Below are 46,831 nucleotides of genomic sequence, written 5' to 3' on the forward strand. Positions count from 1 at the left end.
CGCCCGAGGCGATGGCCTGGAAGTGCGTGCGGGCGTCGTCGCTGGGGGCGGCGAAGGCGCTGCCGGAGGCGAGCGTCAGGGCGGTGGCGGCGAAAGCGAAAGTCTTGAACATTGTGGGCTCCGATGAAGGGTTGGTGTGAAGTGAAGGGGGGTGAGTGCTGGACGAAGGGTCCGATAGGTCCCGACAAAAGAGCAGACGGCGTCGGCATGCGGTCTATTCCAGAGCGTGCAAAGAAATTTAGGGTCAGGGCCCTGGGCCGTGAATTCGAGGCTTCAGCCCAGCAGGGCCGGCACCCAGCGGTTGATGAGCGCGCCTCCGACGATGAGCCAGCCGAACAAGATCAACGCCAGCAGCAGCGGCTTGGCCCCGGCCTTGCGAATGGCGCCGATGTGCGTGGCCAGGCCGAGCGCAGCCATCGCCATCGCCAGCAGCGCGGTGTCAATCTCGATCGTCACTGCCACCACCGACGCCGGCAGCCATTGCAGCGAATTGAGCAACACAACCGCGACGAAGCCGAAGGCGAACCAGGGCACAGCGAGTTGACCCTTGGCGTGAGCATGCTCTGCCTCCACCAGGGCTTGCAGGGTGCTGTCGCGCGCCAGCCAAGCCGACAGCATCACCAGGAACGGCGCCAGCATCATTACTCGAACCATCTTCGCGATGACGGCCGAGTTGGCTGCGTCCGGGCCCACCGAACGTGCTGCGGCCACCACCTGGGCCACCTCGTGGATGGTCGATCCGACGTAGATGCCGAACCCGTTGGCGCCGCCGGGGATCAGCGCCCAGTGCCGGTTCAGCTCGAACAGCGCCGGGTACAGGAAGATCGCCAGCGTGCCGAACACCACCACCGTGGCCACCGCCACCGTGACCTGCTCGGCGCGCGCCTTGACCACCGGCTCGGCGGCCATCACCGCAGCAGCGCCGCAGATGGCACTGCCAGCGCCGATCAGCATCGCCGTCTTGCGCTCCAGGCCCAGCCAGCGCGTGCCGATGAGGCAGGCCAGTGCGAAGGTCGAGCCCAATATCATTGTGTCGATGGCGACACCAGCTATGCCAACATGGTCAATGTCCTGCACGGTGAGCCGCAGGCCGTACAGCACCACGCCCAGGCGAAGCAGGTTCTGCTTGGAGAAGTTGACGCCGGCGCCGCTGGCTACCGCCCAGCGCGGGGCCCACGGGTAAACCGTGTTGCCCACGATCATGCCCAGCACGATGGCCAGCGTCAGCGCACTGAAGCCATGGTCCTGCAGCCAGGCGATGCGGCCCAGCGCGATACCGGTGGCAGCCAAGGCGCCGCTCAGGGCCAGGCCGGGGAGCATGCGTGCGAAAGCCGATGCAGAGGCCGATGTGCGTGGCTCAGGAAGTACGTTGATGGTCATGCTGCTTGCCTCCGGTTGAAGTTCATGAGGACGAAGCTTCCGGCTTCATAGATGACCCGTCAAACGGGTTGTATCGCTAAGATGTACCCATCTGATCGCTTTGCAAACAAATCCGCCATGAATACCCTTCGCCTCACGCTGCGACAGCTGCAGATCTTCGTGGCGGTTGCGCGCAGCGGCACTACCACGGCAGCCAGCGCCGAGATCGCGCTGTCGCAGTCGGCCACCAGCTCGGCCGTGAATGAACTTGAGCGGCTGCTGTCGCTGCGCCTGTTCGACCGCGCGGGCAAGCGCCTGCTGCTCAACGACAACGGCCGTGCGTTACTGCCGCGGGCCCTGGCGCTGCTGGACGGTGCCGCCGGCATCGAGTTGATGTCCCGCGATGGCAGCGCCCAGGCGCAGTCGCTGCGCATCGGCGCCAGCACCACCATCGGCAACTATGTGCTGCCCAGGCTGCTGGCCCGTTTTGTCGCAGCGCAACCGGGCCATGCCAGTGCCTGGCGCTCAAAGGTCGTGATCGGAAACACGGCGGCCATCTGTGACGCGGTCGCTGCGTTTGAACTGGACGTGGGCCTGATCGAAGGGCCTTGCCACCAAGCGGCGCTGGCCGTCACGCCATGGCACCAGGACGAGATGGTGGTCGTTACATCGCCCGACAGCGCGTGGGCACGAATGAGCCTGGCCGGCGAGCGGGTGCCAATGCGGACACTGCGTGAAGGGGTCTGGCTGGTGCGTGAGTTGGGCTCGGGAACGCGCGAGGCCACCGACCAAAGTCTGCTGCCCCACTTGCGCTCCTACCGTCGAAGCATCGAGCTGGGAAGTTCGGAGGCGATCAAACATGCGGCCGAGGCGGGTATGGGGGTGGCCTGCCTTTCGTCGTGGGTCGTGAGCGACGCTTTGGAGGCCGGCCGCCTGTGCCGCATCGCCACGACCTTGCCGCGGCAGCTCCGACAATCTCACCTGGTCGTGCATCGCGACAAACAGCCCACCGCTTCGCTGCTGGCATTTGTCGACCAGGTATCTGGCGCCGAGAAAACGGCGCCATGAAATGTGACTCCATCGAGGTCAGGCCTGAGCAGCTCGCCAGTCGGCGCTCAAAGCTTATCCACGCACCTTCAACGAGATTCACGGCAGGCTCACCTGCACAAATGCCGGATGCGGATGGCGAGGTCAAGACTGCCGCATATCCACATACCGCACGCGATGTCTTGGGCATTGCGATCCAACGGCCACCCCTTGTCTCCTTCTTTATTTGCGGCGAGAGCAATGATCAGAATGTTGCAACAGCATCAGGTCAAAGTGAACTATTGCCCGTCTATCACGCACTTTGAGGAGCACTGGGAACCCGGGTGGCGGGTATTGCGCTACGGACACTGAAGGACCAAAAGAAGTGATTCGCCCTCCCTGCTGGCGCTTGAAGAAGGCCTGCCCAGGGTCCAGAACACCGTTTCGTCCGTGACGCAAAGGGCCATTCCAGAACTTTGCACTTCGCTACAGTGCCGAACGACCGGTACAGGTAATCGATCGGTCGCTTGAGATCCTGACCGGTGAGCGACCGCTTGCGGTGGCGCCCATGGACTCTGCCGTCGAACCTAAGTGGCAGCAATCAGTCTTGACCGTTCAGTGGACAGCACGAGGCGAAGGACTGCTAGAGGCCGATAGCGGAAGTCTAGCCTCCGGGAGAGCCATTTGCTTCCCATCAAGTAGGGAGCGGTGGTTCTGCAAAAAAAGCAGGAAACTGTTAGTCAAGATTGATGGGGGAACTTTACCTGACTAACTGTTAGGGTCATTCAGAAACAACGATGGCTGCGTCAAGATCTCGCTGTCGACCCAGATGTACACGCTGCGCGATGCTTCGCCTACTCGGCCGAGCTCGCTCAGGTCTGCAACCTCGGGGCCATGCCCGAGAAGGATCTTGAGGACTTGCTTGCCCTCACCGAGGCAGGAGAGGTGTGGGGCGTGGGGTCACGTTATCGGGACCAGTTGCGCGAGGTGGGCGTGCACAGCGTTCTTGATCTTCGCCGGATGAACCCCGCCCAGGTGCAGGCGCGTTGGGGCGTGGTGATGGCCAAAACAGTGCGAGAGCTCCAGGGCGTTTCCTGCATTGAGCTGTCCGATCACGAGGAGGCCCGCAAACAGATTGCTTGCACTCGCAGTTTCGGCAAACCCGTGCGAGAGCTCGGCCAGTTGGAAAACGCGATCAGCGAATTTGCTTCACGAGCGAGGGGTACACCGGGGTCGCGCGCTTCTGCTTGCTGGGCTACATGAATCCAGAACCCTGGCAGCCCTCTAGGGTAAATACGCATTTCGCGCGCAGCGACCAGGCAATAAAATTTTTCTAATCGTACGAATACGAATGGTTTGAGTACATACAAAAATTTTATTGCCCTGCACAATGAATCATCCTGCAACGCCCCCCCTCAAGACGGCCGACAGTAGCAACGTCATGGAGCAGTTCAGTCGGTTTGAAAAGATCGATGCCTCGGACGACTTCATCAGAAAAGCCGTAGAAGAAGCGGATCTCCCAGCACTGATGGCAGCTCTAGCCATGATCACGGGCGATACCTCCTTGATCTCCGAAGACCTGAAGCCACCGACACCTCCAATGATCACTGCAATTGCCCCCCAAGGGGGTATGAGCAAAGAGGCACAGACCAAAGCAAGGCGACTAGCAGTTGCGGCACTGATTAAATACCGTGACGAGCCAAACGCTTTTGAAGGCAAGCCACCCCCCGCATTGCTAGACGCCTGCGTTAAGTACCTGATTCGCGGCGACCTTGAAGAATATCGATCGCTCCTCGAGCACGAGCTAGGCGTATCGCAAGATCTCGGCTCACCAGGCTGGACCCTGGACCAAATAGCGCCGCAGACGAATTTCCGGGTCGCCGTGATCGGTGCTGGCGTCTCCGGCATAGCTGCTGCCCACCGGCTTCAGCAGGCAGATCTGAACTTCACCGTTTACGAGAAAAACGAGGAGGTCGGAGGCGTCTGGTGGGAAAACCGGTATCCCGGCTGTCGCCTCGATACCCCCAACTTTGCCTACAGCCTATCCTTCGCACAGAAGTCAGACTGGCCGCAGCAGTTCTCGCGGCAGCCAGAAATACTGGGGTACCTCAAAGAAGTGGCTGCGAGTGCAGGCATGAAACGCCATATTCGCTTCGGCTGTGAAGTTGACGCGATGCGCTTTGATGAGCAGCGCGGCATCTGGACGCTCACAGTGCGCGACCGTACAGGGGAAGTAAGCCAAGAAGAATTCAACGCAGTCATCACTGCCGTGGGCATCCTCAACCGTCCGAGCTTTGCCGATATCCCGGGCCTAGACACTTTCCAAGGTCGGAAGGTTCACTCCGCAGCATGGGCCAATGATGTTGATCTCACCGGAAAGCGCGTCGCCCTTGTCGGCACGGGAGCAAGCGCCTTCCAAATAGGTCCATCAATCGCAGGGGAAGTAGGAGAGCTAAAAGTTTTCCAGCGAAACCCACCGTGGATGCTTCCAACGCCGACCTATCACGACGACATCCCTGCGGGAATGCAGTGGCTGCTAAAGCACGTGCCGTACTACGGTCGATGGTTTAGATTTTGGCAATTTTGGATTGCAGTGGAGGGTCGCCTTCCGTTGACAGAGGTGGAAGACGACTGGAATCACCCAATTTCTGTCGGAAGAAAAAATGAGGCCTTGCGCCAAGGTTGTTTGGAATGGCTTGCTAAGCAATACCACGACCGCCCGGACCTGTTGGAAAAGATGACGCCCAACTACCCGCCGGCGGGGAAACGCATGCTGCGAGACAACGGCGTATGGGCAGCCATGCTTAAGAAGCCCAACGTAGAGCTGAACACTACAGGCATTGAGCGAATCGTGCCCGAGGGTATTCAAACCAAGGATGGAGTGCTGCACGAATTTGATGTGATTATTTTTGCCACTGGTTTCAAAGCGTCCGACTTCCTCGCGCCGATGAAAGTAACTGGTCGAAAGTCAAAAGATCTGCATCAGGATTGTTGGGCAGGTGACTGCCGCGCATACCTTGGCATCACGATTCCAGGCTTTCCCAACCTGTTCATGCTGGGCGGCCCTAACACTGCAGTCGTTATCAACGGCAGTGCCATCTTTTCATCTGAATGTCAGATCGAATACACGATGCGTGCGATTCGGGACCTGCTGGCGTCTGGCCATAAGGCACTCGATTGCCGAGAGGATCCGTACGCCTCGTATAACGTTTGGGTCGATGCAGGAAACCTCAAGCGGGCTTGGGGTGCAGCACGAACCACCAGCTGGTACAAAAACCAAAACGGTCGCGCTTCTCAGACATGGCCTTTCGGGCTGCTTGATTACTGGAACATAACCGCGAAGTTCAAGCCGGAGGACTATGAGTACCTCGGCTAAAAAGACTGCCGCAGCACGCCCCATTCTTCTTGAGGAACTTCCAGGTGCGCTCTTTCGTCGGCTACATCAATTCGCAGTGGCACGATTCACCGGCGAGATGGGAGATCTCGGCCTCACACCAATCCAGTGGTCGGCGTTGCTGACGACACAGCAACGGCCAGGACTTGACCAGACAGCCTTATCGAAAGAAATCTTTATCGACACATCGACGATTGCTGGCGTACTGGATCGACTTGAGTCGCGCGGACTGCTTGAGCGAAAGGCCTCACCCAACGATCGAAGAGTTCGACTCCTGAACGTGACAAAGCAAGGAGATGCGCTGCTGAAAAAAGCCAATGTCGTAGTACTAGATACACAGCAGTGGCTGATGGAGCCACTTTCATCGGCTGAGCGACGAATGTTGATGAGCTTAATGCTTCGTGTCCTTGATCGGCACGAATGAATGGCGAACGAATGGTAATCACTGGAGGGCATCTCTATGTTGGTTGGTCAATTACTTAACGGGATCGTGACAGGGGCAATGTATGCCCTTGTCGCCATCGGTTTCTCGCTGGTCATCGGAACTTTGGACAAACTGAACTTTGCCCACTCTGAAGTTTTCATGGTCGGCGGCTTTGTCGCAGTGTTGACGGCGAACTACATGCCCTGGCATCTTGCGCTTCTCGTCATCTTTCTGGTCGGTGGGCTACTGGGACTTGCCACCGAGTTCATTGCCTTTCGCCGATTCCAGACAAATGAGGGAAAGATCACAGCCGCGCTGGCATCGATGGCCCTGGGCCTGATCATTACAGACCTGGTTCATAAAGGCTGGGGAGCGGAACCAGTGCGATTGACTACGCAAAGTCAATGGCTTCAAACAGGCCACTCTATTTTCGGTGCGACCGTACTGAATTTGCAAATTGTCATTCTGGCAGTGGCCTTTCTGCTGATGGCCATGCTGCATCTGTTACTGCAAAAAAGCCGTATGGGACGGCAGATCCGAGCGCTCGCTGAATCCAGCGTTTCAGCATCCCTCCTTGGCATCAACGTTCGTAGGGTCACCCAAACTGTCTTCTTCGTCTCATCGGCGCTCGCAGCAGTCGGCGGCTTACTTGTCGCATTGCGCGGTGGTGCCGCGAGTTCAGATATTGGACTCACTTTTGGACTCAAATCCCTGGCCATCATGGCGATCGGAGGCATGGGTGATCTGCGTGGAGCCTTAGTAGGGGGTCTGCTAATCGGAGTGCTTGAGGCTCTGATGTTCCAACTCGGACTGGGCCGGTTGGTAGAGATGACGGCGTGGGTAGCACTTATAGCGGTGCTGATTTTCCGTCCGCATGGCTTATTTGGCGGCGGTATACACGCTCAGGAGCAGCGCGCATGATCGCCGATCACCTGTTCTTTGCTGGAATAAACGTACTTTTAGCTTGGAGCGTGTACGTTGTGCTGATGACTGGCAGCCTTTCTTTTGCTCAAGGCATGTTTATGGCGGTCGGCTGCTATACGGCAGGCGTACTCACCGTGAACTTTGGCTGGTCACTCGTGCCGGCGACGCTAATGGCATCGGCATTCGCATCGGTTGTCGCAGCAGTTGTCGGATGGCCTGCGCTTCGCTTGCGTGGGGTGTACCTCATTTTGGTGACGATCGGTATAACGTTTTGCGGCCGTGTGTTGCTAGAAAACTTTAAGTACGTAGGCGGCGTAGCCGGGTTTGGCGGCATGCAAGGCGCAACACACGTGACAGTGCTGGTGGCTGTTGCGCTCGTTGGAGCAGCGCTCTTGCTTCTTTCACGAAGCCCCCTTCAGCGAACTTTCGATGCTGTACGCGAAGATGATCGTGTGGCTGCCTCGCTAGGCATCAACGTACCTGTCGTGCGCATGATCGGATTTGCCTCGGGTGCCTTTATTGCTGCTACGGCTGGTTCGCTGTTCGGTCACTACATGAGTTTTGTGCGACCAGAAAGCTTCGACATTCTGCTTTCTGTATACGTAGTGTTGTATGTGGTCTTGGGGGGCGTAAACAACATGTGGGGAGCATTGATCGGCGCGACCGTGATGACACTGCTTCCCGAGTATTTCCGGGTCTTGGCAGAGTGGCGGCCAACTGTTTTCGGACTGGCCATCTTACTCATGCTGCTTTTCAGACCCCAAGGTCTCCTCTCTTTCCGCACCCTAAGTAGTCGCTGGAAAGTAGACCAGCGCTTAGCCAACTTAGCCGACAAGCCATGAAAAATAGCAATGTCCTAAGAGTAGAGAGTCTGTGCAAGTACTTCGGCGGCGTACGCGCCCTCGATGGACTCGATTTACACGTAAGCCACGGAGAGGTGTTGGGTGTCGTCGGCCCCAACGGCGCTGGAAAAACGGCCTTGATAAACACGGTCACGGGGTTTTACAGAGCTACGTCAGGCCACATCGCACTAAACGGTGAGGAAATCACATCCTTCCCGATGCATCGGATCGGGCGGCTTGGTGTTGGACGCACGTTCCAGAACATACGTCTCTTCAAACGGATGTCGGTCTTGGAAAACGTACTCGTAGCGCAAAAAGGAAATGCGACTCACCTGTTACGTTCACTCTTTCGCTCCGGATCGAACAAGGCCGAGCAACAAGATGCGATGAACTTGCTGGAACTTCTGCAGCTGTCTGGGAAAGCAAATAATCTGGCTTCATCCCTGTCATATGGCGATGCGAGACGACTTGAGATAGCTCGGGCACTTGCTGGTCGCCCACGTTTACTGCTTCTCGATGAACCAGCTGCTGGCATGAACGAATCTGAGACGGAGCAATTGATTACAGATATTCAGCAAATCAGACAGCAGGTCGACGCCATCCTTCTCGTTGAGCACGACATGAACCTGATTCGCAAATTGTCAGATCGACTGGTCGCGATGGACTATGGCAAAAAAATTGCGGAGGGGACACCCGGTGAGGTGCTGAGTCACCCCGAAGTCCTTAAGGCCTACCTCGGCTCAGATGAGTAAGGAAAAGGCCATGCAAACCACAATTCTTTCAGTCAGTAATTTGTCCGCAAGTTACGGACCGATTCGGGCACTTCGGGGCGTTTCTCTTGAGGTAAAAGAAGGCGAGACTGTTGCTGTCGTCGGGGCAAACGGTGCCGGTAAAACGAGCCTGATGCGTGCGTTGTCCGGAATCCTTCCTCTATCCGGAGGAAGCGCGACTTTTGACGGCATTCAAGTCGGGAAAGCAAAGGCACACCAATTAGCGAGAGCTGGCATGCTCCACGTTCCCGAGGGGCGAGGAACGCTTCAGACGATGCGCGTGAGAGAGAACCTTCAATTGGCCTGGGAAATCAGACCAACCGAGGAGCCACTGGAGAAGGCGCTGCAAAACGTGTATGCGCGCTTTCCAAGACTTGCGGAACGCAGCGAACAACTGGCAGGCAACCTGTCGGGCGGTGAGCAACAAATGCTTTCTGTCGCGCGCGCCATCATCAACAGGCCTCGTTTGCTGTTGCTCGACGAGCCATCAATGGGCCTGTCACCCTTGTTTACCCAAGAAGTCTTCAAGGCATTGGCAGAAATACGCAATGCGGGAGTCTCTATTTTGATAGTCGAGCAAAACGTATCAAAAGCTTTGGAGCTTGCTCATCGCGCCATGGTTCTAAGCCATGGCGAAATCACGCTGCAGGGACCGGCAAAAGAGCTGGCTTCGGATCCGCGCGTAATGGCCAGCTACATGGGCCAAGAATGAATAACGTGTCGTCAACAGCACAAGCTGCCCGTCTTTTTGATGTGGGTGGACGGGCCTTTGTAGTGACGGGAGCCGCAAGCGGCCTAGGACTAGCAATTGCTCAAACGTTGGCGGCGAACGGCGCCAATTTACTTTTACTCGATCGGGACGAAGACAAATTAAAAGAAACTGCAGCAACGCTTGGTAAGGCCGCAACCCTATGTGTGCTGGACGTTAGTGATGCAAGCGCAATCCAAGCTGCGGTTGACGAATTCACATTCAAGCGTGGAACAGTCGATGGAGTGTTCGCAAACGCCGGCGTCAGTGGAGGTCCAGGCTTCGGCACTGCGATGGGCGCAACACTAGGGCGTCTACAAGATCAGGACGCTGATCACTGGAACCAAGTGCTTCAGATCAATCTATTGGGGGTATTGCATTCCATGAAGGCTGTGATTCCCGCCATGAAGCAGGCTCGGCGAGGCAGCATCGTCATAACAGCCTCAGTTGCCGGAATGCAGGCCGAATCGTTTGTCTCTTACGCATACGCGGCTGCAAAGGCAGCAGTTATCCAACTCGTGCATCAGTCAGCCCTTGAACTGGCTCCCTTCGGTATCCGCGTCAATGGGATCGCCCCCGGCTACGTGCGCACGGGAATCGCAAATGGTTGCCTCCATGACCCTGATGTAGAGGCTGGCCTTGTGCGCCGCATTCCACTTGGGCGTTTGGGTGAGCCACACGAAATTCAAGGTCTCGCCTTGCTGCTCGCATCGGATGCGGGAAGTTACCTAACAGGTGGCCTCTTCCCTGCTGATGGCGGTGTCCTGCTTGGAACACCAGTCTCCAACCCATCTACGAACTCTTTGTCATGAAGCATTACTGGAACAAGAAAACTGCCATCGTTACAGGTGCTGCATCCGGAATCGGCGCTGCCACCGCTGAACTTTTAGCGCGCAAGGGCATGAACGTTGTAATGTCGGACATACAAACTAAGCCGTTGGCTGAAGCTGCGTCTCGCCTCAAGGATGAGGGACTTAATGTTGCACACAAAGTCTGCGATGTGTCAGATCCCGACATGGTCGAGGCGCTTGGATTGTTTGCCGAGAACACCTTCGGCCGCGTACATCTGTGCTTCAACAATGCTGGCGTTGCCATGCACGGCGAAAAGATGCATGAAATGAAATTGCCCGATTGGCGCTGGGTTAATGAGGTCAACATTCAAAGTGTCGTCCATGCGATTCATCACATCCTTCCACGGATGATTCGTCACGGTGAGCGAGCATTGTTTTTGAATACCGCGTCAATCGGTGGACTTCAGGTCAACCCAAATTGGCTGACTGGCGCGTACTCCATGACCAAATTTGCGGTCGTAGCAATGAGTGAGGCGCTTGAAAACGAATTGAAGTCGACTCAAGTGCGGGTGGCTGTCCTGTGTCCAGGCGCAGTGGCGACCAACTTATCGAATGCAAGCACTCGTCCTGACCGCCTGGGAGGGGCGACTGAGCGTCCTCAGCAGGATTTTTTGCGCGAGGCAATCGCCCGTGTCGGTGTGCCTCCTGCCTACGTAGCACAGCGGATCTGGCGCGCCATCGAGGACGAGGAGTTCTACATTCTGACCGACGCGGCGGCCAAAGTGACCATTGAAACACGTCACCGCCGAATTGAAGAAGCGCTTTCACGGGCGGCCGAATACTCGGCGACCCACATCAACAACTGATTTCCCACCCCAGCAACCAAAGAAGGAGACAACGATGAAAAATGGAAAACGAGTGATTCTGGCTGGCGCCGTTTCGGCTCTGGCATTAGCTTTAGCACCACTTGGCGCTAACGCGCAGGGACAAAAGCCACCGATCAAATTGGGGCTGATAACCCCATTGACGGGGCCACTTGCTTCATACGGCAAGGCTCAAGAATTAGTGATGAAACTTGCGGTAGAAGATATCAACGCCAAGGGGGGCATCAATGGCAGCCCACTTCAGCTTGATATTCAAGATTCCTCAACAGATCCGGGCCAAGCAGTGCTTCTCTTCCGCAAATTTGCAGGTGAGGGGTATTTTGGGGTCCTAGGCCCCATGACTGGGACTCAGTGGGAAACAGTCAGTCCACTGGCCAACCGCATCCAGATGCCAGCCATCAGCGTCAATGCCGTCAAACCTGGGATCACGGTGCGCCCATGGACCATACGACTTCAGCCGGCGGACGATACGCTGATGCCTGAGGGCGTTAAAGAATTCCTGAAAGCATTCCCTAAGACCAAGAAAGTCGTAATCATGGCAGATGTCCGTGAAGCCTCTAGCAAGGCTAGCGCGGATGCTTACGCTGCACTGGCCAAACAAAATGGTCTTGAAGTGCTGGAAACGGTCGAGTTCTCATCACGTGCAACGGATTTTTCAGCTGCAGCGATTCAAATCAAAAGCCGCAACCCCGATGCCATTTTTGCCGCCGCATTTCCGGCGCAAGCGATGCTGATTGCCAAGGACCTCAAGACGCAAGGGGTGGCGGCGCCGGTGCTTAACACCAGCATCCTGTGGACAGGTCCTTTTATCAATCACGTTGGCGATGTCGGTCGCAACTGGCATGTCATCGGCTTTTCCACCAACGACGCAGGTCCGGCAGGTTCCGACCCAGCGGTCTACAAGGCAATGGTTGAGCGCGCGATGAAACGTGCAGATGCATCAGTGGGTCAACCCTTCAACGTTGCAAACTGGGGCGTCTCCTACGATGGCGTAATGTTGTTTGCTGACATCGCACGCCGTTTGCAACTAGACGGCACCACCGACCCGATAAAGGCTCGTGAGGCAATCCGTGGAGAGTTCACCAAACTGAAGGGATTCAGCGGCGCACATAGGTACACCTTCCGTGACACCGGTGATGCGCACATTCCCACCACTGTCTTGGCTGCGGATGTTGATGCAAAGGTATGGAAGTACTTGGGTAAGTGAACTCGACCAACCATGACTGAGTGAAAGTGAAGGATGTGGACACCCATGGATAACAGTAATGAATTCTCCGTGGATCCACATCTTCTCGCTGCTTTTGACAAAGCTGCTGAAATCGATCGAAAAATTGGCGATCTCGGCCCCGGTATTGACGAAATTCGCCAAAAAGCTGCTCTGGCCCGCAACTATTGGAACGAGGGTGGACCAGAGATTTTCGAGGTCAGTGAACGGCTGATCCCCGGGCCGACACGCGATGTACCCGTAGTTCTCTACCGTGCGTATGAATCTGTCGAACCTGCGCCCGTTTTTGTTTTTTTTCATGGGGGTGGGTTCAAGATCGGAAACCCCCGAGCAAACGACAGACAGATGCGGGAGATCGCCGCCGCCTGGGGAGGCGTGGTAATCAGCGCCGATTACCTGCACACACCAGAACATGTTTTCCCAGAACCTGTCCTAGAAGCAAGCGCATTGCTTCAGTGGATACACACCTTCGGCGCTTCTTGGAATCTCGATCAAGAGCGAATTGCTCTTGGAGGTGTGTCTGCGGGCGCTTGCCTCAGCTTTGGAACCACAATTCACCTGGGGCCGCAGTCTTGGCTGCGAGCTGCAGTGGGAATCGTCGGAGCGTTTAGCTTTGACACCGCAACAGCGTCAATGAACACGTATGGAGGTGGCAAGCTGTACCCACCTAAAAGCGCCATCGAACCCATGCTTGCCGCTTACGTTCCCGACTTAGATTCTCGCAATGATCCAAGAGCAATTCCGTCACTAGCGAGTTGTGACATGTTCCCTCCAACATTTATTGCCGCGGCAGAACTCGATGTGTTTCTGGATGCCTCTGCCTTAATGGCAGCACGCTTGGCGCATGTAGGGAATTTGAACTTTTTCAGGATTTACCCAGGTATGGCCCATTTGTTTTTTGGCTTTAGCCGTGAAGTTCCCTGCGCAGCGATGTGTGTATCGGATGTCGCCATGTTTCTTTCAGAACGTCTTCCGCTGCGCGTTCAAGCACCGAAGGTGAGCTTGTAGCAGCCAGCCAAGCAAGCGATCTGATCATGAGACTGTGAGGCGCGAGGCAAAAACGACTCTCGCTGAGACCGGGCAAAGGCAGGATTTGGTTCGAATACCGCTCTAGTGACCCAAGGCTTGATTCAGCCTCCAACGGCGTCCGCGACACAGCTTTTAAATTGAGAGGGAGTTCTTGGCCGTGCATACCTGCCCATCCTCCGCATAGGAATGCGCGAACTCATTACTGAACAGAAGCAATGGTCCACCATCTTCCTGCCAGGTAGGTCTTGAGAAAAGATGCGCACCTAGCGCCAAGCCTTGGCTCTGTCTTCAGGTCGGATCGGCCCTGAAGTCACCCTCGATCCGCAGGCGCTCAAGGCCGAAGATAAAAGATTGGCCAGCCTTGCCGTCTCAGAGGCCATTGAACATTTGGCTGAGCGTGAACAAGCATTTACTGTTGCCAACCTTGAGAAAACCGCTGCATTGATGGGTAAAAGCGTGATCGAGGATGTGAAGGCCGCCATCGAAGATCACCGCGAAGGTCACATGATTTTGGGTCGAGACGGCATGCCCTCGGGTGCTACCTGGTTGACTACTCAAAAGGCACTGAACGCTGAAAAAGAACTGGTCTCGACGATTGTTGAGGGATTCGGCAAGGGGCAGGCTGTCTTGTCGAGCAGCTCTGAATTCGACCAAATGTTGTCTGAGTTTGAGACCAAGAAGTCTCAGGCACTGGGGATCGATTTCAAGTTGTCCGGCGAGCAGGTCAATGCTGCGAAAAACACCTTGATGCACCAAGATAAGTTTCAGGCGATTCAGGGCGACGCGGGGACGGGCAAGACGGCCGCATTGGAGTTTGTGAGAGAGGTGGCCGAACGCAAGGGCTGGAATATCCAAGGCGTGGCCACAACGTCTTCCGCCGCAGAGGAATTGCAAGCCAGCAGCGGTATCAAGAGCAACACGATTGCTGGCTTTTTTGCAGACCGGAACAACGCGACCAAAGATCTCTCCATGGAGATCGAGGCGCTCAAGTACAAGTTGCAAACGGCCGGCCAGGGCCGGGACCCTGCAGCTCCGCGCATTGAGGTCAAGCACCTTGAGGCCAAAAGCTTTGATTTGAACTTTGGCACGAACCGCTACACCTTCGACCACAAGACTGAATCCGTTTACAAGAGCGATGGCGGGTTGATGAGCCGTGTCGCTGGGTTGCTATTGGATGCGGCTGAAAAGCACCGTGGAGGGGCTGAAAAGCTGACTGGCGAGGCATCGACGCTCGGTGAGCGACTCAAGGTGTTTGCCAGCGAAAAGGTTGTTGGTCTCGCTGAAAGTCTTGGCGAAAAAATGATCAGCTACGAAAAGGTCGGCGTGGTGGAGGCCCAAGCGTAAACGCATCCTTGGTGAACACCTGAACAATGACGAATGGTTGGTACTCATCAAAAAAACCCCCAGTGAGCTCCAACACGTCCCGCAACAGACACTTCAGATGTGCTTTGCAGCCGTCACCGAAAACCATCAAGCACTTGAATACGTTGATCCAGAATTCGCAGAACAAGCTTCTCTAATGATTGCTGTTCTCGAAAATCCAATGTCGATCTTGGACATTTGGTCCAAAGGCGAGATTGAGATATCTCAAGAAATTTTTGTTGCTGCAATGCAAAAGGAACCTGAAAAAATTCTGTCTGAAGCGTGGGAAATAAACATGCTCTTTGAGCAAGACGTCTATGCAGCAGCACTGAAACTGGATGGAACTCTTATTCAGTTAATTGATTCTCCTCAGCGCGATGGCGTCATTGATGTTGCGCTGAACCATTCACCCTTTGCCATTGAACATCTGAGCTCTGAGGAAAAGACGCATGCAAGGTGTCTCAGTGTGGTCAATAGAGATGGAATGCTCCTAGAATTTGTCATTCAGGACTCAATCGACATTTGCATTGCGGCTGTGCACCAGAACCCGATGGCCATCAAATTCGTCGACCTTGCATGGCAAACGCCAGTAGTTTTTGTTGAAGCAATGAAGAAAGCGTCCGAGTGCAATCAGCTGCTGCCTTTCATGAGTCAGTTTTATACATTGCAGCATTGGTCTCCACCTCTCAAGTCGCAGCTGATTGCTTTTGTGCACACCGTAGCATCGCTCAATGCAGGATCGTTTCCAGAACCATTGGTAAGAGATCTGCTTGATTGCTCCCTGCAGTTGAGATAGCTATCTCTAAATGATTACGCAAACCGAACAATGCACTGATACGCAGCATCGTGGAGATCTTTCGTCGATTGGATGTTCAGAAATTATGATTCGATCAACCAAATGCACGTCTTACCCCCATGCCGGGCAGCTGCAATTAGAGTAGCCTGGGCATCGCATCCGGCAAGGTCAATCGCACAGCCTAAGCAGTTACGAAGTAAGACTGCATGAGATTTCGCTTTCAGCTTACAGGCGACATCGCTGAGATGAAGGTCTGAATTGCAGCGGTTGCTGCCTGTCGCGGAGGCCTCAACGAACCTCCGCTTTCGGCCATAAGCGGACGATGCGGTTGTTGCATCAACCAGTGCTTCGGCCCTTAGCTGACTCTCGCAGGCTTTCTATTAGCTCCATCGAGAAGGCGAAAGCGGCCATAAAAGTTCACATAGATCAGGCGATGCCGGCGCGCCGCAGCATGGAGTCGAAGATCAATCTGTGCACTTCGCTACTGCTCGCAACGCGTGATTCCGGGACGGTACGCAGTATGTTCTCAGGGATGACGCGGTTTGGGCCGCGACCGGCGTCGCTGGCCAGCTGGATTTCGCAAGCCCGTTGCATAGTCCAAAGCCTGTTGAAGGCCGTGGGAATATCTGGCCCAACCACCAGCAGCCCATGATTGCGCAAGACGAGATGGTTTCGCTTTGCCAGGGACGCGACTAGCCTGGGTTGCTCGTCCAGATTGGTGGTGACGCCTTCGTAGTCGTGGTACGCCACGTCGTTAAATAGCATGGCGCTGTAGAAATTATCGTGGCGCAGGCCTTCTTCCTTACAGGCAACAGCGCAGCCTGCAGTCGTGTGCACATGCATGATGCAATGAGCGTCATCACGCGCTGCGTGGATGGCACTATGAATCACAAAGCCTGCTCGATTGATCTTTGCCTCGGATCCATCAAGCGTATTGCCGTCAATGTCGATACGCACCAGATTGTCGGGACGTACCTCGGCATAGTGCAGCCCGAACTGGTTGATGAGATATTCGGGTTTTTGGTCTGACGGAGTTGGCACCCGTACCGTGATGTGGTTGAAGATCAGCTCTGTCCAGCCGAGCCAATCAAAAAGCCGGTAGCAAGCGGCCAGGTCGGCCCGCCGTTCGATATCTGTTTGCATCGCAATTTCTTATAAACAAAATGACGAGAGACCATTGACAGCGAGCGTCGCTTCATCCGGGTGGGAATAAACGCATTCAAGTGCCGGCGAGTTTTGGTCGCTAGGCGTCATCACCACCATCACAACTCTCTAACAGTCCAGCAATGTCTTCGCAGAACACCAGGTCTTCGTCGCCAGAAGCGTTTCGGGCCTTGAGCCAAATGCCATCTCCGATATTCTCCACCACCTCCGCTGTGGTGCCATCCTTGAGCTGAATCACTTGTCCTGGTTGCACTTCCATCAAATTCAACATGGCACTTCCTAGAAAAATATGGAAAGGTTCTTGGACAACAATACATTTTGGTGCAACCGGATTTCGCGACTGGCCAGCTGCCAACCGGCTGTAGTCCTGCGAATTCGGTCCATGCGGTCGCCAACAAAATAGTACTGCTCATATTCGCAGCGGTTCTGGTAAATCATAAAGCGGCTTGAGACATTGACTTCCATTTCGCCGGCCGCATTGGCCTCGATGGCCGAGAGTTGCACATTTGTCACCAATCTGCACACTCGCGACAGCGGTTCCTCGGCCCAGTGCACCCCTGTCAGGATTTGTTCTGCACGCTTGGTCAGAGTCCACTTGCCTTCGTTGAACCAGCTCATGTGCTCTTCACGCTTCGTCAGTTCGCTTTGGGCCTGCTCACCGAACTTCACGTTGAATTCCATGGGCATGAAGTAACGCAGGTCCTCAGCCAACGTGGCCAGCCATTCCTTAAAGCGACGCTCGTCCAGCAGGTTGGCCTCGTCGTAGAGGAATTCCTCAATCTCGCGCTTGACTTCGAAGTAATGCGCATCACGGGGTAGGCGGCGCGCGACGCTTTCGGTCGGGGCCGTGGCTTCGAGGGTATCGGACATATTCGCTCCTGGGGGTCAAGGTTTGGGCGGAACGGGGCCACCCTGATGGGAGAAGCAGCCGACATCAATGATGGTGCCGGAAATGGTTGCTGCTTCAGCCGACAAAAGAAAGGCAACAGCGTTGGCCAGATCTTGGCCGGTGGCGGGTCGACCATCGGCCGTACCTTGTGCTGGCCGACGCCGAAAGGCGTCGGCGTCCCCACCGGTGCGTCCGACACTCATGCCCGAAACGATACCGCCGCCGCCAGGGATGGCTACATTCACGCGCACCTTATCGTGGAAATGGTCATAGGCCATGGCCATGCTGAGTGCCACGATGGCGCCTTTACTGGCACTGTACGCGGCCATATTAGACTTGCCATAACCGGCGCCAGAACCAATGTTGACGATGGAGCCACCGCCACCGCGAACCATGTACGGCAGCACGGCGCGCGAAGCGAGGTAGGTTCCTTTGACGTTCACATCAAAGATGCGTTCAAAGGTGGCTTCGTCGGTTGTAAGTACGGTACCCAGAGGACCAATGGCAGCGTTGTTCACTAGGCCGTGAACGGTGCCGTAACGGGCCACGGTGTGGTCCACAACGCGTTGTACATCTGCGGCGCTGGACACATCAGCCTCCAGAACGTCAGCACTACAGCCGGCCTGTAGAAGTGCAGCTTGCAGGGAATCCAAGCCTTGCGCAGTGCTAGAAATCTGGGCTTGGGCAAGTCCGAACGCGACCACCTGGTGACCGCGCTGAGCCAGATCCACCACGATCGACTGGCCTAGTCCAAAAGTACCACCTGTGACGATGATGACGCTCATGGCTTATCCGGCAAAACTTGCCGGCTCCTTATCGTTGCGTCCCAGCAAGGTGTCCCAGTCGGCGCTGTTCATGTAGTCGCGCCAACGGCGGTAGAACTGCCGTGGGTTCTCTTCACTGACCTGCAGGCTCACATTGCCAGGCACAGGGCCGTTGGTCTGAACCTTGCCTAGCGACTGTTGGTAGTTGTAGGGGTATCGTTTGGCAATCACGCCGCGGCTTCCTGCCGTGGCGTAGTTCCAGTTTTCCATGTCATCCTGCTCGGTCATACCTGCAGGGCCGGAGTAGCGCATGTAGTAGGTGCGCAGAAAGTCTTTCACTTCTTGCGGTGCGTCGGCGTCCACCAGGAAGAAGCGCCAGGCTTCTGTCGATTCTGGGCCGTGCGGGTGCCACACGCACAGGTTGCGCGGCTGGTTGCCATGGAATGAGACATTGGGGTAGATGGTGCCCACAAAGGGGACAAGCCGATTGCGTTCGGCGCCGAGACGGTTTTTACGCTCTTCATGACAATGGCGAAAGTAGCCCGCCACGATGGGGTTGTTTTTGTAGGTGTCGAGAAACTCCCAAGTTTCAGGCATCAAAGCGCTGTGCACGCCATGTCCGGCGGGAAAATTAGCCCAGACGTGCTGAGCCTTCTCAAGCTCATTGTCACGCCGGCCCTTTTCACCGGCCTCGGCGCTTGGGCCAATGCCGATCAGGTCCACCGAGCGGTGGCTGACGTTATGGTAAGTGTCGCCGAGGAAGTTTTCTGCCGCAAACTTCCAGTTGCAGGGGATCACCCACTTGTGTACACCAAACAGCACCTCGGAGCCGCCTTCACGTCCGTCGCGGCAGTCCAATGCCAAGTCAAGGTGGGCCTTAGCGTCGCCCAGGTAGGTCATGAAATCAGGGGCGTTAGGATCCCAGCTGGCCCATACTGTGCCCTTGTAGACTTCCATCTTTGGCACCTCAATCAGCGACCATTCGTCCTTGTCAAGGCAACCCTCGTACAGGTTCTTGAACTGAGGTACCCCGAACAACTTGCCATCTGTGGTGTAACTCCAGCTGTGGTACGGGCAGGTAAACAGCTGCGTGTTGCCGTGGTCGTACTGGCAGACCTTCATGCCACGGTGGCGGCACGAGTTGAGGAAGACGTGAACCTTCTTCTTTTTGTCGCGCGCCAGAATCACTGATTCAGCGCCCATGCGCGAGCTGAAGAAGTCGCCGGGGTTGGGGATCTGACTTTCATGGCCCACAAAAAGCCAAGCGCGAGTGAAGACCTTCTCCAACTCTTCTTGGTAAATCTCACGGTCGGAAAAAATTTCGCGCCCGATCTTTCCTTCGCGCAGGTTGATCAAAGCGTTGTAGCGGGAATCGGTAGTGATGGGGATCATGGTTCTTTCTTCTTCGGAAAATCAGGTGAAGCGCTCGCACAGGACATCAGCCCGCTTGAGGCCAGCAGACTCTGCAGCCTTACGCCCTGCTTCAACCATTGGGGGTGGACCGCAAAGGTAGACACGGGTGGCAGAGTCCAGGTCCAATGAGTGAATCAAGTCTGTTGCGTAACCCGTATGGCAACCGGTCTCTGCGCCTTGTTCAATGGCCACCTCGATAGCAAGACCGGTAATTTTTGCTCGCAGTTCAGAGAGTTCTTTCATTGCGAGCAGATGCCCCGGAGTCCGCGCTCCAATGAGCAAGGTGGTGCGTTGTTTCGGCGGTTGAGACGCCATGGCGCGCAGCATGGAGAGAAACGGCGCGATGCCGGTTCCACCAGCGACAAAGAGCCTGGGGCGATCTTCGTCGCGCAGGAAAAAGCTACCGTGCGGTGTGCTCAACTCGAGAAGATCCCCGGCCCTCGCAGCGCCAAGCCATTGCGAGAACTCACCGCCCGGAACCAGGCGGATAAAAAATTCAAGTCGATTGACGCCAGGTACATTGGCCATTGAATACGAACGAGAGATTTTTGAACCCACAGGTCGAATGCGCACGTATTGCCCCGGTTCGAAGATCACGTCATCAGACACCTGCAATTCAAGGCGCATGATTTCGGTGGCGACTTGTTCTACTGCGGTAACGGTAGCGGGCAGGGGTGGAGGTTCCTCGCTCATGGCCTCCGAGGAGTCATACGGGAACTCCATAGCGCATGCCGCCGTCACGCGGCAAACGCAAGGCAGCACTGCGCCTCCAGCCCGGTCGGCATCCGTCAGCACGGCGCTGTCGAAGTCTTCCAGGTCGACTGATCCGGAAACAAGCTGTGCAGTGCAGGTACCACACTTGCCATTGGCGCAATCTGTCAACAGAGTGAGCCCTGCCCCGGTCGCAGCTTCAATGAGCATTGTCCCGATCGGTACGGTCAGGCGTTGCGAGACCCCGTCGGCAAACAGCAGCGTTACAGGAACAGTGGATGGCAGCATCATTTAAAGATTGTCCGATTGGTGGACTATGTATCCATTATATGGACTTAATTTGATGGTTGTCAAGTTGTCCGGATGGTGGACAATGCGCGCAATACTTTTGAAGGAGTTCGAATGGCAGCGGCGGAGAAAAATGACAATGTGCGGGCCGTCGGGCGCGCCCTAGAGATCTTGTTGGCCTTTAGTGAAGATGCGCCAGAGTTGTCGGCCAGCGAACTGCTCAAACGGGTCGATCTTTCCCGGCCCACGATGTACCGCTTGATTTACACCCTTGAAGAGCATGGCTTTTTGGTTTCCTGTGGCGAGCCGCAGCGCTTCCGGCTGGGTCCAGCCGTTGCTCGACTAGCGCATGTCTGGAAGGGCACGCTGGACCTGAAGTCTGTGGCCGCGCCAATGATGAAACGACTTTGGGATGAGACCCAGGAGACAGTGGCGCTGTTTGTTGTGCAAGGCAACAAACGCCTGTGTTTGGCCGAGATGCCGAGTCCTCAGCCTCTCAATTTCAAGCGAGGGGTTGGCTACACTGAGCGAATCGTTTTGGGCGCAACGGGGCGTGCCATCCTGGCTTTCGCGAATCCAACGCCTGACGAACTTCGCGCCTTCCTGAAGGACACCGACGTCGATTTCGAAAAGCTTCAGGCTGAATTGGCAATGACCCGTGCGCGAGGCTATTCCACCAGCCAAAGTGAGCTGATTTCGGGAGCGGTTGCGGTGGCTGTCCCATTTTTCGACAGCTCAGGTCAGGTGGCAGGCTCGATTGGTGTTTTTGGACCAGAAGTGCGCCTGAATGCAGCACGGCTCAAAGAAACTGCGGCACTGTTGGTTACGGAGTCCGTTAAATTGTCCGAAGGCTTGGGATTTGCAAGCCTTACTAGTCCGTAGCAGTTAGATCATTTGTCCGACAGGCGGACCTTGTGTACGATAAATTTGACTTGAATCAAAAAATGTCCATAAAATGGACTTCTTATCCGCCTTTTGGACAAATGGCGGATCGAATGGATTCAGTCAAATTTTGGAGACATCTGACATGTATAACTTCTTCTGTGGGGCCACACGGCGTCTAACTCATTCGATTGCTGCTTGTATTGCCATTGCTTGCGGGTCCTTCGGTTTCTTATCGTCTGCCCAGGCTCAAACCTACCCTGACCGCCCCGTTCGCATCGTGGTCGGGTTTGCCCCCGGAGGCACCAATGACATACTGGCCCGGCTGTTTGCTGTGAAGCTTCAGGAAAAGCTCAAGCAAAGCTTCGTGGTCGAGAACAAGGCGGGAGCGAACTCCTCTATTGGCAATGACGCTGTAGCCAAGGCTAAAGCTGACGGCTACACGCTGCTGGTGTCTTCCAGTGGCGGCCTCACCACCAACCCGGTGCTCATGAAGAACCTACCGTACGACCCGGTGAAAGATTTCGAACCGATTGCGTTACTCGGTTCATTTCCACTGGTCGTGACGGTGCCGGTCACGCTGCCGGTGAAGAACTTTGCTGATCTGGTCCAGTATTCCAAAACGTCGAAAGATGGCAAGCTGGACCATGGAACACCCACGACCTCGTTTGTACTGGTTGCCGAAACGCTGACGGCCATTGCGGGAGTGAAGTTCAACCATATTCCCTATAAGGGCTCCGGCCCAGTTGTGGCGGGATTGCTCGGCGGCGAAATTCAGGTGGGCGTGCTCGATAGCCCGGCCGTCATCACCCAGGTCAAGGCCGGCAAACTCAAGGCACTGGCTGTGACCACAGCAAAACGCTCGGACGCACTTCCCGACGTTCCCACCATCGCGGAATCCGGATTTGCCGGATACGACGCGCCCATCTGGACTGCGCTGATGGCTCCAAAAGGCACTCCGGAACCTGTATTGACCAGGTTGCGACTCACTGTCGCTGAGATCCTTAAGGAAAAGGAGACCATCGAGAAAATGCAGGTGCTGGGCCTGGACCCCGGTGACACTGACGCATCAGCATTGACAAAGCGCATTGCGGCTGACATCTCCCGTTGGTCCGCCGTGGCCAAAGCCGCCAATATCAAACCCGAATAAGAACGTTGAAACACCATGCATAGATTGATTTCTCACATCTTCGTTACAGTTGCGGCACTTGTGTTGGCCAGTGCAGCTTCGGCGCAGTCGTACCCCGCCAAGCCAATCACACTCATCGTTCCTTTCGCCCCCGGCGCGTCGGCTGATGGCATAGCGCGAATCGTCGGGCGGGAACTGGCACAGCTTCTGGGGCAACCCGTGGTGGTTGAAAACAAGGCCGGTGCGGGTGGGGCACTGGGCCTAATGGCCGTTGCTAAGTCGGCTGCAGACGGTTACACGATAGGGTTGGGGGCCACCGGCGCCATTGCAGTCAACCCGCATCTGCCTGATGCACCACCCTTGCAGCCCCAACAAGACCTGATGCCGCTGGCAAAGCTGGCGGACATTCCGTTGGTATTTGTGACTTCCAGTAGCAGCGGCTACGGCAACTTGCAGGCATTCCTCAAGGCTGCACGCAATACCCCGGGTGGTCTGTCTTACGGGACTGCTGGCCAGTACACATCACAGCACCTTTCGGGCGAACTGCTGTCCAACCTGGCTGGTGTGCCCCTGGTTCCTATCCCCTATCGGGGCAGTGGGCCTGCCGTGACCGATTTACTTGGTGGCATGGTGCCTGCCGCCATGGTGGACCTGACCTCTGTTTACCCTCATGTGAAGGCCGGCAAGCTGGTGGCCCTGGGTCTCACCAGCGCTAAGCGCAGCAAGGTCGCGCCTGAACTGCCGACACTGGCAGAAGAAGGAATTGCTGGCTACGCCGCACCAGCCTGGATGGGGCTGTTCTTACCAGCCAAAACGCCAGTGGAGGTCCGCAACAGGTTATCGGGCGCGCTTCAAAAGGTCATGGCGAACCCGACCGTTCAAAGCCAAATACAGGGCCTAGCTGCCGAGCCAGCCTATCTAGAGCCGCAGGCCTTCGGGGAATTTATTGCATCCGAGACCAAGAAGTGGGGCTCTGTGATCGCGCGGATACAACAGGTCACTAAGTGAGTTGATGTTCCCCAATCCTGTATCCGTGAATTTCTATGGATCTCGCTAGGGCAACGCGCTGACACATGAGCTACTAAATTTAAAAGACGGGGTCTCCTCGTTTTCAGTGCAATAAGTGACGGTACGCAAAGCTAGCACTGGCGCGGGGGTGGTCTGGGTAGACCGTTGATTTCATTGACTTTCCTGTTCGCTTTGTAAACGGGTATGGTGGCCTCCCACTTTTGAGGTTCACGATGCAGGGTTGGCACACAACGTTTTTGGGGATGCGTGGGCTCCCCCGCGATATCAGCGACTTCGAGATGAAGGCATTTTTCACCTTCGATGGTGCCGAGCGCGACGCAATCAATGCACGCCGAGGTGATTCCCACAAGCTTGGTCTGGCGCTCCATATTGGTTTCCTGCGCATGAGTGGGCGTTTGCTCGGTGCCTTTCGGGTAATTCCAGTAGCCTTGTGGCGCCACCTTGGCAACGAGCTTGGCATTGCAGCACCAGAAGTCGCCTCGCTGAGAGCCATGTATGAACGCGGGCGCACGCTATTCGATCACCAACAAGTAGCCTGCACGGTCCTTGGATTCCAGTGGATGAGCGAGCACCAGCGCCGCTCACTGGTACGTGAACTGCGCGACGAAGTGGCGCGCTGCGCCGACCGCGATCAGCTACTCGTGCGGGCGCGTCAATGGCTGTACAAGAACAAGCTGGTGATCGTGCACGAGCGGGCAATTCGGACACTGATTGCGGCGGCACTTGCCCAGCTTGAAGTTGAAACAGGCACCGCCATCGCCGCCAGCGTTGATCCAGCAACACTTGATCGCTGGCGAGCCTCAGTTTCAGAGCTGCGCCCAGATGGACAAACCCAGCAGAGTTGGCTATGGGCTGCACCGGCGAAACACTCAACCCGCCAAATCAGCGAGGTACTGGAGCGCATCGACCTGCTTTACACGCTGGACGTTCATAAGCACCTGGCAGACATCCCCGATCTCATCTTGCGCCGCTACGCGCGCCGACTTGTCTCCAGGCCGCCCTCAGCCGGAGCCAAGATCAAAGAGCCAGCGCGCACCGTGGAGGTCGCATGCTTTCTTCGGTATTGCCTGTTCACCACCACAGACCAGTTGATCCTTATGGTGCAGCGCCGGATCGCCGATCTGTGGCGTCAGGCTGCCGCCGATGTCCCCGCTACCGTCAATTGGGCCGCAATGTACAAAACGCTGCTCGGCGAACTTGTTGCCTTGAGCGCGCAAGGTGCGGTGCCAGATGCTGAGTTGCGTGCCCGTCTTGAAGCCTTGATCACCGAAACCCAGAAACGCAAACCACCGAGCAGGGCCTCCCTGGTCCGCGAGGGATTGATTGATGGAATTCGCCCCGTGCGGTCGTTGCTCGTCGCCATTGCAAAGCTGCCCTGGCAGGCCACCGGCGAGCATCCTGCCATCGAGTACCTTGCCAAGCTGCAAGCTTTATATCTCAAAGGATCCAGAAAGCTGCCAGTTGAAGTGGTGGCACCAAGTCTGGGAATGATCTGGCAGGTTTCGATCTCCAGCCCAGACCGGGAACGGGCGTTTCAGGCGTTGGAGGTGGCCACCCTGTTTGCCCTGCGCCGCGCGGTGCGCAATGGCTCGGTCTGGATTGAGCACAGCCTGAGCTTTCGGGGTCGTGCGCGCTTGTTCTTCACGGACGAGCGTTGGCAGGCAGAGTCCAAGAAACACTATGCCCGTCTATCGTTACCCAGCAAGGCTGCCACTTTCTTGAAGCCTTTGCTGGCCAGAGTAACTGCCGGTGTCGATGCGGTGGCCGCTGCAGCCCGCAGTGGCGTACTGCGCGTGGATGATGAACTCCATTTGTCGCCATTGCCCGCAGAGGACGAAGACCCAGAAGTGACCAAGCTGCGCGCGGCTTTGGATCACCGCATCGGTGAGGTTCAATTGCCGGAAGTGATTCTGGCCGTTGACGCCCAGGTGCGCTTTAGCTGGATCATGCTCGGACGTGAGCCGCGCTCTACCGACGAGCTGCTGATGGTCTATGCCGGCATCATGGCCCACGGCACCAGTCTGACTGCGGTCGAATGCGCGCGCATGATTCCGCAATTGTCTGCCACCAGCATTCGCCAGGCCATGCGCTGGGCGCGGGACGAACGGCGTCTGAGCCAGGCCTGCCAGGCTGTGCTGGAATTCATGCAGCGACACCCGATTGCCGCCACCTGGGGGCGGTCCGATTTGGCATCTTCTGACATGATGAGCATGGAGACCACCAAACGGGTGTGGCAAGCCCGGCTTGATCCTCGGCGCAACACACCTTCCATTGGAATCTACTCCCATGTAAAAGACCGGTGGGGCATCTTCCATGCGCAGCCCTTTGTGCTCAATGAGCGCCAGGCGGGCGTGGCCATTGAAGGTGTCATCCGCCAAGAAAAGCTGGAGACCAGCCAGCTTGCTGTGGATACCCATGGCTACACCGACTTTGCCATGTCACATGCCCGTTTGCTTGGTTTTGATCTTTGCCCGCGGTTGAAGGAACTCAAACAGCGCCACCTCTTTGTGCCACGCGGCACCAAAGTGCCCGCAGAAATCGCTGCGGTGTGCGAAGCCAATGTCGACGTCGCTTTGATCGAAAAGCATTGGGATAGTCTGGTGCACCTGGCAGCCTCGGTCATGAGCGGACATGCCAGTGCGGTGGCAGCTCTTGCGCGGTTCGGTTCTGCCGCCCAGGGCGATCCAATCTATGAGGCTGGCGTGCAATTGGGGCGGTTGCTGCGTACGGCGTTTTTGGCTGACTACTTTGTCAAGGACGCTTTCAGGAACGAGTTGCGCCGGGTGCTCAATCGGGGCGAGGCTGTTAACGCCCTCAAGCGCGCCATTTATACCGGCCGGATCAGCCCGGCGCAGGCCAAACGTGTCGATGAAATGCAGGCTGTGGCCGATGCGTTGAGCCTGATGGCCAACATCGTGATGGCGTGGAATACCTCACAGATGCAGGCGGTCCTGGATCGCTGGTCGAACCGCCGCCAGGTCATTCCACCGGAACTGATCGGGAAGATTGCGCCCACCAGGCTGGAGAGCATCAACTTGCGGGGTGTGTTTCGGTTCCCGGTGGATCGTTATGCCGATCAAATCCTGCCTTCGCGGCCAAATGCATCGATAACTGGCACCAATGGATGAAACCGACCACGGTTTGACGCCACGAATCGCAGATTTGAAAGTGAACAGGAAAGTCAATGAAATCAACGATCTACCAACACCACCTCCGCGCCAGTGCTAGCTTTTCGTACCGTCACTTATTGCACTGAAAACGAGGAGACCCCGAATCACTCAACACCCTCTTCACCTTGACGCCGACTGCCCCGTCAAGGGGCCGATCGAACCGTACTTCGATGCGTTCAGGCAGTACCTGGCGCAGCATGGCTATGCCGCGCATACCTCAGCCAGCTACCTGGTTGACGTTGCGCACTTCGCGCGATGGGCGCGTACCAAACGGCTGCGTTTGAACAGTGTCAACGAGACATCCGTCGCCGAATTTCTTGACGAGCACTTGCCGAACTGCCAATGCGCTGCACCGGGCCATCATGACCGGTCGGATCACCGCGCCGCACTTGGCCACCTGCTGGAGGTGTTGCGGTCTCTGGACGCTATTGCACCGACGCCGCTCAGTGCGACGGCGGTGGATGAGGAGCTACGCCGTTACGACGAGTACATGGAACATGCGCGGGGCCTGGTGCCAAAGACCCGCAGCATGGCGCTTCGCATCATTGGGCGACTGCTGACGGAATGCTTTGGCAGTGACGCCATCAACATTGGCACCATAACGCCAGAGCAGGTCCGGCAGTTTTTTGCCCAAGAGGCGCTCAGATACAGCAAGCCCTCCAGCCTGGCCTCGGTCGTGGCTTCGCTGCGCGGGTATTTCCGGTACCACGTCTCGCTCGGGGACCACGTACATGGCGGTCTGACCAGCGCTATGGCCTACCCGGCCAATTGGAAGCAGTCCGCCTTACCCAAGACGTTGACCACCGAAGAAGTCACACAGTTGGTCAACGCACTGGGGCGGCCCGGCCCATCCATGCGACGTGCTGATGCCATCGTGCGCTGCGCGCTCGATCTTGGCCTTCGCAGCGGCGAGATTGCCCACCTCAGCCTAGACGATATTGACTGGCGCGCAAGCACCTTGACGCTGCGTCATACCAAAGGTGCCCGCGAAGACTTGCTGCCGCTGCCGGCCACCACCGGGGAGGCCATCGCTGCGTACCTCAAGCAGGAGCGCCCCCGCACCACCAATCGTGCCATCTTCATGCGCATCATGGCGCCTCTCGACCAACCCGTTGGCCCCGATCTTGTGCGCAAGACCATCCGCCAAGCTTATGCCAGAGCAGGGCTGCCCTACACCCGGTCGCATTTGCTGCGTCACACCATGGCCAACCGATTGCTTGCAGGGGGCTCATCACTCTAGGAAGTGGCCGATGTGCTGCGCCACAGATCATTGAACACCACGATGATCTATGCCAAGTTGGACAGTCGCAATCTCGCTGCGGTGGCACTGCCGTGGCCAGGGAGCGCAGCATGAGTGCCCGCACTTGCCTGCAATCGCGCGTCGAACTCTATCTTGCTGAACGCGCCCGCTTGGGGTATGACGCGGACAACGATGCATGGGCCCTGCATAGCTTTGCACGCCATGTCCAGGCTGTCGGCCACCGTGGACCATTGACGGCGGAGGTGATGGCTGAGTGGGCACGATGCGACAGTCAGCACAGCACAGACCCCCACACATGGGCACGAAGGCTCAAGAAGTTGCGCGTGTTCATGCGATGGCTCCAGCAGTTTGAGCCACGCACCGAGGTGCCTGACAACACCATCTTTGGAAGTCTTCCCGAGCGCCAAACCCCACACATCTTTAGCGAGCAGGAAGTCGTAGATTTGCTGGCTGCAGCACGTCGACTCGGTCCAGCGCCCGGACTTCGGGGCATCGTCTATGAGACCTTGTTTGGCTTGCTTGCATCCACCGGTTTGCGTATCGGCGAGGCATTGGCGCTGCGCAACAGGGATGTCGATCTCAAGGTGGGGATGCTGAGCATTCACCAAGCCAAGTTCGGCAAGTCACGCCAAGTTCCGATGCATCCGAGCACCTTGGATGCCTTGCGCCGATATCGCTGGATGCGCGACCTGAGCGCTCAGCCATCTGAACCAGATGGTGCATTCTTCATCGGCACACGCGGTCGGCGTCGGGGTCTGCCACTGGGGGATCGCCAGGTGCACCGCATCTTCGGCGAACTGCGCAAACAACTGGGCTGGCATAACCGCGGAACACACCAGACCACCCGCATCCATGACCTGAGACATACCTTTATCGTCCGACGCATCGTGCAGTGGCAAGCACAGGGCGTGGATATTGACCAAGCCATGCTGTCGTTGTCCACGTATGTCGGACACGCGAAGGTGAGCAATACCTACTGGTATATGTCGGCAGTGCCACAGATGATGGAACTGGCCGCTGATCGCTTCGAGTCATTTACATCGAAAGCGCAGGTGCATGATGAGTAAGACCACCGTACCCAAGCCACCGTCATTCTCCTCCTTGGTCCAACAGTTCTTCACCGAGTATTTGGTTACACAACGCGCCGTCAGTGCGCGCACGGTAGCCTGTTACCGCGACGCAATGATGCTGTTCCTGGACTTCGCCAGCCGCAAGTTGGGCAAGCTGCCCACGGCTATGAGCCTCGCAGACATCCAACCGGGGCTGATTCTGGCCTTTTTGGACCACCTAGAGAAGGACCGGCATAACGCTGTACGCAGCCGCAACCTGCGGTTGACTGCACTGCGCGCGTTCCTGAAGTTTGCGGCCCGGCGCGATGTGGCCTCGCTCAATGATGTCGAGCGGGCGTTGGCTGTGCCGATGAAGCGCTTCGAGAGGCCGATGCTGGGGTTCCTCACACGAGCGGAAATGATGGCGATACTCGGGCAACCGGGACAGACTTGGTCTTCTCAGCGAGACCACTTGCTGCTGGCCCTGCTCTACAACACGGGCGCCCGTGTCTCCGAGATCATTAACGTGCGCGTCATCGACGTCGTCCTCGAAGGCGGTGCGTGCGTGCATCTGCACGGCAAAGGGCGAAAGCTGCGATCAATACCCCTGTGGAAATCGACCGTTGTAGAGATACGTGCGTGGCTACGGCTCAATCCGTCGCTACGAGGAGAAGCCGCTCTCGTGCCCAACCGCGACTGGCAGGCAATGACCAGGTCCAACGTCGCACAACGTTTGGCGGTGGCGGTAACTCGCGCAGGCCAGGGGCAACCCAACCTTCTCAAGAAACGCATCTCACCCCATACCCTGAGGCACACCTGCGCAATGCACATGCTCCAGTCAGGCGTTCCATTCAACGTGATCGCTCTCTGGCTGGGTCACGAAAAATTGACAACCACCCACCGCTACGTTGAGGCTGACCTTGCAATGAAAGAGCGGGCCCTTGCGAGGCTGGAGGAACCCAATACCAAGATGAGCCGATACAAAGCTCCCGACTCGCTTATGCAATTCCTTCAGACACTGTAACTATGCGCAGATTTCGCTGGCCCCGCAGTCTCACCGACAGAGGGGCCAGTGTCATTCACAAAACAACATCTGCGCATAGTTGTCACCTGAGCATAGAGGCTGTTATGTAGATCTCTACATAACAGCCTATTCCGGTTGTTCGATGGATGTCAGCATTGCAGCGATAGCGGACAGCCGAACTGAGTTGCTTGGGTCATGGTGCCCGGTAAAAGCCGTCAATGACTCACTGAGCATTGCGGAGACATGAACAACCGGTATCGAAGGAGCTGCAGTCGTCCTGCTTGGCTGTCTAGCCGACCGCAATTGACTTTTTGTAGCGAGCGCCTAAATTGGCGATTACACCTGTTTGGTGGTGCAAGGGAATCAAATGGGTATCAGATGCCGGTCAATTTGTCGTGCTCACGACAAATACTGAACCAACCACAAGGAAATTCCCGGGAACACGAGAAGCAAGATGGTTCTGATCGTGTCACTGATCAAGAAAGGCATCACACCTTTGTAGCTTTCAGAGATGGGGACATCTTTGGCCATGCTATTGACGACATAGACATTCAGCCCAACGGGAGGTGCCAGCATGCCAAATCCGACAGTCATCAAGACCATGATGCCGAACCAAATGGCCACCGACTCTTTGGGCATGCCAAAGTCCAGGCCCATGACCATGGGAAAGAAGATGGGGATGGTCAACAAGATCATGGACAGCTCGTCCATCACAGCCCCAAGCACCACGTACAAGATCAAGATACTGGAGACGATCAACAAAGGCGGCCATCCCAGACCCGATACATAAGCGCCCAATTGGGCGGGCACCTGCGTCATCGCCAGTGCGGCATTCATGACGTCAGCGCCCAGAAAGATCAAAAAAATCATCGCAGAGGTTTCAGCTGTCGCCCGGAAACACATTCTGACTTTGTGGGCAGTGAGCTCGCGTTTGAGCAGTGCCGCCACAAAAGTCGATGCTGCACCCACCGCTGCACCCTCTGTTGGCGTGAACCACCCACCGTAAATACCACCAAATACAAGTATGAACACCACGGCAATAGGCACGATGCCCATCATCGCTTGGAGGTTCATGGGGGGTGTTTCATTTTTTTCGGGGGCATGCCCGGGTACGGTGCGCACATACACGGCGATGGCCACCATGTATCCCAGCATCGCGATGATGCCTGGCAGCATCGCAGCGGCAAACAACTTGGCAATATTTTGCTCTGCCAAAATCGCGTAAATGACCAATGGCACCGAAGGGGGGATCAGGATGCCCAGCGTGCCGCCCGCGGCCAAAACGCCCGTGGACAAACGGCCCGAATAGCCATGTCTTTTCATTTCAGGCAATGCCACTGAAGTGATGGTGGCAGCAGTCGCCACGGACGAGCCACATATGGCACCGAATGCGGCACTGGCCAGCACGGCAGCCATCGCCAAGCCACCTCGAAAACGCGCCATCACCGCACTGGCAAATTCAAACAAGGACTTTGAAATACCACCTTGGGTCGCGAAATTTCCCATCAAAATGAACAAGGGAATCACAGACAGGTCGTAGCTGGCAAATCGGGCAAATGTTTGGGTGTTCAGAAAATTACTCAAAGCAGGCCAACCGGACTGGTAAAGAAATCCCACTGCGCCCGCGATGAACATGGAGATGGCGATGGGCGTTCTGAGCGCCATGAAAAACAGCATGATGCCGAAAATCACCAAAGCCAGCGTGATCCCGTTCATTCGGCAACCTCGGTCCAGCCCCAAATTGCCTGAGCGAATGCAATCAGTGAAGTCAAGCCCAAGGCCGGCACCATCACCGCATAAACAACCCATTCAGGAAAATTCAAAAGCATCGTGGCCGAGCCAGAGCGGTAGGCACTCCACCCCCCCACCGCGACCCGCCACATCAACATCGCAAAAACACAGGCCAACAAAAATGCCCCCAGTCGATCCAGTCGTGCGTTGACGCGCTGGGTCATCTTGGCGGTGAAAAAATCAACAATGATGTTTCCACGCCTCACTTGGCACCAAGGTAAAAACAATGCAATGGCCGCGCCTGCCACCACACTGGTCAGCTCAAAATCACCCACCAAAGTGACGCCCACCGTGTTTCGACCAATGAGACTGAAACAGGTCATCAAGGTGATCACGGTCAGCAAAACACCCGCCAATGTGGCGCAAAAATCCGCGAGATGGGTCAAAATTTTCATTGTTTTACCTTGGCACTGGCTGCCATGAAAAGCTTGGCCGACTCCATCGATGTCACCGTATTCACTCGGGGCGGCAATTGACAGCATTGGTGATCAGCGTCAGAAATAACTGCCGGTCAAGACTTAGGCCGATGCTTCTGAATCAAAGCCTTTGCGGCATCCAACAACTTTTTGCCATCAAAGCCCTTTGAATTCATGTCCTTGACCCAATCATCGGTCACTGGGGCTGACATCCGAATGAACTCATCTGTTTGTGCCTTGCCCACGACATGAACGGTGTGGCCGTTGTCAATCACGCGCTTGCGAACAATCGGATCGTAATCGGAGATACCACGGCCAAAATAGGCTGACAACTCCAAGCCTGAATTGCGGTTGATGACCGCCTGCAGGTCCGCGGGAAGCTTCTGGTAAGCCTCATTGTTCATGATCAAGAACTGAATGTTGTTGTTAAACCCAGGAGCGCCTTTGGCAAACTCGGTGTGAAACGTGGTCAATTCATCCAATTTGGCAGATGGTGCTGTATCCCAAGGAATGATGGCGCCTTCAATGACACCTTTGGACAAGGCATCTGCAATTTGAGGCAGTGGCATGCCCACCGGGATAGCGCCCAATGAACTGAGCATTTGAGTTGATTTTCTGGAAGGACCCCGCACTTTCATGCCTTTGAGGTCCGCCACCGATTTGACGACAGCCTTCTTGGTGTGCAGGATATTCAGTCCATTGGTATGGAAAGCCAAATAACGCACGTCCTTCAATTCATCGGGTGCATGGGTTGTCATGAACTCCCAAGCGGCACGTGATGCACCTTCACCGTCATAGGTGAAAAAAGGCAATTCAAAAACCTCGGATCTTGGGAAGCGGCCGGGTGAATAACCTGCCAATGTCCAAGCAATGTCAACCACCCCATCGCGAACCTGCTCTAGCAATTGTGTGGGTGCACCGCCCAGTTGCATGGAGGTATAACTCTCGAACTTGATGCGGCCACCCGATTCGGTCTCCACTTTTTTCATCCAGGGCGTGATGACGCGCATCCAGATATTCGAACTCGCAGGCACAAAGGTCTGGAACTTGAGGGTAAACGACTGTTGGGCGTTGCTGTTCACGAACGGCGCGCTGAGGGCAACTGCTGCGGCCGTTTTGATCATCTGTCTGCGTTGAATCATGGTGTTTTCCTTTTGAAAATGTTCGAAATAGAGATACGGAGGAGATCAGGAACTGAAGCTGAATTCAAACCCGGTGTAGCCGTCAGCTTCTACTTTTTCGATGAATCTTCGATAAACCGGGACCCCTGACACAAAGGCCAGAAAAACCCTTGGCTTGCCTTCAATATTGGCCCCCATGTACCAAGAGTTGGCGCGTGGATACAGTGTTTTGTTGGCTTCGTCGGCACAAAATTGGACCCAACTTTCTTCCGCTTGGGTGGTGGGTTGAAACTGACGGATCCCCTTGCTGCGGACTTGCTCCAGAAAGCGCATAATCCAGTCGACATGCGTTTCTATGGAGTGAACGACATTGCTCAAAACGGATGGGCTGCCAGGACCGGTGATGGTGAACATGTTGGGAAACCCAGCGATACCCAAGCCGATATAGGCCACAGGGCCATCCTTCCACTTGTCGCGCAAAGAAAGTCCGCCTTCACCGCGAATGTCGATCGCCGTGAGTGCCCCAGTCAAAGCATCAAAACCAGTGGCAAAGACAATGATGTCGAATTCATAATCTCGTGCACTGGTGCGCAAGCCATTTTCAGTGGCTTCGACCAGCGGCTGGGTTTTGAGATCCACCAAATCGACGTTGTCGCGGTTGAAGGTTTCGTAGTAGTGAGAATCGACTGACAAGCGCTTCCCACCAAATGGGAGATCGTCGTTCGGGCACAAAATTTCGGCCTTCAAGGGGTCCTGAACGATTTGACGAATCTTGCCTTTGACAAAATCCGCCACCATCTTGTTGGTCTCTGGATTGCTCATCTGGTCGGCAAAATTACGCAACATCCTAAAGCCGCCACCAGCCCCTTTCCAGCGGTACTCCAGCTCTGCGCTTTGTTCTTCAGGCGTCATCTCCGCGGCTGTTTTTGTATTGGCATTCAAGAACTGGCCTGTGACTGCCTCGCGTCCCATCGCACGTCGTTCCGGATAACGGCTCTTGGCTGCCTTGAGTGCTTTCTCTGTGAAGGCCACGTTGTGGGCTGGAACGCTGAAGTTCGCTGTACGCTGAAAAACCGTCAATTGACTGGCCTCTTGCGCGATCACGGGCACCATCTGTACGCCACTTGAACCCGTGCCAATCAAAGCCACCCTTTTACCCTTGAAATCAACGCCTTCCTTTGGCCATTGCGCACTGTGGTACCACTGACCTTTGAAACGATCCAGTGCTCTCAAGTCAGGTTGCTGAGGTACGGACAAGGCGCCAGTGGCCATCACCAGATAAGTTGCATTGAAAGACTGATCGTTTCCGGCGCGAATGTTCCAACTGGCGCTTTGCGCATCAAAAAAAGCCGAATGAACGCGCGTGTTAAGTTCTATGTCCGGTCGGAGATTGAAACGATCGGCCACATGGTTGATGTAGCGAAGGATCTCTTCTTGCGGGGCATACCGCTCAGACCAGTTCCACTCCTGCTCAAGCTCTGGGCTGAACGAATAGGAGTAATCCAGGCTTTCAACATCGCACCTTGCACCGGGGTAACGATTCCAGAACCACGTTCCGCCCACGCCGTCGCCTGCTTCGAGAACGCGGGCGCGCAATCCCTTTTTTCGGGCTTGGTACAGCTGGTACAAGCCGGCAAATCCGGCCCCGACGATCACCATATCTAGTTTCTGAACTTCCATGGGGCTCTCAGTTTCCTTCATCTTGTGTCTCACTATAACGATCGCATGTTGTTTCCTCAACCTAAATTCATGGGTACATTCCCTAGGTTGAGATAACAACCTAATAAACTCTAATCGCTGGATCGAATGCCATAAGGGTCAGGGCCTATGAGACCGAAAATGTTTGAAGATCGTCACATCGTGATCACTGGGGGTGCAGGGGGCATTGCAACGGCTTGTGCGCGATTGTTCCTGTCTGAAGGCGCCACCGTTCATCTGATCGACGTGAACAAAAAACGACTGCTCAGTGAAGTCAAGAACCTGGCTGCAGGTTCCCGATTGAGCTTCGCTGTCTCTGACCTTTCCAGCCTTGCCAAATGCGATTCGGCCCTGCACGAGGGGCATCGTTTGCCCTACGCACTGGTGCACATGGCGGGCCTGTTTGAAGAAGATCACCTTGAAGGCAGCGATGCAGGAGTTTGGCAACGCGCCATCGCTGCTAATCTCACAAGCGCCTATGACATGGGCATCGCTTTTCAAGCTTGGCATGATGCGCGTTTTGCTGCACGCATCGTGCTTTGCACTTCGCGTGCATTTCAACGCGGCACCCCTGGCAGGGCTGCTTATGCCGCTGCCAAAGGCGGGATCGTGGGTTTGGTTCGGTCCTTCTCGCGGGACTTTGCGCCAGGCATTTTGGTCAATGCCGTTTCGCCTGGCCTCATCGAAACCCCCATGACCCAAGAATTAATCTGCAGGCTCGGTCCTCAGCGACTGGCCGAAATACCGCTGGGGCGTTACGGTCAAGCCATAGATGTGGCCGAGGTTGTGGGCTTCCTGTGCAGTCACTCATCGTCTTACGTGACTGGACAAGTCATCACGGTGGACGGGGGTGTGATCAATGGTTAAATACGCACCGAATTTATGGCAGTTAGCCACTCCGTTCGTATCTAAAAAACAATGAGCCTCTTCATTTTCAGCGCGCTATGAAACTCGATCTTCAGAGCTACTTCCCCGGCCTGCTTTTGTGGCTTTCCAACAAAGTCTCCAGCAGCGCTTCCAGCCTGTACCGTGAAAAGTTCCAAATCGCCGTCACCGACTGGCGAATGCTGTCTTACTTCATGATTTACCCTTGGTCCACAGCGTCCAAAGCGGCAGAACTCATGGGATTGGACAAGGCATCTGTCAGTCGTTCCATCGGCATGCTGATGGCCAAGGGGTGGCTCAAAAGCCGCCCCCTCGGATTGCGCAAAATTGAATACAAGGTCACACCGTCGGGCGCAAAACTTCACAACGCGGTCTTCAAATTAGCCATTGCCAGAGAAAAAGCGCTTTTTGAGGGGTTTTCCGTGGACGAGCGGCAGTTGCTGATTGCCATGATGCACCGCATGCTCAATAATTTGAAAGCCGTGGAAAAAGTGGGGCGCGACCCAGCGCAGCAATGATGACCTAGTCCTGTGCCTGTTTGCATCGGCCCCAGCGAGATCGATGTCGGTGAAGAAAATTGGCAAAGTATTCCAGCCAACGTCGAAGCTTTTAGCTCCAGGACTGGTATCCAGTTCAATGTTGTTTCTAAAGGCCAACTTGATCCGGGCAAAGAATATTTTGTGGCTCTGGTGGATAGGTGGCTTAAAGGCTGAGCCCTTGCTGCGCGGCATCCGCTGGCATTCTTTCCGCTGGCCAAGCCCGCAAAAAATCCCCACTCGCACCCGCACCGGCCTGCAGCCACTCGTCGCAGCGATCGGGCGGCAAGATCACCACCGAGCTTTTTTCATTCTGCGGTTTGTGTGTCACCGTCGACCACAATTTGAACAACTGTTGGAGTAATGCCGATCGTGCGGTGACCAGACCGTTCATTGGGAACGCGCTGGTCAAACTGCAATCAGCTTTCCTAGTCAAATCATCATCTGCATCAATACTATGCCTGTCGTAACCGCGAATACGGTTCAAAAAAGCACTATGTTTTCTGCCAAGAAGCCAAATAAAGTGACTTGAGTGACAGCTTTTGCTTTTTTCTTTGAGTGATTCGGATTCGACGAGTGACGGCAGCCAGCCTGCAGTCGCCTTAGCCATCCCGGCCGACCGGAGTGCAGCGTGCGAGAGATCCGTAAATATTGGGAAAAATCCACCTCTTCGGCTTTGTTTTGTTCTGAATACGTGGGAAAAAAATATCGAATTTCGTGGGAATGGATTGGCGCTCAACATAGATGACTGCACTCAAGCCAAATCTGCGGACTGAGATACAATGTATCTCAGTCCATCAACTCAGGAGGCAATCATGGCCGCTACCACCACAATGGTTCACGTTCGAGTGGACGAAAAGATCAAAGCCCAAGCTGCTGAAACGCTTAGCTCTATGGGGCTGACGGTTTCGGACGCTGTACGCGTGTTCCTGACCCGTATCGTTGCAGACAAAGAACTTCCATTCGCGCTTAAAGCTCCGAATGAGACCAGCCGTGAGGCTATTGCTGAGGGCGATCAAATTGTTCAGAGCCGTCGGGCTCGTTTTGCAACTGCTGACGCGCTGTTGAATGACCTCGAAAAAACCAACCGCAAGTAAGCGGGCAAGCCTACCTCGGGCTTCAGACTACACCCGAGAATTTCAGAAGGATTGGCAGCGCCTGTCCCATTCTGGTAGGTACAACATGAATAGGCTGAAAGAGGCCATGTTGCTTCTGGTTGCGAACGGTGGACCTTTACCCGCTGAGTGGTTGGACCATCCCTTAACGGGCGATTGGCTGGGCCATCGTGAATGCCATGTAGGTGGCGATTTCCTGCTGATCTACAGACTTGATGATTCAGGTAGGGCTGGCTTGGTGGTGTTCGTGCGTAGCGGGACACACTCCGAGCTTTTTTCGTAAATTATGATGAGGCGTAAGTCCTTGATTTTGCTTGATTTTTCGGATTTTCAGATGGTATAAGTCTCTATACCATATCGCCACCTATATCACCCATTAAGCACAATTCGCCGCAGCCTCTGGGGGGAATCGGCTCCACGTTTTCCCTTTATTCGCGGGAAATTCCCATCATTTACGGAACTTTCCCATTTTTTACGGGTTACTCACACCAATGGTCATTTTGAACCACGCGGGGTGTCGACTGCAACTTGGCAGGGTCTTGATCGCATAGGGCGCGCAGTCAGGCTACCGGAATCGATTCCTGTTCTGGTTAAAGGCAATGAGGCGCAAGTGGTACGAGACGTAGAACTTTATATTACGTTGCGGCATAATTTACAGGTTGTAAACACCCCGGCCGTTGCGGTCGCGGGCACATATGTAGTGACGCCTGAATTCACCAAGGGTGATGCTGCACTTTTCAGTCAATTGACCAATGGAATTATTTCGATGGCTAGGTGAGGCTGTCGGTTTGATCTGGACTTTTGACAAACATCCCTGAGAGAAAAATGGGCGCTTCGAACGAAAACAAACAAACCGGCAAACGTGCGCGTGAGATCCAAGAAAAGATTCACGCTGCACTTGAAAGGGGGGTTAAAGACCTTTTCATAGCTGAAAAGCTGGAGATCCCGGTTGATGATGTTCGCCACGTGCGCAAAACAATGGGGATGTCTCGCGAGGATGTGACAAAGAAGCGCTATGCGTACTGGATGCAGATGCTGTCGCAAGGGTACAAGCCCCTCAGAGGACTATCAAGATGAAGGTCAGCTGCATGTATAAACCGCGTAATAGTCATAGCTCTTTGATTGCCTTTTTGTATACACGCAACGCATGGTTTTATTTGTCCGCGGCGTTCTGTTGGAGCCTAGCAAGTTGTGACTTGATTTCTTCGCTAGCAAGATTACGCCATTCTGGGCCAATATTCTCGGTGGCATAGAGGTCAACAACCATGTGAAAAATAGGACCTGTGCGCCAATTCTTCTCTGCCAATCTTTTGGCAAAAGTTGGGGTAAGCATCTTCTTTTCTGATAGGTGCTGCTTAGCCTTTTCGAGCAGTGGCAAAGCAACATCTTCAGACAAGCCAAGTACGTGCGCATTCATGCGTGCGTTGGTTGTTATGGCTACATTCTGATCTGCAGCCGCCCCTTGCTCTTTGTTCGTTGTTTCTTCTTTCGACACGGCATTGGACGTTTCGCTGTTATCGCCAATATTGGTTTTTCGCACAATGGCAGCGAAATAGCTGCGTCTGTTGGGCACAGGGTCTTTCGTTTCGTCTTCTATCCGCGCCTTCATCTTTGCAAGGATCAAGAGCGCCTCTTCCTGTGACCCCCCTCCCCCCAAATAATTGGTTATGTCTTGTGCGGGTATGTCGAGTTTTGCAGCCTCAATGTGCGCCTGCGTAGGGTCCAACTTGAACTTTGATTTCCTAGCCACCTTGAACTGGATATCGACGACAGCTTTGCCCTCTTTGATTTCAATCAGTTCGACCTGAAGACCTGTCTCTTTGTTGATTTCCTCAATGGCTGGAACGACTGACTCCCCCTTGAACTTACGCCACTCGCGTGGTTTAGCTGACTCTTTGGATCTGGCTGAAGTTTTATGAGAGTCACCAGTTAGAGCTGAAACCCACCATTCTTTGGGCTTTTTGCTTGTGCGCTGAGACAAGTTATCGGCATAGCGTGCGCAGATTTCATAAAGCGCCACTGCGGCGTAACTTTTCAAGTTCACCAGGTCTTCTGGTGCAATCAGCGTAAAGCGCTTGGGATCTTTAAGTGCATTGACCATATCCGGCGGAAATGCCCACAACAAATACAGCTTGCCGTTTTCCAATTCAATCTTTGCTTGCGATACCAAAACCATACTGTCCCAGATGACACCAGCATCGGCATCTGGAGCAGACCATTCCACTTGCGTCGATTGCATTTCTCGCACGTACTGTTTCGTCACCTCAACCAAATTACTGGAGGGTTTGCTGATCGGTCGAATGATGTTGGTCAGGGGTTCTTTGAAGAAGTCTGTTGCCTCAAATACTTCGCCTTTGGCCGCTTTGGCAAGCAGGTGTTGTTGTGCTTCACGCATCAAAGACACGTAAAACTTCCTTCCGTAAGCAGTCAACTTTCCAATCTTTGGAAACATCACGACAGCTTCATTGGGTTTTTTTAAAAGCGGGTTTTGGGTTTGCATAGGTCGAAGTGTCCAAATGTTAGCATGTCCGCGGACAGTCTGTTTCGCCCTCATCTATAAAAAGCTGGACACTTTGTATCAGGCACGACCGATGCTAAACATTGACACAAATGCCGGTCTTTTCGTGGATTCAGATCTGGCCAAAGTTAGCTACAAGTTATCCACAGGCTAGCCATGCGTGGCGTATAGAAAGCCGGACACTTGGCTATTGAAAGTTGGACATTCATCTATAAAAACTTGGACACAAGCGTATAAAAAGCTGGACACAGGGAGTTTTCAAGTCATTGATTTAAAAGCGAAATTTCAAGTTATCCACAGAAGAGAGTTTTAAAGAACTTCTTAGAGATTTTTTTAAAGCTAGCTAGAGTCATTTGTTCGATCTCAATGCAGACCAAAAAAGAGGGTCTAGCTTCGACGAGGTGTGACCAGGTATCTGTTGAGCAGCTTACTGTACGGAAAAAAGCAACTCCTAGCTTTTTTGTACAACTATCATTAGAATGGCCACATCTTTACCACTGCGAGGACGTATGAACGTCGAACCTCTCATACCTAATATTGACTTTGACCAATTGGAAGAAATTGCTTTGGCAGCAACAACGATGGTCCAGTCCGCACGAGAGCACATGCTTGCACCTAACAAGGTCAAAAAAGCGCCTCATATGACGACCACCGAGATTTGTGAAATTACACAACTTCAGAGGTCCAATTTCAATTACCACTATACGACCAATGAAACACTTCCGCGAGGCCAAATTGCGGGAAACAAGCGTGAGTTCACCATGGCTGAAGCGCGTGAGTGGATCCGATTTTTGCGACCAGACAAAGTCCGCGACCCTAGTGTCAGTGCCGGATGCACGATCACTGTGGCCAACTACAAAGGTGGGGTGACAAAAACAACGACTGTGGCAACGCTGGCACAGGGCTTGTGTCGCCGGGGTATGCGGACGCTCGTGATTGATCTCGATCCTCAGGGGAGCTGCTCTGCCCTTTTTGGCATTCTTGCTGACGTAGATGTCGAGGAAGATCAAACCGTTACCCCACTTTATATGGGCACACAGGACGGATTGGAGTCGTGTATCCAAAAAACGTATTGGGATGGCATCGACATCATTGCTGCAAGTCCAGCGCTTTACAGTTCTGAATTCATCCTGCCTTCACGGCAACGTTCTGAGCCAGGTTTTGAATTTTGGAGAGTTCTTGATGCGGGCCTAGATTCTGTCCGTGATCAATACGATGTCATCATCATCGACTCGCCTCCTTCGCTGTCGTACACCACGATCAATGCACTGATGGCGGCCGATGGACTTTTGATGCCCATGCCCCCATCCAACCTTGACTTTGCTTCAAGCGCCCAGTTCTGGAATTTGTGCACAGACTTGATCAAAACGCTTTATGCCGACCGCGGTCTACCGGATAAGAAATTCAGCTTCATCAATATCTTGTTGTCTAAGGTGGACTCATCTGTGGGCGTGAGCACTGCAGTCCGGTCCTGGATTTACAACGCTTACGGCTCCATGGTTATGCCGGTTGAAATCCCCAAAACATCCATCGCTGAAACTGCGAGTGCAGGTTTTGGTACGGTTTACGACTTGGTGCCTGGATCTGTCTTGGCCAAAACTCTGAAGCGTGCAAAAGACGCTTATGAAGACATGATCGATTATGTTGAAAAGCAAGTGCGGGGCGTTTGGGCTGGCCAAGCGCTGATGAACAGCAAAGGAGACGCGAAATGAGTGGCTCATCTAAGAAGCTGGCAGATCGAGCCAGCATGGTTCCAACCTCTACGGTCCTGATTGAAGCGCAAAACAAGGCCGGCCAGGTTGCACAAGCGAAAACAGCGCCAGGCCAAATGATGGCTTTCATGGCTAAAGAGTCAGCTGCGCTCAAAGAGAACGAAGCGCTTAAGGCAGAAAACCAAGCGTTGAAGTCATCTGAGATTTCATTGGAATCGATCAGTGAGGTCAAGGGACGTCGCCGAAATCTGTCTCCAGAAAAATATGCAGAGCTTGTCGAAAACCTGCGAAACAACCCTTTGGCGACACCAATCACGGTCAGGTCGTTGGGTGGCGGAAAGTTTGAGTTGATCTCGGGGCACAACCGACTTCACGCATTCAGGGATCTTGGCCGAGCAACAATCCCGGCTGCCGTCGTTGACTTCGATGACGTTGGAGCCATCAAGGGGGCTTTCTATGCCAACTTGATCAGCGACACCTTGCCCGATTACGAGAAGTTTCGCGGCTTCAAACAGATCATGGCGCACACAGGGCAGACCCAAACTGAAGCTGCCAAGGAAGCTGGAATTTCCACTTCGGCTATGTCTCAGATCATGGAGTTCGACAAATTGCCAAAGGAGGCTATTGAGCTGATTTCGAAGCGCCCAGATGCGGTTAGCTATTCTGCGATTGTGAAGCTCAAGAATTTGCCAGGAATGCTCGAAGGCATCAAGGCGTTGGTTGAAGCCAAAGCTACCTTGGGTGAAGCGATTGCACTTGCTTCAGAGATTAAAGACAAGCCGGTGGCGGCTAAGCCCGTTCCACTGGTCATTAAAAATGGACGTGAGCGAGTTGCTGAAATCGTCCGCAGGGATGGCTTGGTCTCCGTCAAATTCAAGGATTCCAGCCTGGCGTCTTCATTGGTGGTGGAAATTGAAAAATTGATCCGGTCACACATCAAGGAATAGCCAGCTATTCGCTAAGTTGTTGATTTATAAGGAATTCAGAATCTGAATTCCAAAAAAGAAGGGGGCCTCGGCCCCCTTTTCTTGTTTTGCAGCCTTCTAAAATCCTGGACACTTGGGCGGCGTAGGTGTTTTCTCACCGGTCGGGTGAGGTGTTCTGTGTGTGGTATTTCTCGGCCTCTTTGGCCACTCGTTTTTCTTGTGCCCGTATGTAGATGGAGGTCGTGTCGATGGATGCGTGCCCAAGGATGGCCTGAATAACATCGAGCGGCATTTCCCGTTCGGTTGCCATCGTCCCGAAGGTGTGACGAAGACCGTGGGCGGTCGTCATCCTCAATTTCAACATGTCATCGACATTGATTTCGTCCAGGCCAGAAATGGTTTTCAGGGACTTTTTGATGATCCGAGCGATAGAGTTTGGTGCGTAGCCAATCCAGTTGGCTTGGTGCAATTCATTTGTTTTGCCGATGGGGGGGAGGGAGATGGGGCGGATCAGAGCGGCGCCTTTTGCTGGTCTTTTGCCATACTGAATGAGCAAGTCCATTTGGTGGGCTTGGACTGCTTTGTAGGTTCGCTCCGAGAGGGGGACGGCACGGAGCTTCTTACCTTTGCCCAAGATGGTCAGCCTAAATTGACCTGTAACGAATGGGCTGGGTTCGAGTTTTTCAGCTTGGGCTGAGGCCACTTCGCTGATGCGCAATCCACAGTCACCCATCAAAAGCAATGCTGCTAAGGCGATCCTTGCTTGGGTGTTTTCAGGCTTTTCGGACTCCAAGGACAACTTGGACACCACCCGCTCGTACAGGTCAGAGGGCAGGGCGCGCTCGATCTGCATGGCACTCAGTTGCTGTGTGACTTGGGGATCGCTGACCGCTGCCCAAGGGTTGCCGCCGAGGTAGCGCACTTTGTGCAGCCAGCCCATGGCTGTGCGAAGAATCTGAACTGCCTGCTTTTGGCTTTCTGGAGATAGGGGGCCTGCGAAGGGTCTCCATTGCGAAGTGAAGCGGCCACGCCGGGGTCCACAGAACTCAGGGGAGGGCGCTTCAAGGAAAGCCTTGTAGGCCTCGCACTCATCGACCAGAGCGGAGGAAAGTGGTTTCTTGCAGACCAAGACGCACCATAGAAGAAAGCGTTCCAGCTCCCGCTGGTAGGCCCTGGCTGTGTGTGGCTGGAGGCGAAATTTTTGGATGTAAGCCCGCACGGCTTCAAGGTCGTTGCGGGCGCTCAGATAAGAAAAAACCGGAGAGCGATTGATGCCATTTTGACCATCAAGGGAGTAGGGGAGGGCGCTGATTCGTTCTAAGGGCAGGGGGGTATTTGCCAGAGGCGAGAGGTTTGAGGACCCTGAAAGAGCTACTTGCGTGGCGGGGTTGATGGCCAGTTGCTCATGCTTATTCAACCAGGTGGTCAGGGCTTGTGCGCGCAGACGGCCGATGCGGGGGATGGGGGTCCACCAGTGGGGGCCATTGGCCTCAATGAAAGCTTTGAAGTTGCGCAGCGTTTGGATGCCTTCGGCTGCCAGTTGACGAGCAACTTTGGAGCGCAGCCATTGGCCGATGTGGTCGTCGGGGGAGGGCGGACTTGGCTTTGCGTCGGCGGCCTTGATCAGGATGTCCAGGACGGTTGTCGTGATTGATCCACCGGACCTTGCGTGGGATAGGGCGTCGGCTAAGCGGGGGTTGGAGATGATGGCGCGCTCGATGAGGTCGTTGCGCATGGCTGTGAGGAATTTTTCGATCCCGTGCGCGAGCTGGGGGGCTTCTTCGCTGTAGTACAGCTGGGCGACTTTCTCAGAGGGGATGCGTTGGATCCAAGCGCGCAATGCGGTGAAGTCGGTGCGCGAGTAGCGCACAGGCTCCATGTGGACGTTCGCGTGTTGTGCCATGTATTGTTTCCTTATCTTGCTTGGTGGCTCAGATGCGGCTCTGTGACGGATCAAAAACTGCCCAATCCCCTTCAAAAACGACCTCGTAGAACGCCGCTGGAGGCGTTTTTTCTTGTCTCCCAGGGGGTTGGTCGCCCCCGCCCCTTTTGATCCCCTGTGGCGCGTTTAAAGGGCTTGGGTCTTTGGGAGGGGAGGGCGGTGAACGTAACAAGTCCTGATGAGCTTCAATGGCGCTTGGGTGTGACTTTCGGGAGTTCGGTAACCAGCTGCGCAAGTCGGGCCATCGCGGATTGGTACACGGCGCTGTCCTCACGCTTGTCGACCGCCATCACCATCACTATCAAAATATCGTCCTGCACGCCATACACCAAGCGGTAGCCTTGTTTGCGCAGTTTGATCTTGTAGTGGCCGGCCAGAGCCCCATGCAACTCACCACCGGGCACATGCGGATTGTCCAGCCGTTTTTTCAGCAGTTTTCGAAGTACATCTTTGACTGACCCGTCCAGTGCCTGCCATTCGTCCCAGGCACTGGGAACAAACTGCAGTCGATATTTGTGCTTTGCCGGTTTCTCAGATGGCATCGATGTCAACTTCAATGGCCCGTGAACGCTCGCCCATGCGTGACAAAACAGTACGGTGCAGATCTTGGTCTGACAACTCTTCAAGCAGCGCTTCAAAAAGTGCGGGTTCAATCATGTAGAACGCAGCCTTGTTGTGGTTCAGCACGGCCACAGGCTTGCTTTTGGCATCGCGCAGCACAGCAGCCGGATTCTTTTTGAATTCGGACATGCTGATCGTGATGTCGGAGTAGATTGCTTCCATAAATTTGACTCCAAATTAAGCTCTAACTATAGCTCTTAATTTTGACAATGGGGATATTCAGTCGATCGAACGCCTAGAAAACAGCATGTTTAGATCAAAAACATAGGTTTGATAATACAGATTATCAGACATACCTTGATCCAAGGGGAGGGCACTGAGTGCGCCGGTCACGGTCACACAAGTAAAGTTGATGCTAGTTTCCAAGTAAAGATGAAACACAGATCGAAACATGACCCAACTTGCTACTTGGGCGCGGGATTTGTAGCGTAAAACCAAGGAAATAGATGCTTGTTCTCATCCTCAGACCACTAAGCTTCAACATTACTTGGAATTCGTAGCGTCAACTTTGCTTGGAAAAAGGCGCACTCCAAGGGTTGGCTCTAACTATTCGTAGCGTCAACTTTACTTGTGTGAACGGGGCGACTAACGCTGAATTCGCCAAATTTATTGAGCGGCTTCGCAGCTCTGGCGTTTAGATGCAGCAAACTCGCCACCAATTCAAATTTAAGAAATCCTCTTTGGGGGTTATTTAAATAAAATTTAATTGGTATTTTTTCTCTGAGAATAATATACTTTAGAGTTATTGTGGTGCTAACTTCAGGTGCCGCTGTTTTGGGATTCTGAGCGGGCATGACCAAATTGCGGGGTTTCTTAGTCTCTACTTCCGTGGCAATGGCATGCCTTCCGTTGTGCGCATGGGCTCAGCCAATCTCGCAGCGCTGCTTAGTCATCGGGGATTCGATTGCTGTGGGTGTATCCAATCATTCGCGCTGCCTTTCCATTTCCACGGGCGGGCTTTCGAGCTGGCGATGGTTAGATCGTTGGGGGCGTGCCCTTGAAACGGTCGACCCAGAAGTAGTTCTGATTTCATTGGGGGCGAACGATGCAGATGATCGCCGATCTTTTCCGTCTCTTTGAATCGCCCCGGATTTTGAGGAGGCTCCACACTTTGAGAAGATGGAGCCATGAGCAAGAAATCAAACCGTTTTTCACCCGAGGTGCGCGAACGCGCTGTTCGTATGGTGCTCGAACACCGAGGCG

General features: G+C 54.8%; 47 protein-coding genes (1 of these 47 only partly in view). 29 read left to right on the forward strand and 18 right to left on the reverse strand.

Annotation, left to right across the window (positions count from 1 at the left end; genetic code table 11):
* Positions 1-112, reverse strand: partial view of a nuclear transport factor 2 family protein gene (locus B9Z43_RS04665; RefSeq protein ID WP_008904227.1) — the 5' end (the start) only. Its footprint begins 320 nt before the window's first position; only the first 112 of its 432 coding nucleotides appear in the window; the start codon lies at positions 110-112; its stop codon lies beyond the left edge, outside the window.
* Positions 113-273: 161 nt separating this feature from the next.
* A complete protein-coding gene (locus tag B9Z43_RS04670) occupies positions 274-1,380 on the reverse strand; it encodes a YeiH family protein (RefSeq protein WP_100174373.1) in 1,107 nt (368 codons plus the stop codon).
* A 117-nt stretch (positions 1,381-1,497) separates the two neighbouring features.
* Between B9Z43_RS04670 and B9Z43_RS04675 the strand changes: the two genes are divergently transcribed.
* From B9Z43_RS04675 to B9Z43_RS04740, 14 genes are all read left to right on the forward strand, one after another.
* On the forward strand, positions 1,498-2,427 hold the full coding sequence (locus B9Z43_RS04675; RefSeq protein ID WP_100174423.1) for a LysR family transcriptional regulator: 930 nt from the start codon (positions 1,498-1,500) through the stop codon (positions 2,425-2,427).
* A gap of 852 nt (positions 2,428-3,279) precedes the next feature.
* Positions 3,280-3,648 carry a hypothetical protein gene (locus B9Z43_RS04680; RefSeq protein ID WP_108322912.1) on the forward strand — a complete coding sequence of 123 codons (369 nt, stop codon included), beginning with the start codon at positions 3,280-3,282 and terminating at the stop codon, positions 3,646-3,648.
* Positions 3,649-3,775: 127 nt separating this feature from the next.
* On the forward strand, positions 3,776-5,761 hold the full coding sequence (locus B9Z43_RS04685) for an NAD(P)/FAD-dependent oxidoreductase (RefSeq protein WP_108322913.1): 1,986 nt from the start codon (positions 3,776-3,778) through the stop codon (positions 5,759-5,761).
* On the forward strand, positions 5,745-6,203 hold the full coding sequence (locus B9Z43_RS04690) for a MarR family winged helix-turn-helix transcriptional regulator (RefSeq protein ID WP_108322914.1): 459 nt from the start codon (positions 5,745-5,747) through the stop codon (positions 6,201-6,203). Before B9Z43_RS04685 ends, B9Z43_RS04690 begins: the two co-directional genes overlap by 17 nt.
* Before the next feature lie 36 nt (positions 6,204-6,239).
* Positions 6,240-7,124 carry a branched-chain amino acid ABC transporter permease gene (locus B9Z43_RS04695; protein ID WP_108322915.1) on the forward strand — a complete coding sequence of 295 codons (885 nt, stop codon included), beginning with the start codon at positions 6,240-6,242 and terminating at the stop codon, positions 7,122-7,124.
* A complete protein-coding gene (locus B9Z43_RS04700) occupies positions 7,121-7,969 on the forward strand; it encodes a branched-chain amino acid ABC transporter permease (RefSeq protein ID WP_108322916.1) in 849 nt (282 codons plus the stop codon). Before B9Z43_RS04695 ends, B9Z43_RS04700 begins: the two co-directional genes overlap by 4 nt.
* Positions 7,966-8,721: an ABC transporter ATP-binding protein gene (locus tag B9Z43_RS04705; RefSeq protein ID WP_108322917.1), complete on the forward strand. Its 756-nt coding sequence runs from the start codon at positions 7,966-7,968 to the stop codon at positions 8,719-8,721. Before B9Z43_RS04700 ends, B9Z43_RS04705 begins: the two co-directional genes overlap by 4 nt.
* 10 nt (positions 8,722-8,731) lie before the next feature.
* Complete coding sequence (locus B9Z43_RS04710; RefSeq protein WP_108323298.1) at positions 8,732-9,451, forward strand: ABC transporter ATP-binding protein; 720 nt, start codon at positions 8,732-8,734, stop codon at positions 9,449-9,451.
* The gene (locus B9Z43_RS04715; RefSeq protein ID WP_108322918.1) at positions 9,448-10,299 is read left to right on the forward strand and encodes an SDR family NAD(P)-dependent oxidoreductase; all 852 of its coding nucleotides are present in this window, start codon (positions 9,448-9,450) and stop codon (positions 10,297-10,299) included. The genes B9Z43_RS04710 and B9Z43_RS04715 overlap by 4 nt, the downstream gene beginning before the upstream one ends.
* Positions 10,296-11,144: an SDR family NAD(P)-dependent oxidoreductase gene (locus B9Z43_RS04720; protein WP_108322919.1), complete on the forward strand. Its 849-nt coding sequence runs from the start codon at positions 10,296-10,298 to the stop codon at positions 11,142-11,144. The genes B9Z43_RS04715 and B9Z43_RS04720 overlap by 4 nt, the downstream gene beginning before the upstream one ends.
* 34 nt (positions 11,145-11,178) lie before the next feature.
* Positions 11,179-12,369 carry an ABC transporter substrate-binding protein gene (locus B9Z43_RS04725; RefSeq protein ID WP_108322920.1) on the forward strand — a complete coding sequence of 397 codons (1,191 nt, stop codon included), beginning with the start codon at positions 11,179-11,181 and terminating at the stop codon, positions 12,367-12,369.
* A gap of 45 nt (positions 12,370-12,414) precedes the next feature.
* A complete protein-coding gene (locus tag B9Z43_RS04730) occupies positions 12,415-13,395 on the forward strand; it encodes an alpha/beta hydrolase fold domain-containing protein (protein WP_158270068.1) in 981 nt (326 codons plus the stop codon).
* A 297-nt stretch (positions 13,396-13,692) separates the two neighbouring features.
* A complete protein-coding gene (locus B9Z43_RS04735) occupies positions 13,693-14,760 on the forward strand; it encodes an AAA family ATPase (protein ID WP_108322922.1) in 1,068 nt (355 codons plus the stop codon).
* Positions 14,761-14,797: 37 nt separating this feature from the next.
* On the forward strand, positions 14,798-15,574 hold the full coding sequence (locus B9Z43_RS04740) for a DUF4116 domain-containing protein (protein ID WP_108322923.1): 777 nt from the start codon (positions 14,798-14,800) through the stop codon (positions 15,572-15,574).
* A gap of 426 nt (positions 15,575-16,000) precedes the next feature.
* On the opposite strand, the gene B9Z43_RS04745 is transcribed toward B9Z43_RS04740, so the two are convergent.
* The 6 genes from B9Z43_RS04745 to B9Z43_RS04770 form a co-directional block, all read right to left on the reverse strand.
* Entirely contained in the window at positions 16,001-16,717 is a 717-nt protein-coding gene (locus B9Z43_RS04745; protein WP_108322924.1) for a class II aldolase/adducin family protein, read from the reverse strand.
* Positions 16,718-16,817: 100 nt separating this feature from the next.
* Positions 16,818-17,009, reverse strand: coding sequence for a hypothetical protein (locus B9Z43_RS04750; RefSeq protein ID WP_108322926.1), 192 nt, complete (start codon positions 17,007-17,009; stop codon positions 16,818-16,820).
* Positions 17,010-17,017: 8 nt separating this feature from the next.
* Positions 17,018-17,608, reverse strand: a complete 591-nt coding sequence (locus tag B9Z43_RS04755; RefSeq protein WP_108322929.1) for a 3-phenylpropionate/cinnamic acid dioxygenase subunit beta — start codon at positions 17,606-17,608, stop codon at positions 17,018-17,020.
* A gap of 15 nt (positions 17,609-17,623) precedes the next feature.
* A complete protein-coding gene (locus B9Z43_RS04760) occupies positions 17,624-18,412 on the reverse strand; it encodes an SDR family NAD(P)-dependent oxidoreductase (RefSeq protein WP_108322931.1) in 789 nt (262 codons plus the stop codon).
* A gap of 3 nt (positions 18,413-18,415) precedes the next feature.
* The gene (locus B9Z43_RS04765; RefSeq protein WP_108322933.1) at positions 18,416-19,783 is read right to left on the reverse strand and encodes an aromatic ring-hydroxylating dioxygenase subunit alpha; all 1,368 of its coding nucleotides are present in this window, start codon (positions 19,781-19,783) and stop codon (positions 18,416-18,418) included.
* 21 nt (positions 19,784-19,804) lie between these two features.
* Entirely contained in the window at positions 19,805-20,806 is a 1,002-nt protein-coding gene (locus B9Z43_RS04770; RefSeq protein WP_233250171.1) for a 2Fe-2S iron-sulfur cluster binding domain-containing protein, read from the reverse strand.
* A gap of 111 nt (positions 20,807-20,917) precedes the next feature.
* Here B9Z43_RS04770 and B9Z43_RS04775 point away from each other — a divergent pair, with 111 nt between their 5' ends.
* The 7 genes from B9Z43_RS04775 (at position 20,918) to B9Z43_RS04805 (ending at position 30,347) form a co-directional block, all read left to right on the forward strand.
* On the forward strand, positions 20,918-21,685 hold the full coding sequence (locus B9Z43_RS04775; protein WP_108322936.1) for an IclR family transcriptional regulator: 768 nt from the start codon (positions 20,918-20,920) through the stop codon (positions 21,683-21,685).
* A gap of 145 nt (positions 21,686-21,830) precedes the next feature.
* Positions 21,831-22,835: a tripartite tricarboxylate transporter substrate binding protein gene (locus B9Z43_RS04780; RefSeq protein ID WP_108323302.1), complete on the forward strand. Its 1,005-nt coding sequence runs from the start codon at positions 21,831-21,833 to the stop codon at positions 22,833-22,835.
* Positions 22,836-22,850: 15 nt separating this feature from the next.
* Complete coding sequence (locus tag B9Z43_RS04785; protein WP_108322939.1) at positions 22,851-23,822, forward strand: tripartite tricarboxylate transporter substrate binding protein; 972 nt, start codon at positions 22,851-22,853, stop codon at positions 23,820-23,822.
* A gap of 233 nt (positions 23,823-24,055) precedes the next feature.
* Positions 24,056-26,971, forward strand: coding sequence for a Tn3-like element IS1071 family transposase (locus B9Z43_RS04790; RefSeq protein WP_003049965.1), 2,916 nt, complete (start codon positions 24,056-24,058; stop codon positions 26,969-26,971).
* A 196-nt stretch (positions 26,972-27,167) separates the two neighbouring features.
* Complete coding sequence (locus tag B9Z43_RS04795; protein WP_255417084.1) at positions 27,168-28,253, forward strand: tyrosine-type recombinase/integrase; 1,086 nt, start codon at positions 27,168-27,170, stop codon at positions 28,251-28,253.
* 110 nt (positions 28,254-28,363) lie between these two features.
* Entirely contained in the window at positions 28,364-29,341 is a 978-nt protein-coding gene (locus B9Z43_RS04800; protein ID WP_108323306.1) for a tyrosine-type recombinase/integrase, read from the forward strand.
* Positions 29,334-30,347 carry a tyrosine-type recombinase/integrase gene (locus B9Z43_RS04805; RefSeq protein ID WP_108323304.1) on the forward strand — a complete coding sequence of 338 codons (1,014 nt, stop codon included), beginning with the start codon at positions 29,334-29,336 and terminating at the stop codon, positions 30,345-30,347. Before B9Z43_RS04800 ends, B9Z43_RS04805 begins: the two co-directional genes overlap by 8 nt.
* Before the next feature lie 399 nt (positions 30,348-30,746).
* Here the strand turns inward: B9Z43_RS04805 and B9Z43_RS04810 are convergent, their stop codons facing one another.
* Genes B9Z43_RS04810 through B9Z43_RS04825 form a run of 4 tightly spaced genes read right to left on the reverse strand, consistent with a single transcriptional unit; the run spans position 30,747 to position 35,355 of the window.
* A complete protein-coding gene (locus B9Z43_RS04810; RefSeq protein ID WP_108322943.1) occupies positions 30,747-32,063 on the reverse strand; it encodes a TRAP transporter large permease in 1,317 nt (438 codons plus the stop codon).
* Positions 32,060-32,620, reverse strand: a complete 561-nt coding sequence (locus tag B9Z43_RS04815; RefSeq protein WP_233250174.1) for a TRAP transporter small permease — start codon at positions 32,618-32,620, stop codon at positions 32,060-32,062. Before B9Z43_RS04815 ends, B9Z43_RS04810 begins: the two co-directional genes overlap by 4 nt.
* Positions 32,621-32,649: 29 nt before the next feature.
* Complete coding sequence (locus B9Z43_RS04820; RefSeq protein ID WP_108322945.1) at positions 32,650-33,696, reverse strand: TRAP transporter substrate-binding protein; 1,047 nt, start codon at positions 33,694-33,696, stop codon at positions 32,650-32,652.
* A gap of 45 nt (positions 33,697-33,741) precedes the next feature.
* Complete coding sequence (locus B9Z43_RS04825; protein WP_108322947.1) at positions 33,742-35,355, reverse strand: NAD(P)/FAD-dependent oxidoreductase; 1,614 nt, start codon at positions 35,353-35,355, stop codon at positions 33,742-33,744.
* Positions 35,356-35,514: 159 nt separating this feature from the next.
* Here B9Z43_RS04825 and B9Z43_RS04830 point away from each other — a divergent pair, with 159 nt between their 5' ends.
* The 3 genes from B9Z43_RS04830 (at position 35,515) to B9Z43_RS17015 (ending at position 36,971) form a co-directional block, all read left to right on the forward strand.
* The gene (locus B9Z43_RS04830; protein ID WP_158270069.1) at positions 35,515-36,240 is read left to right on the forward strand and encodes an SDR family NAD(P)-dependent oxidoreductase; all 726 of its coding nucleotides are present in this window, start codon (positions 35,515-35,517) and stop codon (positions 36,238-36,240) included.
* A gap of 77 nt (positions 36,241-36,317) precedes the next feature.
* Positions 36,318-36,776 (forward strand): MarR family winged helix-turn-helix transcriptional regulator, encoded by a 459-nt coding sequence (locus B9Z43_RS04835; protein ID WP_108322953.1) that lies wholly within the window; start codon positions 36,318-36,320, stop codon positions 36,774-36,776.
* A 12-nt stretch (positions 36,777-36,788) separates the two neighbouring features.
* Positions 36,789-36,971 carry a hypothetical protein gene (locus B9Z43_RS17015; RefSeq protein ID WP_146183962.1) on the forward strand — a complete coding sequence of 61 codons (183 nt, stop codon included), beginning with the start codon at positions 36,789-36,791 and terminating at the stop codon, positions 36,969-36,971.
* Here B9Z43_RS17015 and B9Z43_RS17345 read toward each other — a convergent pair.
* Positions 36,961-37,536 carry a hypothetical protein gene (locus B9Z43_RS17345; protein ID WP_233250172.1) on the reverse strand — a complete coding sequence of 192 codons (576 nt, stop codon included), beginning with the start codon at positions 37,534-37,536 and terminating at the stop codon, positions 36,961-36,963. The two genes, B9Z43_RS17015 and B9Z43_RS17345, sit on opposite strands and share 11 nt — an antisense overlap.
* 73 nt (positions 37,537-37,609) lie before the next feature.
* Between B9Z43_RS17345 and B9Z43_RS04845 the strand changes: the two genes are divergently transcribed.
* From B9Z43_RS04845 to B9Z43_RS04860, 3 genes are all read left to right on the forward strand, one after another.
* Entirely contained in the window at positions 37,610-37,891 is a 282-nt protein-coding gene (locus B9Z43_RS04845; RefSeq protein WP_108323310.1) for a type II toxin-antitoxin system RelB/DinJ family antitoxin, read from the forward strand.
* On the forward strand, positions 37,863-38,192 hold the full coding sequence (locus B9Z43_RS04850; RefSeq protein ID WP_108322961.1) for a type II toxin-antitoxin system YafQ family toxin: 330 nt from the start codon (positions 37,863-37,865) through the stop codon (positions 38,190-38,192). The genes B9Z43_RS04845 and B9Z43_RS04850 overlap by 29 nt, the downstream gene beginning before the upstream one ends.
* A 542-nt stretch (positions 38,193-38,734) precedes the next feature.
* A complete protein-coding gene (locus B9Z43_RS04860) occupies positions 38,735-38,986 on the forward strand; it encodes a hypothetical protein (protein WP_108322972.1) in 252 nt (83 codons plus the stop codon).
* 76 nt (positions 38,987-39,062) lie between these two features.
* Here the strand turns inward: B9Z43_RS04860 and B9Z43_RS04865 are convergent, their stop codons facing one another.
* Positions 39,063-40,409: a replication initiation protein gene (locus B9Z43_RS04865; RefSeq protein WP_158270070.1), complete on the reverse strand. Its 1,347-nt coding sequence runs from the start codon at positions 40,407-40,409 to the stop codon at positions 39,063-39,065.
* 527 nt (positions 40,410-40,936) lie between these two features.
* Between B9Z43_RS04865 and B9Z43_RS04870 the strand changes: the two genes are divergently transcribed.
* Entirely contained in the window at positions 40,937-42,139 is a 1,203-nt protein-coding gene (locus tag B9Z43_RS04870; protein ID WP_199222243.1) for a ParA family protein, read from the forward strand.
* Entirely contained in the window at positions 42,136-43,086 is a 951-nt protein-coding gene (locus tag B9Z43_RS04875) for a ParB/RepB/Spo0J family partition protein (RefSeq protein ID WP_108322976.1), read from the forward strand. Before B9Z43_RS04870 ends, B9Z43_RS04875 begins: the two co-directional genes overlap by 4 nt.
* 133 nt (positions 43,087-43,219) lie before the next feature.
* On the opposite strand, the gene B9Z43_RS04880 is transcribed toward B9Z43_RS04875, so the two are convergent.
* The 4 genes from B9Z43_RS04880 to B9Z43_RS17350 all read right to left on the reverse strand — a co-directional run.
* The gene (locus B9Z43_RS04880) at positions 43,220-44,968 is read right to left on the reverse strand and encodes a phage integrase family protein (protein ID WP_108418402.1); all 1,749 of its coding nucleotides are present in this window, start codon (positions 44,966-44,968) and stop codon (positions 43,220-43,222) included.
* Positions 44,969-45,192: 224 nt separating this feature from the next.
* Positions 45,193-45,549 carry a type II toxin-antitoxin system RelE/ParE family toxin gene (locus B9Z43_RS04885; RefSeq protein ID WP_108322980.1) on the reverse strand — a complete coding sequence of 119 codons (357 nt, stop codon included), beginning with the start codon at positions 45,547-45,549 and terminating at the stop codon, positions 45,193-45,195.
* On the reverse strand, positions 45,539-45,790 hold the full coding sequence (locus B9Z43_RS04890; protein WP_108322982.1) for a type II toxin-antitoxin system Phd/YefM family antitoxin: 252 nt from the start codon (positions 45,788-45,790) through the stop codon (positions 45,539-45,541). The genes B9Z43_RS04885 and B9Z43_RS04890 overlap by 11 nt, the downstream gene beginning before the upstream one ends.
* 727 nt (positions 45,791-46,517) lie before the next feature.
* Positions 46,518-46,831: hypothetical protein (locus B9Z43_RS17350; RefSeq protein ID WP_233253948.1), on the reverse strand; the 314-nt coding region annotated here is incomplete at its 5' end.

This window comes from Limnohabitans sp. MMS-10A-192, from assembly GCF_003063335.1.
Classification (GTDB): domain Bacteria; phylum Pseudomonadota; class Gammaproteobacteria; order Burkholderiales; family Burkholderiaceae_C; genus Limnohabitans_A.

What these genes read in the sequence shown, in the direction of transcription:
- B9Z43_RS04820 (WP_108322945.1), bottom strand. Translation starts at nt 33,696, where the DNA reads ATGATTCAACGCAGACAGATGATCAAAACGGCCGCAGCAGTTGCCCTC.
- B9Z43_RS04785 (WP_108322939.1), top strand. Translation starts at nt 22,851, where the DNA reads ATGCATAGATTGATTTCTCACATCTTCGTTACAGTTGCGGCACTTGTG.
- B9Z43_RS04810 (WP_108322943.1), bottom strand. Translation starts at nt 32,063, where the DNA reads ATGAACGGGATCACGCTGGCTTTGGTGATTTTCGGCATCATGCTGTTT.
- B9Z43_RS04705 (WP_108322917.1), top strand. Translation starts at nt 7,966, where the DNA reads ATGAAAAATAGCAATGTCCTAAGAGTAGAGAGTCTGTGCAAGTACTTC.
- B9Z43_RS04680 (WP_108322912.1), top strand. Translation starts at nt 3,280, where the DNA reads ATGCCCGAGAAGGATCTTGAGGACTTGCTTGCCCTCACCGAGGCAGGA.
- B9Z43_RS04815 (WP_233250174.1), bottom strand. Translation starts at nt 32,620, where the DNA reads ATGCTGTCAATTGCCGCCCCGAGTGAATACGGTGACATCGATGGAGTC.
- B9Z43_RS04710 (WP_108323298.1), top strand. Translation starts at nt 8,732, where the DNA reads ATGCAAACCACAATTCTTTCAGTCAGTAATTTGTCCGCAAGTTACGGA.
- B9Z43_RS04715 (WP_108322918.1), top strand. Translation starts at nt 9,448, where the DNA reads ATGAATAACGTGTCGTCAACAGCACAAGCTGCCCGTCTTTTTGATGTG.
- B9Z43_RS04690 (WP_108322914.1), top strand. Translation starts at nt 5,745, where the DNA reads ATGAGTACCTCGGCTAAAAAGACTGCCGCAGCACGCCCCATTCTTCTT.
- B9Z43_RS04885 (WP_108322980.1), bottom strand. Translation starts at nt 45,549, where the DNA reads ATGCCATCTGAGAAACCGGCAAAGCACAAATATCGACTGCAGTTTGTT.
- B9Z43_RS04875 (WP_108322976.1), top strand. Translation starts at nt 42,136, where the DNA reads ATGAGTGGCTCATCTAAGAAGCTGGCAGATCGAGCCAGCATGGTTCCA.
- B9Z43_RS04850 (WP_108322961.1), top strand. Translation starts at nt 37,863, where the DNA reads ATGACCTCGAAAAAACCAACCGCAAGTAAGCGGGCAAGCCTACCTCGG.
- B9Z43_RS04800 (WP_108323306.1), top strand. Translation starts at nt 28,364, where the DNA reads ATGAGTGCCCGCACTTGCCTGCAATCGCGCGTCGAACTCTATCTTGCT.
- B9Z43_RS04750 (WP_108322926.1), bottom strand. Translation starts at nt 17,009, where the DNA reads ATGTTGAATTTGATGGAAGTGCAACCAGGACAAGTGATTCAGCTCAAG.
- B9Z43_RS04700 (WP_108322916.1), top strand. Translation starts at nt 7,121, where the DNA reads ATGATCGCCGATCACCTGTTCTTTGCTGGAATAAACGTACTTTTAGCT.
- B9Z43_RS04685 (WP_108322913.1), top strand. Translation starts at nt 3,776, where the DNA reads ATGAATCATCCTGCAACGCCCCCCCTCAAGACGGCCGACAGTAGCAAC.
- B9Z43_RS04845 (WP_108323310.1), top strand. Translation starts at nt 37,610, where the DNA reads ATGGCCGCTACCACCACAATGGTTCACGTTCGAGTGGACGAAAAGATC.
- B9Z43_RS04865 (WP_158270070.1), bottom strand. Translation starts at nt 40,409, where the DNA reads ATGCAAACCCAAAACCCGCTTTTAAAAAAACCCAATGAAGCTGTCGTG.
- B9Z43_RS04745 (WP_108322924.1), bottom strand. Translation starts at nt 16,717, where the DNA reads ATGCAAACAGATATCGAACGGCGGGCCGACCTGGCCGCTTGCTACCGG.
- B9Z43_RS04780 (WP_108323302.1), top strand. Translation starts at nt 21,831, where the DNA reads ATGTATAACTTCTTCTGTGGGGCCACACGGCGTCTAACTCATTCGATT.
- B9Z43_RS04870 (WP_199222243.1), top strand. Translation starts at nt 40,937, where the DNA reads ATGAACGTCGAACCTCTCATACCTAATATTGACTTTGACCAATTGGAA.
- B9Z43_RS04770 (WP_233250171.1), bottom strand. Translation starts at nt 20,806, where the DNA reads ATGATGCTGCCATCCACTGTTCCTGTAACGCTGCTGTTTGCCGACGGG.
- B9Z43_RS04805 (WP_108323304.1), top strand. Translation starts at nt 29,334, where the DNA reads ATGAGTAAGACCACCGTACCCAAGCCACCGTCATTCTCCTCCTTGGTC.
- B9Z43_RS04755 (WP_108322929.1), bottom strand. Translation starts at nt 17,608, where the DNA reads ATGTCCGATACCCTCGAAGCCACGGCCCCGACCGAAAGCGTCGCGCGC.
- B9Z43_RS04730 (WP_158270068.1), top strand. Translation starts at nt 12,415, where the DNA reads ATGGATAACAGTAATGAATTCTCCGTGGATCCACATCTTCTCGCTGCT.
- B9Z43_RS17345 (WP_233250172.1), bottom strand. Translation starts at nt 37,536, where the DNA reads ATGTTGAGCGCCAATCCATTCCCACGAAATTCGATATTTTTTTCCCAC.
- B9Z43_RS04860 (WP_108322972.1), top strand. Translation starts at nt 38,735, where the DNA reads ATGGGCGCTTCGAACGAAAACAAACAAACCGGCAAACGTGCGCGTGAG.
- B9Z43_RS04670 (WP_100174373.1), bottom strand. Translation starts at nt 1,380, where the DNA reads ATGACCATCAACGTACTTCCTGAGCCACGCACATCGGCCTCTGCATCG.
- B9Z43_RS04835 (WP_108322953.1), top strand. Translation starts at nt 36,318, where the DNA reads ATGAAACTCGATCTTCAGAGCTACTTCCCCGGCCTGCTTTTGTGGCTT.
- B9Z43_RS04695 (WP_108322915.1), top strand. Translation starts at nt 6,240, where the DNA reads ATGTTGGTTGGTCAATTACTTAACGGGATCGTGACAGGGGCAATGTAT.
- B9Z43_RS04725 (WP_108322920.1), top strand. Translation starts at nt 11,179, where the DNA reads ATGAAAAATGGAAAACGAGTGATTCTGGCTGGCGCCGTTTCGGCTCTG.
- B9Z43_RS04675 (WP_100174423.1), top strand. Translation starts at nt 1,498, where the DNA reads ATGAATACCCTTCGCCTCACGCTGCGACAGCTGCAGATCTTCGTGGCG.
- B9Z43_RS04825 (WP_108322947.1), bottom strand. Translation starts at nt 35,355, where the DNA reads ATGGAAGTTCAGAAACTAGATATGGTGATCGTCGGGGCCGGATTTGCC.
- B9Z43_RS04720 (WP_108322919.1), top strand. Translation starts at nt 10,296, where the DNA reads ATGAAGCATTACTGGAACAAGAAAACTGCCATCGTTACAGGTGCTGCA.
- B9Z43_RS04830 (WP_158270069.1), top strand. Translation starts at nt 35,515, where the DNA reads ATGTTTGAAGATCGTCACATCGTGATCACTGGGGGTGCAGGGGGCATT.
- B9Z43_RS04760 (WP_108322931.1), bottom strand. Translation starts at nt 18,412, where the DNA reads ATGAGCGTCATCATCGTCACAGGTGGTACTTTTGGACTAGGCCAGTCG.
- B9Z43_RS04765 (WP_108322933.1), bottom strand. Translation starts at nt 19,783, where the DNA reads ATGATCCCCATCACTACCGATTCCCGCTACAACGCTTTGATCAACCTG.
- B9Z43_RS04790 (WP_003049965.1), top strand. Translation starts at nt 24,056, where the DNA reads ATGCAGGGTTGGCACACAACGTTTTTGGGGATGCGTGGGCTCCCCCGC.
- B9Z43_RS04880 (WP_108418402.1), bottom strand. Translation starts at nt 44,968, where the DNA reads ATGGCACAACACGCGAACGTCCACATGGAGCCTGTGCGCTACTCGCGC.
- B9Z43_RS04890 (WP_108322982.1), bottom strand. Translation starts at nt 45,790, where the DNA reads ATGGAAGCAATCTACTCCGACATCACGATCAGCATGTCCGAATTCAAA.
- B9Z43_RS04775 (WP_108322936.1), top strand. Translation starts at nt 20,918, where the DNA reads ATGGCAGCGGCGGAGAAAAATGACAATGTGCGGGCCGTCGGGCGCGCC.